Raw genomic sequence first — 57,671 nt, 5'->3', positions numbered from 1 at the left:
TTCTAAGGTTAAAGGTACTGGTCGTAAGAGCCGTATCCTTAAAGAAGACGTTCAGTCTTACGTTAAAGATGCACTTAAGCGTCTTGAGTCTGGTGCAGCTGCATCTGGCAAAGGCGGCGACGGTTCTGCACTTGGTCTACTACCATGGCCAAAAGTTGACTTCAGCAAGTTCGGCGAAACTGAAGTTCAGAAGCTTTCTAAGATTAAGAAGATCTCTGGCGCTAACCTGCACCGTAACTGGGTAATGATCCCTCACGTTACACAATGGGACAACGCAGACATCACTGAGCTAGAAGCATTCCGTAAAGAACAGAACGCAATCGAAGCGAAGAAAGACACTGGCATGAAGATCACTCCACTTGTGTTCATCATGAAAGCTGTTGCTAAAGCGCTAGAAGCATTCCCAGCGTTTAACTCTTCTCTTTCTGAAGATGGCGAAAGCATCATTCTTAAGAAGTACGTAAACGTGGGTATCGCTGTTGATACACCAAACGGTCTAGTTGTTCCTGTCTTCAAAGACGTGAACAAGAAAGGCATTTACGAGCTATCTGAAGAGCTAATGGCTGTTTCTAAGAAAGCACGTTCTGGTAAGCTAACAGCGGCAGACATGCAAGGCGGTTGTTTCACAATCTCTAGCCTTGGTGGTATTGGCGGCACTGCATTTACTCCAATCGTAAATGCTCCAGAAGTAGGTATCCTAGGTGTATCTAAGTCTGAAATTAAGCCAGTTTGGAATGGTAAAGAGTTCCAACCACGTCTACAGCTTCCACTGTCTCTATCATACGACCACCGTGTGATCGATGGTGCTGAAGGTGCACGCTTCATTACTTTCCTAAACAGCGCACTATCTGACATTCGTCGTCTAGTACTGTAATTGAGAAAGTAATTATTAAGGTGACTTTCGGGTCACCTTAATTCTTTATATAAAGACTATTTTTAGACAACAGTTTCCTGCATTTCTCATAATCTGATGGGGAATTGTTGTCTAGCTCACAGGCTAACTTAAAGCTACTTTCACACTGTTAACATCTCTGTAAAATGTTTCCTGTTTGAAAGCCCAATAATTTTAAGAACATCTACTCAGCCTGTTAGGGATAATGACTACAAGAGGTCACAATGAGCAAAGAAATTAAAGCCCAAGTTGTTGTACTTGGTTCAGGTCCTGCTGGTTACTCAGCGGCATTCCGTTGTGCGGATTTAGGTCTAGAAACAGTACTAGTTGAACGTTACAGCACTCTTGGTGGTGTATGTCTAAACGTTGGTTGTATTCCATCAAAAGCACTTCTTCACGTTTCTAAAGTAATCGAAGAAGCTAAAGCGATGGCAGAGCACGGCGTTGTATTCGGCGAGCCACAAACGGACATCAACAAGATCCGTATCTGGAAAGAAAAAGTAGTTGATCAACTAACTGGCGGTCTTGGCGGTATGGCTAAGATGCGTAACGTTACTGTTGTTAACGGTTTCGGTAAGTTCACTGGTCCTAACAGCATTCTTGTTGAAGGCGAAGGCGAAGCAACAACTGTTAACTTCGACAACGCAATCATTGCTGCGGGTTCTCGCCCAATCAAACTTCCTTTCATCCCACATGAAGACCCACGTATTTGGGATTCTACGGATGCACTAGAACTAAACGAAGTACCTGAAAAACTGCTTATCATGGGCGGCGGTATCATCGGTCTTGAGATGGGTACGGTTTACCACTCTCTAGGTTCTAAAGTTGAAGTTGTAGAGATGTTCGATCAAGTTATCCCTGCTGCGGATAAAGACATCGTTAAAGTTTTCACTAAGCGCATTAAGAACAAGTTCAAGCTAATGCTTGAAACTAAAGTGACTGCTGTTGAAGCAAAAGAAGACGGTATCTATGTTTCAATGGAAGGCAAAAAAGCACCAGCTGAAGCTGAACGCTACGATGCTGTTCTTGTTGCTATCGGTCGTGTTCCAAACGGTGCACTTATCGACGCTGAAAAAGCGGGTATCGAAGTTGATGAGCGTGGTTTCATCAATGTTGATAAGCAAATGCGTACTAACGTTCCTCACATCCACGCGATCGGTGACGTTGTTGGTCAACCAATGCTTGCTCACAAAGGTGTGCATGAAGGTCACGTAGCTGCTGAAGTTATCTCTGGTAAGAAGCACTACTTCGACCCTAAAGTAATCCCATCAATTGCGTACACTGAGCCAGAAGTTGCTTGGGTAGGTAAGACTGAGAAAGAAGCGAAAGCGGAAGGCATCAATTACGAAGTTGCTACTTTCCCTTGGGCTGCTTCTGGTCGTGCAATCGCTTCTGACTGTGCAGATGGCGTTACTAAGATGATCTTCGATAAAGATACTCATCGCGTAATCGGTGGTGCTGTTGTTGGTACTAACGGTGGTGAACTTCTTGGCGAAATCGGCCTAGCAATCGAAATGGGTTGTGATGCAGAAGATATCGCACTTACTATCCACGCTCACCCAACTCTACACGAGTCTGTTGGTCTAGCTGCGGAAGTATTCGAAGGTTCAATCACTGACCTTCCAAACAAGAAAGCAGTGAAAAAGAAGAAGTAATCCTTCTTTAGCCACTCGCTAATGTTTTTAAAAGCCGCTGATTCGTCAGCGGTTTTTTTATGTCTGAAGAAAAGAGCAGGAACGTTTCACTCCGAGATGCGAGTACGCTGCGCTTCGGGATGCGAAGAGACATTCCATTCTACAAAAAAGGGTTGGCCCATTAGGCCAACCCTTAAATTATTTACTCGAATCTACTTATAAATGCACAGCATGTTCAAGTAGCTATCCGTTAAGCTTGAAAGCTCTTCTGGCGTTTCTACACGTTTTGCTTGGATGAATAGCGAGTAGCAAATGCCGTGGAATAGATTGGCTAGATGTTTAGGATCGTGATCGTCACAAACTTCGCCACGTTCAATCGCTTTGCTAAACATGTTTTGTACTAACATTTGGTTAGTGCGGTTCGTTGTTACGAATAGCGGCCATACTTCATCACGAGTCGAAGCGCTCCATTCGAACCACACATTTAACCAATGGCTATCTTGAGCCACTAACGTCACCATTTCAGTCGCAATATTATGTAGGTTTTGTTTTGCGTGAATATCCAGATCGATATTGTCTGAAAGGAAGTTAGAGAATTGGCGTACAACGTGATTTAGTACTTCATCAACCAGATCTTCACGGGTAGGGAAGTAGTTAAATACAGTTGCGACAGACACCTGAGCGATGTCTGCAATATCAGCGTGTCCACCACGACCGATACCGCGGCGAGAGAATACCTCAAGAGCGATTTCCATCAATTGAAGTTTTCTTTTTAAAGGTGAAAGCCTAGTTCTAGGTCTCTTAGATATTGAGTCCATTTTATTTTCCTTGCCAACGAAATTTTTATATTAATGATTTTATTATTATTTAAGCCAAGATGAGTGTAATGGTGCATATGCGAATGGTCAATCCTTTCAGCTTGTTTTATAGACAGTTACATCAAACTTGATACATAAAGCGTGATCAGCATTGATGTGAAAGGAGACGAGTATTGGATAAGGCACCAGCGCACATTTCGTTGAGAATCTGACAGTAAATTCGAACCATAAGGTGGTGTGGGTATTTGAGCAGTGCTAGACTTACGCACAAAATTGAGCGACACAACTGACGAAACTGTCAACATTCGTCGCAATCACCAAATAGAATGAGAGCAGTATGAAGCATACAGTTGAAGTCATGATCTCTGAGCAAGAAGTTCAGGATCGAGTGAACGAACTAGGCAAACAGATCACGGAACACTACAATGGTAGTGAAGATCTAGTTTTAGTTGGCTTATTGCGTGGATCTTTTGTCTTTATGGCAGATCTTGCTCGTGCTATCGATTTAACTCACCAAGTTGATTTCATGACCGCGTCTAGCTACGGCAACGGCATGGAAAGCTCACGTGATGTTCGTATTTTGAAAGATCTTGATGATGATATCCAAGGTAAAGACGTTCTACTTGTAGAGGATATTATCGATACAGGTAACACGCTGACTAAAGTAAAAGAGATTCTGAGCCTACGTGGTCCTAAGTCTATCGAAATTTGTACGCTATTAGACAAGCCTTCTCGCCGTGAAGTGACTGTCGATACAAAATGGATTGGTTTTGAGATCCCAGACGAGTTTGTTGTTGGTGTTGGTATCGACTACGCACAAAAATATCGTCACCTACCGTACATCGGTAAGGTAGTACCTCAAGAGTAATCATTACGCTTGTGGTTTAGAAGTCATTAAAAAGCCCGCTTGATGCGGGCTTTTTGTATATATGACGGAATGGGTTAGCTTTGTTGACTAAGAAGAGGCGTCGTTAAGATCTTGTTTAATGCATCTAAGTGACTGTTCTCTAAAGTATCGTTACTTGAGCAACGTACGCCAAGGTCCTGTAGCTTGCCATCGCCAATACCATAAACCACACCATGGATTTCAACGTCTTGGCCACGCTCCCACGCATTTTGCATAATGGTTGAGTTACCTAGGTTATAAACCTGTTCTGCGACGTTAATTTCGCATAACTTGTCACCCCATTGCTCACGAGGAAGCCCCTCGATTTGCTTGCGGTATTTTAGGTAATTGTCACGGATGTGCAGTAACCAGTTGTTGATAAGACCAAGTTTAGGGTTATCAATCGCCGCGTTAACACCGCCACAACCGTAGTGACCACAGACAATAATGTGTTTCACTTTAAGCACATCTACTGCGTACTGAACAACAGATAGACAGTTTAGGTCTGTATGAACCACTTGGTTGGCCACGTTTCGGTGAACAAACAGTTCTCCAGAATATAAGCCAGTCAGGCGCTCGGCTGGAACTCGGCTATCTGAACAACCTATCCATAGAAAACCAGGGCTTTGACCCTCTTCAAGCGTTGTAAAATACTCAGGTCTTTCAGAGCGAATTTCTTCAGACCATTTGGAATTGTTCTCAAAAAGCTGTTTTATTTCTGGCATCTTGCTTCTTACATCCCTCAATTAAGATGCTTAACTATACACAATGTTACAAATTCAATCTCGTAAAAACTGCGTCAAAATTTACTCATCTGACGTGTTCTAGTACGGAAAATCATAAACTTAGCCCACTATCAATAATCCGGTTATAAGACATGAATAATGTGATTGAATTAACACTTTCTGAACACTTGATACATTTGCTAAAGTGATAAGGTTTGTCATTTCATCATCAGGAAGGTGTGTTTTGTTTGGAAGTCGTTTTACGGATATCAATCTCAAAGGGGATATGTTTGGCGGTGTAACTACAGCCATCATCTCGTTACCTTTAGCATTGGCATTTGGTGTTGCTTCTGGCGCGGGAGCTGAAGCTGGCTTGTGGGGCGCCATTATGGTTGGCCTATTTGCAGCATTGTTTGGCGGTTCGAGTAGTTTGATTTCTGAACCTACCGGCCCGATGACGGTGATCATGACTGCCGTAATGACGAGTATGGTTGCTAAATATCCTGAAACGGGTATGGCAATGACCTTTACTGTCGTGATGATGGCCGGTGCATTCCAGATATTACTTGGTACGTTAAAGCTAGGAAAATACGTCACTTTGATGCCATATAGCGTGATCTCCGGATTCATGTCGGGCATTGGCGTTATTCTGATTATCTTGCAGCTGTCTCCATTGTTAGGGCATGCCGCTCCATCCGGTGGTGTAATGGGCACGCTCTCTGCTTTACCTGATACGCTAGCAAACTTAAAAGTGAGTGAGCTATTTCTAGGTGCTCTGACACTCGGTATTCTTTTTGGCTTCCCCGCTAAGTATCGTAAGTATGTGCCTGCTCAACTGGTCGCGTTAGTGGCTGTAACGCTCTTGTCCGTCATTATTTTTGATACCGACTCTATTCGCCGTATTGGTGAAATCCCAGCTGGTTTACCTTCCCTCGTTATCCCTACGATCAGCGCTGAACAGTTTACTACTATGGTTATCGATGCCTTGGTGCTTGGTACATTAGGTTGTATTGATACGCTTTTGACCGCGGTTATCGGAGATTCATTGACTCGTAAAGAGCATGACTCAGACAAAGAGCTTCGTGGCCAAGGCATTGCCAATATGATCTCTGGCCTGTTTGGTGCACTACCTGGCGCGGGGGCCACTATGGGGACTGTAACCAATATTCAGGTGGGAGCGCGTTCTCCGCTTTCAGGTGTTATTCGAGCTTTAGTACTTGCGCTCGTGGTATTGGTTGCAGGTGGTTTAACAGAACCGATTCCTATGGCAGTGCTGGCTGGTATCGCGATGTATGTTGGTTTCAATATCCTAGATTGGAGCTTTATCCAGCGCGCGCACAAGGTTAGCTATGCCGGCATGGGCGTGATGTACGGCGTGATGCTATTGACTGTGTTTGTTGACTTGATTATTGCCGTTGGACTGGGTGTGTTTATCTCGAATATTCTGATTATTGAAAGATTAAGCCGAGAGCAAGCCAGACAAGTTAAGGCGATCAGTGATGGTGATGATGAAGACGATATCCCATTGACTGATAGCGAACGTCAGTTACTCGATAGTGCCAATGGTAAGGTGCTATTCTTCTACCTATCAGGGCCGATGATATTCAGCGTTTCAAAGGCGATTTCACGTCAGCACTCAAGTATCTCTGACTATGAAGCGATGATTCTAGACCTGACAGATGTACCTATGATTGATGTCACTGTTGGCCTAGCGCTAGAGAATGCGATTAAAGATGCATTGGATGCGCAGTGTGAGGTGTATCTGCTGTGTCCTAATGAGAATACTCGTCAACAACTAGAGAAGTTCCACGTGATTGACCTAGTACCTGAATCCAACACTTATCGATTCAGATATGAAGCCCTGACGGCAGCAACAAGCTATGTCGACAGAGATGAGCATCAATTTGAGTCAGTTTAATTTTTCAGTAATAAGCTGATATGAATGACCTGATATGAATAAGCCATAGACGCTCACTTCAAGACTGATCATTAATGCCGTTAAGTGAATCACTTAGCGGCATTTTTATATTTATTGAACGTTGATTTAGTCTTCACCTAGCCAAGACGCTTATTTGTTTTCGAAAGAAACTCTCACACGATATTTGTATTCATCGTCAATCAACGATAAACTTGTTCGCAAAATGGCCGAGTTAACAAGTTTGGGTTAGCTTTCAGCTAGTTCGTTTTAAGCATTACTCTCTTCCTCAAGCTCGGCCGTCTACATCTTATCTATAGCAAATGGCAGTCTATCTCTATGTATGCATTAGAAATTGAGCAATTAAGAAAAACTTATGCTGGGGGCTTCGAGGCTCTTAAGGGCGTTAGTTTACAAGTAGAAAAAGGCGACTTTTACGCACTACTTGGTCCCAATGGTGCGGGTAAATCAACCACCATTGGTGTTATCTCTTCACTGGTAAATAAAACGTCAGGCAAGGTTAAAGTGTTCGGCTACGACATTGATACCGATCTGGAATTGGCGAAGCAGAACTTAGGCCTTGTGCCTCAAGAGTTTAACTTTAACCCGTTTGAAACCGTTGAACAGATCGTGCTGCAACAAGCGGGTTATTACGGCGTGCCAAAAGCATTAGCGAAAGAGCGAGCGAAAAAGTACCTATCTCAACTCGATCTGTGGGAAAAGCGTGGCGAACGCGCGCGTAACTTGTCTGGTGGTATGAAGCGTCGTTTGATGATCGCGCGTGCATTGATGCATGAACCTCATTTGTTGATCCTTGATGAACCGACAGCAGGCGTTGATATTGAACTACGTCGTTCAATGTGGGAATTCCTAAAAGAGATCAATGAGAAGCAGGGCATTACCATTATCTTGACCACGCACTACCTAGAAGAAGCAGAAATGCTGTGTCGCAACATTGGTATCATCAATCGCGGTGAGCTGATTGAGAACACAACAATGAAAGCGCTGTTGGGCAAATTGAGTGCTGAGACCTTTATTCTGGATCTGGAAGAGGGCACGACTGAACCTAAGCTTGAAGGCGTGAATAGCCAAGTGATGGTCAATGGCTCGCTAGAAATCGAAATCGACAAGAACCTAGGTTTGAATACCATCTTTGCTCAATTGAGCGAGCAACAGGTTAAAGTCCTCTCTATGCGTAACAAAGCAAACCGTCTAGAAGAGCTATTTGTGAGTATCGTCCGTGAGGGGAGTAAATAATATGTACAGCCTATATTGGACCGCTTTCTGCAGTTTGTTGACCAAAGAGATCAATCGCTTTACTCGTATCTGGGTGCAGACTCTGGTGCCGCCAGCGATTACCATGACGCTTTACTTCATCATCTTCGGTAACCTGATTGGTGCGCGTATTGGTGAAATGAACGGCTTTAGCTACATGGAATACATTGTTCCCGGTCTGATCATGATGTCGGTGATCACCAACTCATATTCCAACGTTGCTTCATCGTTCTTTAGTGCCAAGTTCCAGAAGAACATTGAAGAGCTGCTTGTAGCGCCTGTTCCTAACTACGTGATTATCGCCGGCTTCGTAATGGGTGGTGTGGTTCGTGGCTTGTTAGTGGGTACCATAGTAACCTTCGTGTCGTTGTTCTTTGTCGACTTACAAGTTGACCATTGGGGCGTGATCATTGCGGCGGTATTTTTAACGTCGGTAGTATTCGCTTTGGGTGGCTTGATTAACGCGGTATTCGCACGCACGTTTGATGATATCTCTATTATCCCAACCTTTATCTTAACGCCGCTGACGTACCTTGGTGGTGTGTTCTACTCGATCAGTCTATTGCCTGAATTCTGGCAAGGTGTATCGAAGTTGAACCCTATCGTGTACATGGTTAACGCGTTCAGATATGGCTTCTTGGGTGTGTCTGATGTGGGGATCGTGACGTCGTTTGGCGTACTAGGTGTGTTTATCGTGCTGTTGTATGGCATTGCACACTACCTAGTGACAAAGGGTATTGGCTTACGTAGCTAACCTTTGGTTCATCTAAGTAACAGGTAAAGAAAAAGGTCGATATAACATCGACCTTTTTTTGTTTTGCGTTAAGAGCAGAAGCCGACTATTCAGTCGTTTCTTCTTTCACTTCTTCTTTGGTTTCCGTTACCAAATCGAGAACTTGGTTATCGATAAGACGCGTCTTACCTAGGAAAGCCGACATTAGAATCACTGCTTGAGTTGATTCTGAAGTGATCGCTTGCAGAGTTTTAGCATCACAAATGAAGATTTCGTCAGGTTGAAGATCTGCAGCGCGTAGCTGGTCAGTAGCATCTTCAATCACTGATGCGTAATCATCGCGACCACCACGAATAGCGCTGCTGATCCAGCGCATAGTACGCGCTAAAACGGGCGCTCGTTGGCGCTCGTCAATCGTTAGGTTGCTATTGCGAGAGCTCATTGCCAAACCATCCATTTCACGAACGGTCGCAACGCCGACAACTTCAATGTCTAATGCTAAATCAGTGGTCATCTGGCGAATAACAGCAAGTTGCTGAAAGTCTTTCTCGCCGAAGCATGCAAAGTCTGGCTGAACGATATTAAACAGTTTAGTGACAATGGTTGATACACCACGGAAGTGACCTGGACGAGAGGCACCTTCAAGCATGTGAGATATGCCAGGGACCTCAACAAACGTCTGCTTGTCTAATCCATCTGGGTACATCACCTCTGGCGTTGGTGTAAATACTAGCTCAACCCCTTCACCTGTTAGTTTGCTTAAATCTGCTTCTAACGTTCGAGGGTAGTTGTTTAGGTCGTCTGCACGGTCAAACTGCATTGGGTTTACAAAGATGCTTACCACAACGATGTCGGCCAGTTCACGAGCTTTCTTTACCAGAGTCAGGTGGCCTTCATGCAGGTTTCCCATTGTCGGTACAAAAGCAACCGTACGTCCATCACGCTTAAACTGTTTAATCTGCTCACGAAGAGCCGCTATTTCAGCAAAAGTTTGCATACTTACTCCTAAGCGATTGTATGAGCTTCATCAGGGAAGCGCGCGCTCTCTACTTCTTCTTTGTATAGAGCTACTGCCTTACGCATATCACCTGTTTCTGCTAGGAAGTTCTTAGAGAACTTCGGCATGTAGTTCGCAGAAATACCGAACATGTCATGCATAACCAAGATCTGACCATCGGTAACATTACCTGCGCCGATACCGATAACCGGTACGTCACAAGCTTCTGTAATTCGTTTTGCCAATGAAGCTGGCACACATTCAAGTAGAACGATTTGAGCGCCTGCGTTTTGCAGTGCTAACGCGTCAGCAACCATTTTGTCGGCTTGCTCGTCGTCACGACCTTGAATCTTGTAACCACCAAAGATGTTCACAGATTGAGGCGTTAAGCCTAAGTGCGCACATACTGGTACTGCGCGTTCTGTTAGCATTTTCACAGTATCAACCAACCAGCTTCCGCCTTCGATTTTTACCATGTTCGCACCAGCACGCATCAAAGTCGCTGCGCTCTCACAAGCTTGTTCTGGCGTTGCGTAGCTCATGAAAGGCATGTCAGCCATAAGAAGACAGTTCGGGCTACCAGCACGCACTGAGCGAGTATGGTAAGCAATGTCTTCAACAGTTACTGGTAATGTATCGTTATGGCCTTGTAAAACCATACCCAGTGAATCACCGACAAGCAGAACTGGCATTTCTTGGCTTTCGAATAATTGAGCAAAGCTCGCATCATAAGCTGTCGAAGTCGCGAATTTACGGCCTTCACGTTTGCATTTGATCAGGTCGTTAATGGTTACTTTTTTCATTGGTTTTCCTTAATGCGCTTGGCTATTGTTGCCAAACATTGAGCCCGTTCTTATCTACTATTTTCAGTATTTCTGTCAGCTCAGTCCCATCAGGGAGTTGTAAACTTGGTGCGATTTCAGCAAGCGGGTAGAGTACAAACTCTCGTTCTTTCATTCCGTAATGAGGAACAATTAAGCGCTCTGAATCGATCACCTCATTGCCGTATAACACAATGTCGAGGTCCAAGGTTCTTGGCCCCCAACGCTCGTCTTTACGGACGCGCCCTTGCTCTAACTCGATCTTTTGAGTGCAATCAAGCAGTTCAATTGGCGTTAATTCGGTTTGGATAGCGACTACCGCGTTGATGTAGTCCGGTTGATTTTGCGGCCCCATTGGAGTGCTACTATATAGCTGAGAGGTCGCAATAAACGTTGATCGCGGTAGGCTTTTTAGCGTTTCGATAGCCAAATTTGCTTGGCTAACTGGGTCGGCAAGGTTGCTGCCGACCGCAATGTAAGCCGTTATCATTCTGATTGCTTACTCTTTTTGTTTCGGTAAGTCTTACGGCGACGATGGCCTGACTTTGATGGTGCTGCAACGTCGTTAGCCATCGCTTGACGCATGTTGCGACCGGCTGTTTGATAACGCTCCCACCATTTCGCAAGATCTTTAGTTTCGCCACCCTCAATCTCACCACGCATTTCTAGGAAATCGTAGCCTGCACGGAACTTGTTGAGCTCCATAAGACGAACAGCGCGTTTACCGTTGCGACGAGGCAGTCGAAGTTGCAGTTGCCAAACTTCGCGAATGGTTGCGGTGTGACGACGAGGAATCGCAATAGACTTTACTTGCTGATCAAGAATGATGTTACTCGCTTCCATGATCGCGTCGTAGTGCGCCATACCCTGTTCAGCGACAAGTTTGTCTGCCAGCTTGTTCATTGGGTACCAAAGCATCGCTGCGAACATGAATGCTGGGTTTACTCGCTTACCATCTTCGATGCGAAGATCGGTTGAATCGAGAACCAAATCAAGCATCTGCTCTGTGTGAGAGTCGTAATCTTCTGTGAAGTATTCCGCTACAGCTGGGAACATCTGCTGAAAGAGGTTGTACTCGCGCATTAGGTGGTAGGTTTCTAAACCGTGACCTGATTGCAGCAATTTCAGAGACTCTTCGTAAAGACGCGCTGCTGGGATATCTCTTAGAAGGTGCGCTAACTCTTCAATCGGGTCAGCTGTGTCTTCTTCAATATCGAAATCCAGTTTAGCGGCGAAGCGCATTGCACGTAGCATACGTACTGGGTCTTCACGGTAACGCGTTTCTGGATCGCCAATCAGGCGGATCAGTTTATCTTCTAAATCTTCTACACCACCCGCGTAGTCGTGGATGCTGTAGTCTGCAATGTTGTAGTACATCGCATTGATTGTGAAATCACGACGCTCTGCATCTTCATCAACACTGCCATACACGTTATCGCGCAATAGCATGCCTTCTTTCGATTGTGCAGACACGTTTTTCGATGGTTCTTGGTGGTGGCCACGGAAAGTTGCCACTTCAATGATGTCACGACCAAACATGATATGTGCCAAGCGGAAACGGCGACCGATAAGGCGACAGTTTCTGAAGAGGTGTTTGATTTGCTCTGGCGTTGCGTTGGTCGCAATATCAAAATCTTTTGGCTGAGAGCCTAATAAGATATCGCGTACACCACCACCGACTAGAAATGCGTCAAAACCCGCACCATTCAGACGATATAGCACTTTTAGTGCGTTGTCGCTGATCTGCTTGCGTGAAATATTGTGCTCTTGACGAGTATAAATATTCAGAGCTAATTCGTGGAATCCGCGTTGTTCGCTTGGGGTATTGTCGTTTGTATTCATTAGTTTAGAACAAAGTAGGTATCGCCAACTTTGTTTTTCTCTTAGTCCAAAGTGGTAGTGCAGAGTTTAATTGCGGCTAATAATAGCTTAGCGCGAGCCATTTGAGAACATCGTCTGCTTAACCACAGTGGTTGGTTATGGCATTTTTATGTGTCGTTTTTGCTATTTGCCGTGAGTTTCGAGCTAATTACAGTGCTCTTTTTGTAAACTATCAGGTAACTGACTGACGTTCCATTGTTGGCAGCCCCACAATAAAATCTCATCCATTGAAGCCTCACAAAGGGCTGTCGGGATATCAAAACCTAAGAATCGCATCGCGTTGAGTAACGTTGGTTTTGGATTGTCGAGATTGATTGCGGTGGCATGGTTCTGTTTTGACAGTTTATTCCCCAAGTCATCGGTTGCCAATGGTAAGTGCAAGTAGCTCACTGTTTTTTGCTTGAGCGTCTTGTACAAACTGATTTGTCGACCTGTTGGTTCTATCAGGTCTGCGCCTCTTACGACTTCCGTTACTCCTTGTTCGATGTCATCAAGGACAACGGCCAAGTTATAGGCAAACAATCCATCTCTGCGTTTAATAATAAAATCTTCTTCAGCTAATGCTTTAGGGATTTGAATCGTGCCGTGGCGCACATCATCAAAGGACTCTACAGGAAAATCCATGCGTAAGCGCACCGCTTGTTCACCTGAATCGATTAAGCCTGCATCTCGACAGTGACCATTGTAAAAGCCACCCAAAGCCTTTATCTGCTTACGAGTACATTGGCAGTAGTAGGCTTGTTTATCAGCGACCCATTGATCAATTTGAGCTTGATACATGTCGTGACGCTGGCTTTGATAAACGACTTCACCATCCCAAAATAGATGGTAAGCCTCAAGCGTCTTAAGAATCAGGTCTGCAGCGCCGGCCATTTCTCTTGGTGGATCTAAGTCTTCCATACGAACCAACCATTTTCCTTGGTTAGATTTTGCTTGGAAGTAACTACCAAGAGCAGCAACAAGTGAGCCAAAATGAAGAGGACCTGACGGTGATGGTGCAAAGCGCCCGATATAATTCATGTGTGAACAACCTAATCTGGATGGTACCGCAGTAGCCGATTCTTAAGACGTTTAACTGTCGTATTATTGTTTCTAACTCGCGCTTTAACGCTGAGTTCACCAACAAAAAAGGGAGCCAAGGCTCCCTTTCTTTACATCTGCAAGAATTAACCTTGCATCTGTTTCTCTTTGATTTCTGCAAGTGTTTTACAGTCAATACAAAGGTCAGCAGTTGGACGAGCTTCAAGGCGACGAATGCCAATCTCGATACCGCAAGAATCACAGAAGCCGAAATCGTCTTCTTCGATCTTGTCTAATGTCTTCTCAATTTTTTTGATAAGACGACGCTCACGGTCACGGTTACGTAACTCTAGGCTGAATTCTTCTTCTTGAGAAGCACGGTCAACTGGGTCTGGGAAATTCGCTGCTTCGTCCTGCATGTGGTGCACAGTACGATCAACTTCTTCCCTGAGCTGGTTGCGCCAAGCTGCTAAAATTTTTGTAAAATGTTCCGTTTGCTCAGGTGACATGTACTCTTCACCTGGCTTTTCTTGGTACGGTTCAACACCTGCGATGGCTAGGATGCCTAGCGCTTTTTTCTTAGATTCTGGCATACAGCATCTCCTATTTACACCTAGTCAACTGCAAAGCAGCTAATTTTAAGGCGGGTATCTATAGCAGAAAGAACGAATGGTGGCAAATACTCTTATTCAAACTTGCAATCAATGTGATTAGTTCAGCATCTTTGCTTAGCTATTGATAAATTCAACAGCTTGTTTTAGTTGTATTTGAGTATTGCTGAGCTCTGCTTTATAGCAAAGCACTTCAACTCCAGCGTCTTGTGCTTGTTTTAGTAATAACGAATATTTGGCGTCTATATGGTGTGCCGCAGACACTTTTTCAATACCTGAATGTAAAACAGTGAATAAAAGTACGGCTCTATTTCCAGATTCAACCATTTCTGTGAGTTCACGCAGATGTTTTTGGCCTCTGGTGGTGACCGCATCAGGGAAAAAGCCTTGCCCTTTAGTTGACGTTTCTTGCTCGTCGAGCAAAGTGACGCTTTTTACTTCGATATAACAAGGCGGCTTTTCGTTATCTTCAAGCAGAATATCAATGCGACTATTCTCACTGCCATATTTCACTTCGGTTCGTAACGCGTTATAGCCTAAGAGTTCAACTATAGTATTATTTTCAATTGCTTCCACTGCCAACTGGTTTGCTCGCGCAGTATTTACACAAATACGATGACCTTTGTCTGTTTCTGAGATCTCCCAGCTGTTTGGGTACTTTCTTTTTGCATTATCGGAGGTTGAGTACCACACCGTATTGCCAGGAGTCGCACATCCTGTCATCGCTCCAGTGTTAGCACAGTGGATAGTACGCTCGCTGCCGTCGGGAAGTTGGATATCAGTGAGAAAGCGTTTATAGCGTTTAATAAGAGTCGCTGGCTCTAATGGGGGATTGAACTGCATATTACTTATTTAGACAGGTAGGTTTTTATGTACAATGTTGCCAACATTACACCACAAGGTTCTCCCATTGCCACAACTGCCCATAGAAGCTGTGATGCCAGATCTGCTCGCTGGCGTAGAAACACACACTCAACTTATTCTAAAGGCCGCTCCCGGTGCGGGTAAGTCAACATTCTTCCCTTTACAACTGGTTAAGATCAATGCCGTTCAAGGCAAAATTATCATGCTTGAACCTAGGCGTTTGGCGGCAAGAAATATTGCGACTTACTTGGCGAGCCAATTGGGAGAAGAGGTGGGAGAGAGCATTGGCTTTAGAGTTCGTGGTGAATCTAAAACCAGCAGTTCAACTCGCTTGGAAATCGTCACTGAAGGGATCATGACAAGAATGATCCAAACCGACCCTGAATTGACTGGGGTTGATATGGTGATCTTTGATGAATTTCATGAGCGCAGCATTCACGCCGATACCGCATTGGCGTTTAGCTTAGAGATCCAAGAGGCATTGCGTGACGATCTAAAGGTGGTTGTGATGTCGGCAACCTTAGATCAACACGCGCTGCAGTCTTTATTGCCCAATGCCAAATACGTAGAATCACAAGGTCGCACCTTTCCGGTCGATTTCCGTTATCAGCCTCTTAGCGCAAATGAATATCTAGCCCCTAAAATGGCTAGCGTGATTCGCTCTCTGATGGAGAAAGAGTCAGGCTCACTTCTAGCTTTTTTACCAGGCGTTTCTGCGATTAAGCAGGTGGAATCTCAACTTGAACAGCTTGCTGGTGATATCGATGTGTGTCCTCTTTACGGGCAACTTAGCTTTCCTCAACAACAGAAAGCGATCGAGTCATCAGAGAAAGGGCGTCGAAAGGTGGTATTGGCCACCAATATCGCGGAAACCTCTTTGACTATCGAAGGTATTCGATTAGTGGTGGACTCCGGGCTTGAAAGAGTCGCTAAGTTTGATTTGAAAACTGGTATCACCAAGCTCGAGCAAGTGAAAATCTCACAATCTTCTGCTGAACAACGAGCGGGTCGTGCAGGACGAATTGAAGAGGGCTTGTGCGTTCGTTTGTACAGCGAAACGCAACTAATGCAGCAACCTGCTGTACCAGAGCCTGAGATTCTTCATTCTGATTTGTCTTCGCTGGTGTCTGAATTTACGCAATGGGGCGCTGCGAATGCAGACGAGTTGCAATGGTTAGACATTCCGCCCCAAGCTGCAGTGGAGCAAGCCAAGCAACTGCTGCAAAGCCTTGATATATTAGACAGCAATGGTCAATTTACGGCGCTAGGTAAACTGGCTCAACGTTTAGGCCTTGAACCACGTATCGCCAGCATGCTGATAAAAGCGCAACAGAACGGCCAAGCATTGCTGAATGCTGCGATTGTCGCCGCCGCTTTACTTGAAGAGCCTGAACGCAACGTCACAGATATTCAGCATTCGTTGCACCGACTTAAGCAAAGAAAACATTCGAAAAATAACGTGGTGATGCAGCGAGCGAAAAGTCTCGCCAGCAAACTCAATCATCACTTAGATTTGTCACAAGCTGACGAATCATTGCTACCATTAGTGCTTTGTTTTGCCTTCCCGGACCGGATTGCACAAGTGAGAAGCGCGACCAGCAGTGCTTTCCGTCTTGCTAATGGCCACGGCGCCGAGGTTCGTGACGATGATCCATTGGCGAACAATGACTATATCGTAGTGATTGATTTGATGCGCAGCACAGGGCGAGCCAGTCAGATTTTCTTGGCCACCGCGGTTGATATTGCGCAGCTAGAAGCTCAATTTCCCAAACTGTTTGTGCGTTCCGATTACGCCGATTGGGATGAGAAGCGTGGCCGTTTAGTTGCCGAGCAGCGAGTGTCCCTGGGCAAACTGATTATCAGCACCAAAGCTTTACCCGATCCCGATTCGAATCAGGCGAGCCAAGCGCTGCTCAACTATGTCGCTCGATGCGGGCTGGATCGATTACATTGGACACCTTCGGCTAAACAGCTGGTTGAGCGTGTACGCTGCGCTCAGCTTTGGATGCCTGAACATGATTGGCCAGCGATGGATGACGCGAGTTTGGTTGAACATATTGATGAGTGGCTATCACCATATTTGAATGGCATTAAGTCGGCAAAAGGGCTGACTAGTGTTTCGATTGAGCAGGCGTTGTCTGCTTATCTTGGCTGGCCTTTGAATCAAGAGATAGACCAATGGTTACCAACGCACTATGTGATGCCGACAGGCAGCAAGAAGATCATTCGTTATCAATGTCAGTCTGAACCCGTGATCTCAGTGCGAATGCAGGAAGTCTTTGGTGAACAAGATTCGCCATTGATTGCGCAAGGGCGTAAAAAAGTCGTGCTTGAGCTACTTTCTCCAGCACAGCGACCACTGCAAATTACTCAAGATTTAGCTGGCTTTTGGGCTGGCGCGTACAAAGAAGTACAAAAAGAGATGAAAGGCCGTTACCCAAAACATCCTTGGCCGGATGACCCTGCTAACCATGTAGCAACCACTAAAACCAAACGACAGTTGAATCGATGATGACCAAAATGTTAACGCCAAAAAAGGCACCACCTAAAAAAGCGCCAACAAAGAAGTCACCCGCGACCAAAGCCAAGCCAAGAAAACCAAGAGCGACTGCGAAAAAGACCAAACTTAAGGCTAAGAAGTCAGGTCAAAGAGGTTGGTTGAAGATCCTGTGGGGTATTTCTTGGAAAGCGGGCATAGCGCTCGCGGCATTGCTGTTGTTTGTCGGTATTTATCTTGATTCTGTGGTCAAGCAGCGTTTTGAAGGTCAGCTGTTTGATTTGCCAACTGTGGTTTATGCGCGAGTACTAGACCTGTCTCCTGGAACTCCAGTGAGTTTGGTGCAGGTTAAGAATGAGCTCGATGTGCTTAATTATCGTAAGGTGAACGCGCCTCGTCACCCGGGCGAATACTCCTCTTCTTCAACCAAGATTGAAATGATTCGTCGTCCGTTCGAGTTTGTCGATGGACCCGAAGCGGATCGTCATGTGATGCTGCATTTCAACGGTAACGAGTTAACTCGAATTCAGTCGCTAGAGAAGAAAGGCGACATGGGGTATTTGCGTGTTGAGCCGAAAATGCTTGGCATGCTTGAGAAAAGTAACGATGAGCAGCGCCTGTTCTTAAAACGCAATCAGTTCCCAGAAGTGATGGTTGATGCCTTACTGGCAACCGAAGACCGAAACTTCTATCAACACGATGGTGTGTCGCCACTGGCCATCGCTCGTGCAATGGTCGTTAACGTCAAAGCTGGGCGAACGGTACAAGGTGGTAGTACGCTGACACAACAGTTGGCAAAAAACCTGTTCCTGTCCAGTGAACGTACATTGTGGCGTAAGGTTCGTGAAGCCTACATTGCACTTATCTTAGACCATCGTTACAGCAAAGACCGTATCCTAGAGGCTTACTTAAATGAGGTTTATCTTGGACAGAATGGTGGGCAAGCGATTCATGGCTTCGGTTTAGCGTCTCGTTTGTATTTTGGTCAACCTATTCAAGAGCTGCGCATCGATCAGCTAGCACTGCTGGTGGGTATGGTGAAAGGACCGTCGTATTACAATCCGGTTCGCTATCCTGAGCGTGCTAAGACTCGACGCGATCTGGTTCTTCGCTTATTGATGCAACAAGACATCTTAACTCCGCGACAATACGAAGAGGCGGCGAGTCGTGATTTGGATATTCAAGACAACCCACGCATTGCTAGCCGTCAGCCCGCTTATTTCCAACAAGTAAACATTGAGCTAAAGAAGTATGTCGGCGATCGATTTGAGGCGAAAAAAGGGATTCGAGTCTTTACCTCTCTGGATCCGGTATCTCAAGACAAGTTAGAGAAGTCGATTGCTCGTAAGGTGCCTGATTTATCGAAAACCGCAGGTAATAAGCTGGAAGCAGCAGCTATTGCCGTGGATAGAAATACCGGTGAAATCCGGGCGATGGTCGGTGGTAAGCGTACTGGCTACGATGGCTTTAACCGTGCCTTGAACGCGAGTCGCCCAATTGGTTCTTTGGTCAAGCCTGCAATTTACTTAACCGCACTAGAGCAGCCTCAGAAGTACACGTTGGCGACAACATTGAAAGACACGCCACTGAGCTTGAAAGGCAGTAAAGGTAGCGTGTGGAGCCCGAGAAACTTCGATCGTAAGTTCCGTGGCGATGTGCCTTTGTATGTGGCGCTTTCTAAGTCTTACAACGTACCTACTGTTCGTTTAGGCATGCAATTAGGCATTGATAGTGTCTCGGATACGATTGGAAAACTGGGGGTCGATAAAAATGAGATTCGCCCAGTGCCGTCGATGTTTTTGGGTTCGTTCTCACTGACTCCGTTCCAAGTTGCGCAGATGTATCAAACCATTACCAATTCTGGGCGTATAGCACCTTTGTCTGCGCTTCGCTCAGTTGTTGATAACGATGGCGAGGTTCTGTATCAGTCGATCCCTCGTGTATCACAAAGCGTTGACCAGCAAGCCGCTTGGCTTACAACCTATGCAATGAAACGTGGCGTGTCGGAAGGCACGGGCCGTTTCCTACAAGGTCAGTTTGCATGGGCAGGGTTAGCTGGTAAAACTGGCACTAGTAATGACAGCCGAGACAGTTGGTTCGTGGGCGTAGATGGCCGTGAAGTGACGACCATCTGGCTAGGACGTGATGATAATAAGCCGACTAAGCTTACTGGTTCGAGTGGTGCGTTACGTGTTTATGCCGATTATCTCAAACAGAGAACACCCGAGCAGTTATTACTGCCTTGGCCGACAGGAATTGTCACCGCTAACTTTACTCGAACTTCTGAAGGGGCTTTAGAGTTTGATTGTGATGGTGCAGTTAAACTGCCACTTTGGGATGAGGGTGGAAACATTAAAAAGGGCTGTGAAAGTCAACCAAAACAGTGGCTAAAGAAGCTTTTCCAGTGGTAAAGTCGTAACAAGAAAGAATGACAAGGACAGTTAAAATAATGATTTCTCGTTGGTTAGTGAGTGGCTTAGGTGTTGTCGGTACTGTGATCAGTTTTCAGCTGTTTGCATCCACCGCGACACAGATTGATCAATCTCAGCAGGCTGAACAAGCTCATAAAAGGCCAACCGTTGCTGTCGTTCTTGCTGGTGGTGGGGCAAAAGGTGCAGCTCACATTGGTGTGCTTAAAGCTCTAGAAGAGATGCAAATCCCGGTTGATTACATTACCGGTACCAGTATGGGCTCATACGTTGGTGGTCTTTATGCGACAGGGATGAGCGCAGACGAGATCGAGAGCTTTATTTATACGGTTGATTGGAATCGCGGTTATCGTGATCGCGTTAACCGTAGTGATCGCCGTGTACGTGACAAAGAATATGAAGACCGCTACCAACTGAACACCGATCTCGGCTTAGGTTGGGGCGAAATCAAAGCAAGGAAAGGGGTGGTGCAAGGCCAGAATATGTTGCGTATTCTGCGTGAGACCACGGGTAATCTATCCTCATTCGATTCTTTCGACCATCTTGCTATCCCATACCGTTCAGTCGCAACTGACATTATCGAACTTGAAGAGGTGGTCATCGATCATGGCCACCTTGTTGATGCCATGATGGCGAGTATGTCAGTTCCCGGCGCGCTTCCCCCTTATGACCTCGATGGTCGAATGCTGGTTGATGGTGGTGTCACCAATAACATGCCCGTCGACGTAGCCAGAGCGATGGGTGCAGACATCGTCATTGCGGTGGATATCAGTACCAACTACAAAGGCAAAGATGATTTCACGAATTTTCTAGCCGCAGCTGACCAACTCTCTAATTATCTTGTTCAACGCAGCACCCAAGAGCAAGCTGAAACTTTAACAGACGATGATGTCTTCCTGCGCCCAGATGTTGGGGAAATGGAGACGACAGAATTTGATAAAATGCCATCGGCTTTCCTCGCGGGCTATGAAGCTGCTAAGCAGCATACTGATGAACTTTCTAAGCTATCGCTCTCAAATGCCGATTATCAGCATTATATCGAGGACAAACAAAAAGCGCGCAGACAGCTAAAACACGGCGATAAGACCGTCGTTGACCGAGTTGTTATCAATAACAATACCCACTATTCCGATAAGCTGATCGAAAACCGTTTAAACCTTGATTCAGGTGAGATTCTGAAGACCAGTGAAATTGAATCTAAAGTACAAGACCTCTATGCGCTAGATAGATTCGAGTTGGTGACTTATGAATTTGACACGGTAGATGGCGAGGAGCAACTGCTGGTCGATGTGAACGAAAAATCTTGGGGGCCAAACTACCTCAACTTTCGATTCTTTCTTGAAGATGATTTCTCTACTACAAGCCAATACTCGCTCGGTGTCTCAGCCAACTTTACTGATATTAATAAGCATGGTGCAGAGCTAAGAACCAATATCGAGATGGGAACGGACAAGCGAATTGAAGCGGAACTATACTCGCCATTCTTTTCGAGTCAAAAGCTGTTTACTTCGGCATCGGTTGTTTACAGCAAAGAGAACAGAAACCTACCCGCAGATATTGATGATATTGAAGAACCGACACTGGACGTAACGAAAGATTATCTCCCTATGACGTATAGTGAATATGTCGGTGAATTGGCATTAGGCTATCAACCAACCTTGTGGCAGGAGCTGACATTTGGTGTTCGTTATACAGATGGGGATGTTGAGGTTTCTTCGTTACCTTCATTGGGCAGTGGTGGCTACAAGCGTATTGGTGGCTTCATGGGTTACCGACTGGATACTTTGGATAATTTCAGCTTACCGACCAAGGGTTACTTTGTCGATTTAGAGTACCTCGTTTCTCATGATGATTTTGATAATGACAGCTCTCTTGGTGAATCGGATTTAACGTCTGAGAGTGATACGGTTTATGAGTTTTCGGCCAATTTCATGGCAGCAAAGAGTATTGAGAAGCATACTTTAGTCGCAAAGCTGGATTACGGTATTGTAGAGAGCAAAAATTCGATTTTCCCTATTGATCCCAAAGAGCTTGGTGGCTTCTTAAACCTGTCAGGTATTCCAAGGAATAGTATGATTGGTCAGAACTTGGCTTACACCAGCCTTATTTATCGTTATAAGTGGTTTGAAAATGACTTCGGCCTTTTTAAATCACCATTCTACGTGGGCGCATCCATTGAGCATGGTGGTGTTTGGTCGAACAATGATTTGAGTATTGATGAAGCGCCAATGTACACCGCGGGTTCTGTTTTCGCGGGTGTTGATTCTCCAATCGGGCCGATCATTTTAGCTTATGGCCGAACCGAAGATAATTTCGATTCGGTGTATCTGATTGTAGGTACGTCCTACAAATAATCATGCGCAGAGTCGCCATTTAAGTGCGTAATTAGGCAAAAATAGTGGGACTTTCGTCTTAACTTGCTATGTTGGTCAAAATGATAAGATTTTAATTTAACGTTAAATTTGCTATTCTACCGCCCACAGTTTGGCCTCTATGACGCCGCTCATCAATACAAATTGAATGACAAAAATGGCAATGGAGAGCCAAGTTTCCAAGGATGTTCACTTCTTTATTTTACTAACAATTATGAAGGGAAGAAGTGAACCGCAATGAGAGGAAAAAAGTCGTGCTTGAAGCCTACCGTAAACACGTCGAAGAACGTGCTGCCGAAGGAGTTGTTCCAAAACCACTAGATGCTGAGCAGGTAGCTGGCCTAGTTGAACTTCTGAAGAATCCACCTCAAGGTGAAGAAGAAATCATTCTTGACCTACTAGAAAATCGCATTCCACCGGGTGTAGATGAAGCTGCTTACGTAAAAGCTGGCTTCCTTACGGCTATCACTAAAGGTGAAGTAGCTTCGCCACTAGTAAGCAAAGCAAAAGCTGCAGAACTGCTTGGTACCATGCAAGGCGGTTACAACATCGAATCTCTAGTATCTCTACTAGACGATGCTGAGCTTGCTCCAATCGCTGTTAAAGCGCTATCTCATACTCTACTGATGTTCGATGCGTTCTATGACGTAGAAGAGAAAGCGAAAGCTGGCAATGCTGCTGCACAACAAGTACTTCAATCTTGGGCTGATGCTGAATGGTTTACAGCGAAAGATAAAGTAGCAGAAAAAATCACAGTAAAAGTATTTAAAGTCACTGGTGAAACGAACACCGATGACCTATCTCCAGCGCCTGATGCATGGTCACGTCCTGACATCCCAGTACACGCGAAAGCGATGCTGAAGATGGAACGTGATGGCATTACTCCTGATGAACAGGGTAGCGTTGGTCCAATCAAACAAATTGAAGAAATGCAAAAAGATGGCATTCCACTGGCTTACGTTGGTGATGTTGTTGGTACAGGTTCTTCACGTAAATCGGCAACAAACTCAGTACTTTGGTTCATGGGTGAAGATATCCCATTCGTACCAAACAAGCGTACTGGCGGTGTTTGTCTTGGTGGTAAAATTGCACCAATCTTCTACAACACAATGGAAGATTCAGGCGCACTACCCATTGAACTGAACGTACAAGACATGAACATGGGCGATATCATTGATATCTACCCGTACGAAGGTGTTGTTCACAAGAACGGTTCTGTGATCTCAAACTTTGAGCTAAGCAAAGTACTTCTTGATGAAGTGCGTGCTGGTGGCCGTATTCCACTGATCATCGGTCGTGGTCTAACGGGTCGTGCTCGTGACGCTCTAGGTCTAGCTGAAACGGATCTGTTTGCTAAACCAATCGATCCATCTGCATCTGATAAAGGCTACACGCTAGCTCAGAAGATGGTTGGTAAAGCATGTGGCGTTGAAGGTGTTCGTGCTGGTCAGTACTGTGAACCTAAAATGACGACAGTCGGTTCTCAAGATACGACCGGTCCTATGACTCGTGATGAGCTTAAAGATCTGGCGTGTCTTGGTTTCTCTGCAGACCTTGTAATGCAGTCTTTCTGTCACACATCGGCATACCCTAAACCAGTCGATGTAAACACTCACCATACGCTACCTGATTTCATCATGAATCGTGCGGGTGTTTCACTTCGTCCGGGTGATGGCGTTATCCACTCATGGCTAAACCGTATGCTTCTTCCTGATACTGTAGGTACAGGTGGTGACTCGCATACTCGTTTCCCTCTAGGTATTTCATTCCCTGCGGGTTCTGGCTTGGTAGCATTTGCTGCAGCAACAGGCGTTATGCCTCTTGATATGCCTGAATCTATCTTGGTTCGCTTTAAAGGTGAAATGCAACCGGGTATCACGCTACGTGACCTAGTACATGCCATTCCTCTTTACGGCATCAAGCAAGGCCTACTAACGGTAGAGAAAGCCGGTAAGATCAACGAATTCTCTGGTCGTGTACTAGAAATTGAAGGTGTTGAGCACTTATCTGTTGAGCAAGCATTTGAGCTTTCTGATGCATCTGCTGAGCGTTCTGCTGCAGGTTGTACCGTTAAGCTTTCTGAAGAGTCTATCTCTGAGTACTTGAACTCGAACATCGTGATGCTGAAGTGGATGATCGCTGAAGGTTACGGTGATGTTCGTACGATTGAGCGTCGTATTACAGCAATGGAAGAGTGGCTAGAGAACCCTGAGTTGCTATCTGCTGATTCAGATGCGGAATACGCGCACGTTATCGAGATTGACCTTGCTGACATCGATCAACCAATCCTATGTGCACCAAACGATCCAGATGATGCTCGTCTTCTTTCGGACGTTCAAGGTACTGAGATTCAAGAAGTGTTCATCGGTTCTTGTATGACCAACATCGGTCACTTCCGTGCTGCAGGTAAGATGCTAGAAGAGTTTAACGGCTCGCTAAATACTCGCCTATGGGTGGCTCCGCCAACGAAGATGGATAAAGACCAACTGACAGAAGAAGGCTACTACGGCATCTTCGGTCGTGCTGGGGTACGTATCGAAACTCCTGGCTGTTCACTATGTATGGGTAACCAAGCTCGTGTTGCTGATGCTGCGACGGTTATGTCGACGTCAACGCGTAATTTCCCGAACCGCTTAGGTAATGGCGCGAACGTTTATCTGGCTTCTGCTGAGCTTTCTGCTGTTGGCGCGATTCTAGGTCGCATCCCAACGAAAGAAGAGTACTTAGAGTACGCTGAGAAGATTAATGCAACCGCTGCTGATACATACCGTTACCTGAACTTCCATAAAATGGGTCAGTACACGGAAAAAGCAGACACGGTTATCTTCCAAGAGCCTGCGTAACGTCTGATTTTGTTGTAAATATAATTAAGGCCGCTGTGAATAGCGGCCTTAATTGCTTTTAGCATACAGCGAAAATTGCTTTTAGCTTACAGAGAGCTCGATTAGTGCTTAATCGTATACATTGCTGCAACATTGCGAGCAGTAAGTTCAATATTTTCAGCCGCTTCAGCCAAAGCTGTCGGCAAGTCTACTGAACGGTTCACTACCGCAAATACCGCGTCGATACCATGCTCATGAACCACACCACAATCACTGGCTAGACAGCCGGCAATACCGATGACAGGCAGTTTATGTTTTTTGGCTGTGCGAGCGACACCAATCGGTGTTTTGCCATGAATGGTTTGGCTATCAATGCGCCCCTCTCCTGTAATCACAAGATCAGCATCTGAGACTATTTCATCTAAATTGACGGCGTCCATTACGATGTTAATACCAGGGCGAAGCTCCGCATTTAACAGGCCAACAAGTGCCGCGCCTAGACCGCCTGCCGCGCCAGCACCAGGGAGATCAATGACATCGACGCCTAACTGGTTTTTCATGATACTGGCATAATGAGCAAGGTTAGCATCTAACAGCTCAACCATTTCTGGTGTTGCGCCTTTTTGCGGACCGAATACCTGTGATGCCCCTTTTGGTCCGCATAATGGATTATCGACATCACAAGCGACCTCTAAGCGTACGTTTTGTAGGCGTGGGTCGAGGTTGGTGAGATCAATGGTTGTCAGTTTTGACAGTTCACCACCACCAAACACCAGCTCGTGACCCTCTGCATCTAGCATACGAATGCCTAGCGCTTGAGCCATTCCTAAGCCACCATCATTGGTCGCACTACCACCAATGCCAATAATAATATGCTCAACACCTTTATCTAATACGGCTTTGATCAACTCACCCGTACCATAGGTAGTGGTTTTTAGTGGATTACGTTGTTCTGGAGAGACTAAATCTAGGCCGGAAGCGGCCGCCATTTCAATAATGGCAGTTTTACCGTCACCGAACATACCGTAGAAGCCTTCGACAATTTCACCTAATGGACCAATCACTGGATGTTGGATGATAGAGCCATTGGTCGCATCCACCAGAGATTGTACTGTGCCTTCACCACCATCAGCCATTGGTAATTTTACGTATTCGGCGTTTGGTATTAGCTGTTTAAAGCCATCTTCAATCGCTTGAGCAACGCCCATTGCTGATAGGCTTTCTTTATATGAGTCAGGAGCAATTACAATTTTCATTTTGATACCTTTAAACTTAAACAAACAGACCAAATACACCGAAGATCATTACTGAGACGAAGGCGATAACAAGACCGACCGCTGACTCATAAGGGATGAGTTTTAGACGTTCATGAATACTCATATGTACCGCACCACCCGTGGCATGGAAGAAGCTACCATGTGGCATATGGTCAAGTACTGTCGCACCAGAGTGGATCATTGCTGCGCCTGCGAGAGCTGGAACACCTAGCTCAAGAATGGTGCTGGCAAATACATTCGATGCCACTACTGTTCCGGCAGTTGTCGATGCGGTTGATAGTGCCATCAGTGCGCCAGAAAACGGAGCAAGTAAGTAAGAAGGCAGCCCAGACATCGTCAGCACTTCAATCAGATCAGCTTTTAGTCCTGAGTTAGCAATGATGCCTGCAATGGTTCCTGTGCCCAGTAGCATTACAGCAACCGGTGCCATACGTGACAAGCCTGAAACCGCAAAGCTATTGGCTTGTTTGAAGCGACCCATAGCCAGTGCACCCAGCAATCCACCCAAGGGTAATGCAATTAGAGGATCAACATTGATATCAGCGAGTGGTCGCAGCGCGAGTAGGGCAATAGCCACTAACGGTGCAACGATTGAAGAAGAAAAGCTTGGCAGTGAACTTTGATCCGCTTTGACCACTTCACTTTCCGCTACTTTTGAACCTTTATTGACGAGGCGCTTTGCCAAGAAGTAGGCGAAAAGCAGCCCAAATAGACCCGGAATCACGCCTGCAGCCATCACAGAGGTTAACGGAACATTGAACGCATCAGCCGCCGCAATGGCATTTGGGTTAGGCGACATGACATTACCTGCTTTACCGCCGCCCACCATCGCCAAAAGGATCGCGGTTTTAGAAAGGTCTGCGCGGCGAGCAATAGCCAGTGCAATAGGAGAAACCGTGATAACGGCCACATCAACGAAAACGCCAACAGCGGTTAAAATCATGGTCGCAATGGCAAGAGCAAGTAAGGCGCGAGTTTCGCCTACTTTTTTGATGATGGATTCTGCAATCGAGGTAGCCGCCCCTGATTCAATTAGTACGCCGGCCAACACACCAGCGGCGAGAATTCGCATCACTGAAGTGACGATCCCTTGGGCACCACCTATCATTAACTCAACGGTTTCGGTGAGAGAAACGCCGCCAACCACGCCGCCAACCAAAGCACCGATGATCATGCCGTAGGTGGGTGGCACTTTTTTAAGAATGAGCGCGATAGCAACAATCAATGCTGAAAGTGCGCCAAGAGTTGAAACTTCAATCATGTTCTATTTCCCAGATAACGATGTGTCATTTTCGGCAAATATAAAGATATAGGGTTGGTAAGTCTTTGTCATTCTCTACAAATAAGTGCTCAAATCGGTCCTTTTAAATTGTGCAGTTGCACATTTTTTAGCTCGACCAGTGGAATAGATTTATTGCAATGTAGAGTTGAAATAGATCGTCTATATTGTTGATATTTAATGATGTTATTTGGTTTATCTTGTCTGTTCGATAGCGTAGCGTATTGCGATGGATATGTAGTTCGTTACAGGTGAGAGCTGAATCACAGTTCTGCTTTAAATATGTCTTCAAAGTTTTGATCAGTATCCCTTTACTGTCCTGTTGTTGAAGATGTAGGTAAGACTGCTCCAGTTGCTCACGAATCCATGGATCTTGTAACAGGCTACTCATAATGGCCGGCAGTCGATAGTCTTGATAGAAAAACATGTCTCCGGGGCGGTTACCGACACTGCGCATAGTGAGCTCAGCGGTATCATATGAGCGTGCTAAACCAGAAAGTCCGGTAAAGTAATCCCCAAGCGCAATCTTGATTTGAAACTTAGCTTCTTTCTTTATTCTTTTGAGTAGCAATTTCACGCGCTTGGCTTCTGCATCCTTGGACCAGCTGTTCCCTATCAGGGTTATAGGCTTGAGTACCACCACTTCGTTTTGTGAAACAGACAAGATACCGACTAAATTATCGCGCTCGGGATATTCAAGTAAATGTACTAATTGCTGTAAGTTTTCCAATGAAGGCGCAGTGTCTCCTATCGGTAACACCTTGACGATGGCGGCAATCCGCGGTTGTGCAAGGTCGAGATCCAGACGCTGTGCGATGGATTGCAGTTGCATGTCATTAAGCGTGCTACCTCGGATTAATTGCAATACCAATTCTTCACGATGCCTCTTATTCCATTCTACTTGAGACATAAGTACAGCTTGTTCAACAATAAGCTCAGCGGTCATCTTCACCAGCTCACCAAAATGATGAACTTGCTGCAGTGTCCCAGAAACCCCAATCGCCCCAATGACATTATCCTGAAATAGAATCGGTAAATTAACTCCAGGCTTAACCCCTTTTAGGTGTTCGGCAGTGGCTTCGTCAATATTAACGACTCGTGATTCGGTGATGGCAAGTACCGCTCCTTCATGTTTTTGGTATAAGCGAGTAGGATCACTGGATCCAATAATGCGACCTTTATTATCCATCACATTAATCGAGTGTGGGATGATCTTCATGGTTCGTTCGACAATTTGTTTGGCAATCATTTCGTTCAACTGCATAGAGCCCTCCTCTTCATTGACTGTGTAGGTTGGATCGTAACGATAAATTCGTCAATACGCTCGTTTCTGACAAGACAATGGTATACTCAGAAATAGTATCGCTTGAGTATTAATGCAGTATAGGTTGAGTTATGGAGTTTGAATTTACTAGAAACACTCTAATGGGTGAATACTATGTGAAATGCAGCATGGGCCATGAGATTGTTGGCCGTTGGCTTCAAGAAGAGATCGGTAAAGATAAGCAAAAATTAGATCATGTGATGGCGTTGATTGAGCAATCTCGACAGGACTTGAGCAATGAAGTGACGTTGCTTGGCAAGGAGATTAGCCTTGCGATCAATGAAGATGAAGTTACGATTCAAGAAAACGTGTTAGCGCATGAGCAAGAGATGGAAGAGGGCAGTGAATTCGACTTCTATAACTGTGAAAGCCAAGCAAGCTGCGGAATCGATGATTTCGAACTGCTCATCGAACGCTGGATGGATTTTTTAGGTTACTAGCCCTAACACCTATTTGTTAGTCACTCAGAGCTTTGAAGGCTCCGTTGCCCAAAACTGGAGCAACAATAGTGCAACGCATTAAGATAGTGAAAAGGCCGCACCATGTTGGTGCGGCCTTTTTCGTTATTACGACCTTATTATCTTCATCTTATTTAAAATCAATCACTTAACTTTTTGGCACGCTACTTGGATTGTAATAAGAGAATTAACGGATTAAGTAAGAATTTAAGGAACGAATATGAAATTAATAAATGCCATTGTTAAGCCATTCAAATTAGACGATGTACGCGAAGCGCTCTCTGATGTGGGTATTGAAGGTATGACTGTTTCTGAAGTGAAAGGCTTTGGTCGTCAGAAGGGACATACTGAATTGTATCGTGGTGCAGAGTACCAAGTGGATTTCCTACCAAAGGTGAAGCTAGAGATTGCTACCCAAGCTGAGAATGTTGACCGAGTTGTTGAAGCGATTAGCCAAGCGGCACACACCGGAAAAATCGGCGACGGCAAAATTTTTGTGTATGACCTAAGCCAAGCCGTACGAATTCGTACTGGTGAAATGGATGCTGAAGCACTTTAAAGAATTACAAGGACTGGAGACTTTAATATGGAACTTACAACAACAGTAACGGAACTACGTTACGCACTAGACACTTTTTTCTTCCTCATTTCAGGTGCGTTGGTAATGTGGATGGCAGCAGGCTTCGCGATGTTAGAAGCTGGCCTAGTTCGTTCAAAGAACACCACAGAAATTTTAACTAAGAACATCTGTTTGTACGCAATTGCTTGTACTGCTTTCTTAGTGGTTGGTTACAACATCATGTATGTCGACAACGGTGAAGGCGGTTGGTTGCCATCATTTGGTACTCTAATTGGTACACAAGGTGAAGGCGCAGACCACTCTCTAGAATCAGACTTCTTCTTCCAGGTAGTATTCGTTGCAACAGCAATGTCTGTAGTATCTGGTGCGGTTGCTGAGCGTATGAAGCTTTGGTCATTCCTAATCTTCTCTGTAGTACTAACAGCGTTCATTTACCCTGTTGAAGGTTATTGGACTTGGGGCGGTGGTTTCCTATCAGAAGCGGGTTTCAGTGACTTCGCAGGTTCAGGTATCGTACACATGGCTGGTGCAGCAGCAGCGTTAGCTGGTGTTCTACTACTCGGTGCTCGTAAAGGTAAATACGGTAAGAACGGTGAAATCTACCCGATTCCTGGTTCAAACATGCCACTTGCAACGCTAGGTACATTTATCCTTTGGTTCGGTTGGTTCGGTTTCAACGGCGGTTCTCAACTGATGGTTTCGGATTTTGAGAACGCAACAGCAGTAGGTCAAATCTTCCTTAACACCAACGCAGCAGCAGCAGCAGGCGCAATTGCAGCACTACTAGTATGTAAAACAACTTGGGGTAAAGCAGACCTAACAATGATTCTTAACGGCGCGTTAGCTGGCCTAGTAGCAATCACTGCAGACCCTCTATCACCATCACCTCTATTTGCTGTAGCGATTGGTTCGGTATCTGGTGCATTGGTTGTATTCAGCATCATCGCTCTAGACAAAGCTAAGATTGATGATCCAGTAGGTGCTATCTCTGTACACGGTGTATGTGGTTTCTTCGGTCTAATGGCTGTGCCACTAAGCAACGCTGATGCAACGTTTGGTGCTCAGCTAATGGGTGCAGCAGTCATCTTTGCATGGGTATTCGGTGCTAGCCTAGCAGTATGGGCGGTGCTTAAAGCAACAATCGGTATCCGAGTAACGGAAGATGAAGAACTTGAAGGTATGGACATGCACGATTGTGGTGTCGGCGCTTACCCTGAGTTTGTATCAGTAAAATAATCAACAGTCGTCGCCTAATCTGAATGGGTTAGGTTGGACAAAGAAAGCCCCGCAACTCTTGTTGCGGGGCTTTGTTGTATTTACGGTTGCACAATATATAAACACGAACGTTGAAGTTAGGCTCATTGTTTAAGGGGAACGACAAGACACAAAGTTGAAATGGTTTGTTACAAAAGTGAGAGTTTGAATGGTCTGAATAGACGGATTTTTTGTTGGTCGTCATTGTAATTATGTTAATGATGAATATAATAACGCAACTGATAGACATTATCATTTCGATATAAAGGATTTTACAATGAAGAAACTGCTAACACTTTCAGCTCTAGCGTGTGGTGTAATTGCCCCGACAGCAATGGCTGCGGAAGAAGTAAACGTATACTCTTACCGTCAACCTTTCCTTGTTGAGCCAATGTTCAAAGAGTTCACAAAAGAGACTGGTATTAAAGTAAACGTTAAGTTTGCTAAAAAAGGTTTAGCAGAGAAGTTAGCTCAAGAGGGTGAATACAGCCCAGCTGACGTTGTCTTAACTGTAGATATCAGCCGTCTATCTGAGCTAACTAAACAAGGTCTGGTTCAATCTGTAGAAAGCGATGTACTTGAAAAGAACATCCCAGCTCAATACCAAGATACAGATAACGAGTGGTTCGCTCTAACAACTCGTACACGTAGCGTTTATTCTTCACGTGACCGTGTTGGTCGTCTAGGTGAAGAGTTCACTTACGAAGATCTAACTAAGCCTGAATTTAAAGGCAAAATCTGTACTCGTAGTGGTAAGCACCCATACAATGTTTCTCTAGTATCTTCGATGATTGCTCACAAAGGTGAAGCTGAAACGAAAGAATGGCTAGAAGGCGTAAAAGCAAACCTAGCACGTAAGCCTCAAGGTAACGACCGCGCGCAAGTTAAAGCGATTAAAGAAGGTCTATGTGATGTTGCTCTTGGTAACAGCTACTACCTAGGTAAGATGGTTAATGATAAAGAGCAAAAAGCTTGGGCTGACTCTGTTTACATTAACTTCCCTAACCAAGAGACTACAGGTACTCACGTAAACATCTCTGGTATGGCAATGGCTAAATACTCTCCAAATGAAGAGAATGCCGTTAAGCTGATGGAATTCCTATCGGGTGACACAGCACAAAGCATGTACGCAGAAGTGAACTACGAATACCCAGTGAAAGCAGACGTTAAACCTTCTGAGCTTGTTGCTTCATGGGGCGAGTTCAAAGCGGATACTATTTCTCTAGACGAAATTGCAAACCACCACGCGGCTGCAATCAAGCTATTAGACGAAGTTAAGTTCGATCTATAATTTATTACGGTAGGCTTCGGCCTAAGTAAAATGACAACCTCAAGTCGCCATTTTGGCTACTTGGGGTTGTTTGTTATTGGAAAATCACTTTTTGATACAAAGCACCCCGTTGATCCCTTGAGTTATTAGCATCTCACCTTGAAGTCATTAGAGTATATGGGTATAAATAACCCCACCATTAAAAGGATATGAGATGTATTTGCAAATGCATTTGTGTTTCATTAAGCCTCGTTGTAGTTAGGCGATGAAAGAAAAGAATTATTTATGGAACACCAGTAGCGGCATTATTGCTGTATTACTGGTCTTACCGATCTTAGCGATTTTTACGACGGCTGTTGGAGAAACAGATGAGCTATTTTCTCATCTGATGTCCACAGTGATGCCTACCTATGCCTACAATACGGTGGTTTTAGTCATAGGAACCATGTTCCTGTCTTTAGTTTTTGGTATTCCGTCGGCTTGGGTTATGGCAATGTGCCGTGTTCCGGGAGAGCGTGTTTTGCAGTGGGCACTCGTCCTGCCATTAGCAATGCCAGGCTATATTGTTGGCTATATCTTTACCGATTGGTTCGACTTTGCCGGCCCTGTTCAGGTTCTACTGCGAGATCTTACTGGGTGGGGACCCGGTGAGTATTGGTTCCCAGATATTAGAACCTTATCCGGCGCTATTATTGTTCTGTCTCTCGTTCTCTATCCTTATGTTTATTTGCTGTGCCGCGCGGCATTTATGGAGCAAAACGTCTCCTTATTACAATCTGCTCGTTTGCTAAAATGCTCGCCTTGGGAAAGCTTCCGTCGTATCTCCTTACCACTTGTTCGTCCATCAATGGCGGTCGGTTTATCGCTTGTTGCTATGGAGACCATCGGTGACTTTGGTACCGTGAGTTACTTTGCGGTAAATACTTTAACGACTGCGGTTTATGATACTTGGCTAGGCTACTCAAGCTTAACGGCAGCTGCGAAAATATCGGCAATCATGCTGGTTATCGTGATCCTACTGTTGAGCTCAGAGCGATACAGTCGCCGTAAGCAGAAGCTATTCCAGAATCAGTTCAGCAGCCGCGAAGATTTTCGTTACGACCTTTCTGGTTGGAAAAAATGGCTGGCACTATTCTGGTGCTGGGGATTAGTTTGCGTTGCGTTCTTATTCCCTCTTGGCCAGCTCATTATTTACGCCTACAAATATTTTGCTCAAAGCTGGACCCCTGAATTCAGAGAATATGCCATCAACAGCCTTTACGTTTCGGTAGCTGCTGCGATTATTGGCGTGATTATCGCGATGATTGTTAACTTTAATCAACGCGTTAGTCCGAGTAAGAAGAATCAGGCTTATATGCGCCTCGCTTCGATGGGCTATGCCGTCCCAGGCACCGTGTTAGCGATTGGTGTGATGGTACCTGTTTTGTTCATGGATCACTTGGTCAATGACATTGCGAAAGTGATGGAGTGGGGGCGACCTGGTTTGATCTTCTCTGGCTCCATGTTCGCGCTAATCTTTGCCATGGTCGTACGTTTCTCAGCAGTGGCAATTGGCAGTATTGAAAGCAGCTTGAGCAAAGTATCCCCTTCATTGGATATGGCTTCTAAAACCATGGGCTGCAATACCAACCAGATGTTACGTCGTGTTCATTTACCTTTGATTAAACGTGGCGCATTGATCGCTGGCTTACTGGTGTTTATCGAATCAATGAAAGAGTTGAATGCGGCATTGCTGCTGCGTCCTTTCAACTTCGAGACATTGGCGACTTATGTTTATAACTATGCCTCAGATGAGCACCTAGAATTGGCGGCGATGCCTGCTGTATTATTGGTGTTGGTGGGTTTAATTCCTCTGATCATCGTAAACCGTTCCTTGGAGCAGAAAAACTAATGAGTTGTGCATTATCAATTAAAGATCTGACTTGTAAATATGAGTCGCAAACCATTTTGGAAGCGCTCTCGTTAGAAGTTGAGCATGGTGAAATTGTTTGTCTTCTTGGTGCGAGTGGCTGCGGTAAAACGACCTTACTGAAGGCGATTGCAGGCTTACTTCCATTAAGTAGCGGTGTGATGAGTTTGAACTGTCAAACCATTGATGATGGCGAGAATTGGTTGCCACCAGAGCAGCGTAACATTGGTATGATTTTCCAAGATTACGCCCTGTTTCCGCATCTGACGGTAAACCAGAATGTCGGCTTTGGCTTGAAAGACCTTTCTGAGCAGCAAAAGAAAGACAAAGTTCAAGAGATGCTGGAGCTGGTTCACTTAGGTGAGTATGGTGAACGATACCCACATCAACTTTCAGGTGGTCAACAGCAGCGTGTCGCTATTGCTCGTTCTTTGGCGTACAAGCCAGACTTGCTACTGTTAGATGAACCATTCTCAAACATCGATACTCAGGTTCGTCATGAGCTGATTTCTCAGATTCGCAAGATTTTTAAGAAGCAGGGTGTTACAGCTATCTTCGTAACTCACAGCCGTGAAGAAGCGTTCGCATTTGCAGATAAAATGGCAGTAATGAACCATGGTGTGATTGAGCAGTATGGTTCGGCATCTGAGTTGTATTTCCATCCTTCAAGTAAGTTTGTTGCAGACTTTTTGGGTGGCGGTAGCTACCTCAATGCACAGCGTATTTCGGAGCATGAATTTGAAACCAGTTTGGGTATGGTTGAAGCCAAACCGCAAACGGAGATTGAGTTCGGCAATACATGTGAGCTTCTGCTAAGGCCCCAGCATATCCAAGCAAGTTACGAGCAAGATAGTGCTATTTCGGTGCTAGAACAGCAATTTATGGGTGATCACTGTCGTTATGTAATCGAAGCGCATGGTCAGAAGTTATTAGCAACCTCGTCAGAAGCACTTGAAGTGGGTATGCCGGTCAACGTAAAAGTCGATACCAAAGGCGTATTGGCTTTTTAAAGAGATATAACGCGATACTAATCGTTACAAGAATCGCGATAAAAAAGCCCAGCACTTTAATCAAAGTACTGGGCAAGAGTTCTTCACTTATAGGCTTTAACAAGGCAGTGATTTGTTAAGTCCCATACAAAACTGCTGCACTCTATAAGCCTATAGAGAGAGGAAGTCTTTCACTTTTTGAAGAACACGTTCTGCAGTGTCTTTATCTTCCATTTCTGCGAAGATTCGTAGTAACGGCTCTGTTCCTGAGAAGCGAGCAATCACCCAGCCGCCATTCTTGAAGTACACCTTGGCACCATCTTCATAGCTTACTTTTTCAATTTCGTATTCAAATTCAGGCAGTTGCTTCTCGACGTAGATCTTAGTGTAAAGCGCTTCTTTCTCTGAAGGTTTAAACTTACAATCGCCTTCTGCGGTGTAGGCATAGCCATATTTAGAGTAAATCTCATCAAGTAATTCAGACAACTTCTTGCCTGTCACACTGATCATCTCAACCAGTAAGCTTGAAGCAAATACGCCATCCTTACCTTTGATGTGACCACGAATGGTTAAACCACCTGAACTTTCGCCACCAATCAGAGAGTCATCGGCCTCCATTTGTGAGCTGATATGCTTAAAGCCTACAGGAACCTCAAAGCTCTTCTCACCATGATCTGCCGCCACTTTATCCAGTAGATGTGTGGTTGCGATGTTACGAACGACAGAGCCCTTCCAGCCTTTGTATTCCAGCAAGTAGTAGTAAAGTAGGAGTAGCACTTCGTTAGGGTGAATGAAGTGACCTTTCTCATCGATGATTCCCAAACGGTCAGCATCGCCATCAGTACCAATACCAATGTCATAGCCTTCTGCTGCAACTAAGTGCTTCAAGCGATACAGCGTTGCAGCATTTGGCGACGGCATTAAGCCACCAAAATCTGGGTTTTTGCCATCGTTGATGACGTCGACATCACAGCGACCGTTAATCAGCACGGTTTGCAGAGCATTTTTTGCAACGCCAAACATTGGGTCAATCAGTACACGTAGGTTAGCTTTCTTGATCGAATCGATATCGATGAAGTTGATGATTGAATCAACAAAGTCGTTCATCGGGTTGATGATCTCGATTTCTTTGTCGTTTAATGCTTGCTCGAAATCGACACGAATAATATCTTCGTTGGTCAGTGTTGCGATTTGCTGTTCGATCTTCTCTGTGATGATCTCATCAGCATCACGGCCACCTTCAATGAATACCTTGATGCCATTGTAATCGGCTGGGTTGTGAGAGGCGGTAATACACGCCGAGTAGGTGCATCCCATCTCTTTTGCTTGGAACATCACGATAGGTGTTGGAACAAACTTATCGATGAAGCTTACTTTGATGTTGTTCGCCGCAAGTACTTCTGCAAACCAACATGCGGCTTTATCGGAAAGGAAACGACGGTCATAGCCGATCACAAACCCATTCTTGGCTGCATCTTCGTTGTTGATGATGTTAGCGAGTGCTTGCGCTACCAAACGGACGTTTTCTCTAGTGAACTCCTCACCAATGAAAGCGCGCCAGCCACCTGTACCAAATTTAATCATTAGAAAATCCTTTTAGTCTCATTGTCTCAAGCCTGTAAAGACTTGAGACAAGAGCTGTTCGTTAAATTGCGTGACTAGCCTAGAACAACGACAACATCGTTCACGCTGCCTTCTGCTTGTACTGGGATAGCGCCTTCAACTGATTCACCATTGATAGTGATAGAGGCAACGCCTTTGCTTACTGCATTCGGGTTTTGCACTGTGATGTTGTAAGTTGCGCCACGCCATTGACGAGTAACCTCGAATTCTGGCCAATCAGTCGGGATACAAGGATCAACCGTTAAGCCTTCAAAGCCTGTACGAACACCAAGAATGAAGTTGGTTACCGCGAAGTAAGCCCAACCAGAGGTACCGGTTAACCAAGGGTGGTTTGCACGGCCGTGGTCTTGGTGATCTTTACCCATGATGAACTGCACGTACGAGTATGGTTCTGCGTAACGCGTTTCAATCATGTCGTTTTGGTTGTATGGGTTCAGTGCGTCATAGAATTTCATCGCACGGTCACCACGGCCTAGTTTCGCTTCTGCTACCCAGGCCCATGGGTTAGGGTGAGAGAAGATTGCGCCGTTCTCTTTTACGCCTTGGTAAACGCGAGTTACGAAACCGATATCATCGTTTGGTGTTGCAAATGAAGGAGAGTTTAGGTGTAGGCCGTATTCTGAGAAAAGGTTCTCATCAACAGCGTCCATCGCTTTCTCACCGCGTTCTTGAGATACAGCACCAGATAGAACGGCTAGCGTGTTTGACTCAAGGTGTACACGACCTTCAGCTTGTTGAGCGGTACCGATCTTGTCGCCATTTTTAGTTAGACCACGGATGTACCAGCCGCCTTCGTCATCCCAAAGGTGCGTTTCACACGCTTCGCGAACGTTAGCTGCCATTTCAGTGTATTTCGCAACATCAGCATCGTTATTACGGAACTTAGCAAGATCTAGGAATTCTTGTAGCGCCCAGAAGTGTAGGAATGAAACCATTGAAGATTCACCACCACCTAGGTTCAAACAGTCATTCCAGTCAGCTCGAAGACCTTTACAGATACCCGTTTGACCCACGTATTCAGCAGAGAAGTTCAGTGCCGCTTTCATGTGTTCATAAACTGTCGCCTCGCCACCGTCTGCGTATGGAATCACTTCATCGAAGAAGTCGTGCTCACCGGTTTCCATTACGTATTTGATAATGGTCGGAACGATCCATAGGTGGTCATCAGAACATGTGTCTTCAATGCCGTGGATCTTGTCGTCATCTGACGGTGTTGGAACAACTGTTGGTGATTTTGATGGCTCAACGTCGGCTTTCTCTGGATCGAACCAGTCAGGATCGAACAAGTGTAGACCGTAGCCCGCTTTCACTTGGCCGCGAAGCAGGTCGATAATACGTTTCTTGGTCATTTGTGGGTTGGCATGGGGTACTGAAATAGCATCTTGAGCCGTATCACGGTAACCAAGACCAGTACGACCGCCAACTTCGATGAATGATGCAAAGCGTGACCAAACCACACAGGTTTCCGCTTGGTATAGCGTCCACGTGTTGATCATTGTGTCTAAGCCTTCGTTTGGCGACTTAACTTGGAATTTGTTGCAACGCTCGTCCCAGTGATCTTTGATGCCTTGGAAAGCGGCGTCTACGTTTGCTGTGTCTTGGTACTTCTCACGTAGGCGTTCACCGTTGCCTTTACCGATACCGAGTACATACGCAAAGCGAACTTCTTCACCGGGTTGAATCGTAAATTGCTTGTGCAGAGAACCACAATGGTTGTAACAAGTTTGAGCGCTGTTAGAACACTTACCGTTTTCAACCGCAATTGGATTTGCTTCATCACGGTACATACCAAGGAAGTTGTCACGTTGGCCATCGTAGCTGTCTGGTGAGAAAGTTGAAGCTAGGTAGTAGAAGCCTTCAAAGTCGTTAGTGTTGTAGTACAGGTCGTATTCCAGAACACCTTCTTGGTAAGACGTGCCCGCAGAGTACAAAGACATCTGATGGTTTTGATTGTCTGATTGAATATGGCTGAAAGAGAACTCAACAAACGAGAAAGTGCTGATAGTACGTGGCTTGTCAGTGTTGTTCTTTAATACAACGTCCCAAACTTCTGCATCTTCACCCTTAGGTACGAATAGCGTCTTGGTTGCGGTAATGCCGCTGTATTCACATTTGAATTTTGAGTATGACAGGCCGTGACGAACTTCGTAGTTCGCTTCATCTAGGCTCTTTGCCACTGGTTGCCAAGAGATAGACCAGTAATCACCTGTCTCATCATCACGCAGGTACACATAGTGTCCAGGACGGTCAAAGGTGCCGTTTGGACGGAACTTAGTAACACGGTTGTATTCCGGAGAATTGTAGAACGAGTAACCGCCCGCATTGTGCGAAATCACGGTACAAAACTTTTCAGTACCTAGGTAGTTTGTCCAAGGAGCTGGTACATCAGGGCGAGTGATGACGTATTCGCGATTGTCGTTATCGAAATAGCCGTATTTCATTGTCATTTCCTTTTTAACAAACTGCATCTATGCAGCTAATTTTTAAATAGTGATGCTGAGTCGTATCTAACTGAGCACCTTAATTTGAGTCAGCAACTTAATTTGAGTTAGCAACCGCTCGATGTGAGTGTCGCTTTGGTTTTGTTTTATTGAGCTTTCCAAGGGTTGCGATAATCAACATTGAGTTTGTCGAGTAATGGCAGATGCCCCTTTAGGCGAGATAGGTAATCTGGCCAGTTTCGGTTGTTTTTATGTGTCCAACATCCTTCAGCTAAAGCGCTAATTCTTGGGAATACCATGTAATCCATACGCTTTTGGTTGGTGACGATCTCACACCATAGAGCACACTGAATTCCGCGGATCCGCTTACGAATTGGGTCGGTGTCGGATATCTCAGCAAGTGCTTCGTAGGTATAAGCTTGTTCTAATGGGATAACGGCAGCCCAATCTACGCCCGGTTCTTCCGGTGCATAATCTTGGGTCATGTCGAGATAGGTAAACTGTGCAGGTTGCAACACCACATCAAAGCCTTGGCGAGCGCAATTGACAGCCGCTTCTTCACTGAGCCATGAGTAGATGATGGTCTCTTTACTCACTTTGTCGCCGTGCTGTGCTTCTTCCCAGCCGACCATGCGTTTACCGAGTTGCTTAAGCTTGTTTTCGGCATAGCGGAATAGGTGACCTTGTAGGTCTTTGCTGTCTTGGTACTGGTGTTCTTTCATCAACGCTTGAGCAGCAGGGCTGTTGCTCCACACACCGGGTGGCACTTCGTCTGCACCCATGTGAATCAATTCGCTCGGGAATAGCTCTGCCACTTCTTCAATAACGGCATCTAGAAATTGGTAAGTGCCTGGTAAACCTGGGTTTAGGACGTTGTCGTTGTAGTGCTGAATGCTTTTGTATTGAGTAGTGTCAGCTTGCTCCACCAACATGTCAGGCAGTGATTTGATTGCGGCACGGCAGTGTCCCGGAATATCGATCTCTGGGATCACCGTGATGCTGCGTTGCTCTGCATATTCAATGACTTCACGAATTTGTTGTTGCGTGTAGAAGCCGCCGTAGTTTTCCGCAATGTGGGTATATTGCGGCTCTAGTGCATGGTCAGGACCTCGCCAAGCGCCAATTTCTGTTAGCTGAGGCAGGCTCTTTATCTCAATTCTCCAACCTTCATCGTCAGTTAGGTGCCAATGAAATACGTTGAACTTGTAGTGCGCCAGTTGATTGATTAAACGCTTCACTTGCTCTACTGAGTGGAAGTGACGAGCGCAGTCCAACATCATGCCGCGGTACTTAAAGCGCGGTTGGTCGGCTATCTTGCAACATGGTAGAGAGAAGTTCTCTGCGTCCAGTTGTTGAACTAGTTGAATCAAGCTTGCCACAGCGTGTGTAAAGCCCGACTGGCTGCCTGATTCAGCAATAATCTGTTGTGCAGTGATGGTCAGTTTGTATTCGGCTTCATCTAACGTCGGGTTGCTGCGAAATAGAATGTTGCCGCTTTCGTCTTTTGAAAGTTCAGCTGAAAGCGCGGTCGAAAGAGACAGCTCAAAGGTCGAGAGCAACTCTTGCTGGAACCAAGAGACTGCCTTATCAGCAAGATGAGATTGAACCTCAATTCTGCAGTCGTTATTTAGCGCGAAGTTACTTAGCGCGAAGTTACTTAGCGCGAAACTACCTTGCTGAAATTCGATCTGATTAGGCTGAGGAATCAATGCAATCTCAGCAGCGTTAACTTCAGGTATTTGATTGCGTTCACGGTATGGCGAAGCCAGTACTATGGGTGATATCGCGACAGGCAGTACCGATGTTTCTCCATCATTATGTGACTGGATAAAGGCATCGTTAAGGCCATCAGAATAGAAGCGGAATGGTGCGCTTTGAATACTGAATTCAAGGTAGTAATGGTTGTTGGCCTTTAACACTGACGAACTTGGTGTGAATGAGCAAAAGCTGCCAACTTGAGTCAGCTCTCCTTGCGATAAACTCTCTGGAAGGATGAAACGATCAAATGCAAAGTGCAGAGACCAATCTTTTACGTCGAGGTCACTTAAGTTATGTACCGTAAGGCCAAATCGGCAGTTATTTTTTTGTTCAGAAAGAACAGCTAAGTCGATGCGATAATTCATATAACTTCCCTGCTAAGCCTGTTGATACAAGTTGTGTTGTGGTTTTCCGGCAAACATCAATGCGCCTTCAATAGCGTCGAATTGAGGTTTAACGATCCATTGTTGTACTGGTGGTGATAGCCAGTTGAGAATACGCTCAGCGATACTTCCCATTAAGCACACCTTGTCAGCGCCTTTTCGATGCAGTGCTAAGACAAACATTTCGATATCAGCCGCGGTTTGCTTGAGCATATCGATAGCCAGTTCGTCACCTTCGTTAGCGAGTTGAAAAATAACTGGTGAGAATTGACCGTAATCCTTTGGAATAGCACCTTTTGACCATTCGACAATGGCATCCACATCATTATTAAAGTGATTCATCACATGTAGAGTCAGCGGGGTTTTGTTGCGAATACCGTCTTCTGCAAGCAAGACTTGTTGAATCAAACGTAAGCCCATGACTGCGCCGCCGCCTTGATCTGAAATCGGAAATTCACGACCGCCAACCACATATTGCTCACCGTCTTTTAGGAAGATACCGCAAGAACCCGTACCACCGATCATGATTGCGCCGTCTTGGCCATTGTGAGCACCAATGCAAGCGCCATAAGCGTCGGTATTTAGTGTCATGCTTGCGAAAGGGTGTGGTTGAGCCATGAAGTCGAACCATGCTGATTTTTGCTCAGCGCCAGCCAGCGCTAGGCCAACATGCATATTTGAAAAATGGTCTGAGTTGAGTTGCCCTTGTTGTGCCGCTTTTGTGATGGCATCAATAATTGAGCTCATCGCAACATCAACACCCAAAAGGATGTTGCCACTGCCACTTTTCGCTTCACCAATCAGTTTGCCTTGAGCGTCACGAATACGAGCACGACAAGAAGTACCACCACCATCAATACCGACGTAGTAAAGAGTCATTATTATTGCTCCTTACGCTGAGCTAAGAAGTTGAACTGTGCAGCGGTTGCTAATAAGAACCACGCACCATGAGGGATCCATTGCTCACCCCAGCGCCAGTTTTGAAGCATGTCATCTTTTTGTGCTGGTGGATTGAACGCAATGTCTTGTTCATCTTCAAAACCAGCTGTGATGCCATTACAGATACCGCCTTTCGCATTGAAGAACCCAAGCTGAGGTAGGTAGTCTGGGTTGTTATGGCCATGACCATCGAGCATGCACATGTGGTATGGGTTGAGGCCCAAGATCCAATCAAGGCTATTTTGTGAAAGCTGGATTAAGCGATCTTGAAGTTCGCTATCTTTAATGTGCGGTTGAACTAGGTAAGCCATGGTTGCGAGTGAGCCAAGGCGTGCGTTCTCGCCTTGCCACCAGTAACCGGTTTCGTTCTGTTGAGCGACGAAGAAGGCATCACGTTTATCACCATCGACAGATTTAACGTATTGTCTTGGATAGCCAAATGGGTTGGTGACTTTGTCGGTGATGTTGATTTCGAACTGACAAGCTTGTTCAACAACTGTGCGCGCCTGTTCTTTTAATTCAGCATCGGTTTCATTGTCGATGTATTCACATAGTGCAATCACAGGAAGACCGGCTTCAGCTGCGTGAAAGTATGGACGAGAGCCATCAGAGTTTGCCGACCAGAAGTGCTCAAATGAATCATCGGATTGCTGACGAGAGATTAAACGAGTCGCCCAAGTTCTTGCTTCTGATAGGTATTGCTGGTCTTGTGTTACGCGATACAGCTCATTGGCTGCGAGTAGGGCGCAATACTCATCGATGATGTTCTCTTCACCATCGTTTAGATACTGGAGGTTGTACTCTTTTAGATGCCAGTAACCCTTAACCGCCATTTCAAGGTATGTGTGGCTCGAGTAGCTGCCAGAGATTTCAAGCTCAGAAGCTGCGGCTAATGCTGCGATAGCAACACCTGCACCTTGTCGGTAGCCCGCTTGTAAGTCCGTTGATTTATGACCTTCTTGAGTCGCATAAGCGCAGATATCGCGTTGGTTGATATCTTTGCTCCATTTGTCGAATACCGTCATATAGAAGTATCCGTCAGCGTCTTGCATACGCACTAAGAAGTCGGCACCGAACAGAGCCTCTTCCGTTAGACGAGTCATGGAGAATTTCGGGAAGTCTGGGTTATGGCTAGTCAAGCGTACGCTTTTTAGCATGTTCCAAACGACCATCGGAATTTGTTGTGGGTTTAGGTAGTTACCATAAGACAGGTGGCTAAAATATTTACTGACATCACCTGATGCGTCATACCATCCACCGTGGACATCGACGTATCGGTCGGTACCTAGAATTTGTGCTTGTCGATCTTTTTTGTCGAAAATACCGCCACAGCGTTGTGACTTAAAGTAATGAAGCACATCAGAAAACGTGTGGTTCATTAATAGGTTGCTACCAATCTCAAATACTTCTGAACGCAGGTTGTCAAAACGTAGGTAGTAGCGACCAGATTCAGTGACTGAACTGAAATCAATAGTGAAGAATTGCCCTTGATGCCAATTTGCTACGCGGCCTTGTTTAACCACATCAAAATTTCCGACAGTCATATGGTTGTCAGCACAGACGAGTAGAGCCGTAGTGCTTGATAGGCGAGCTTTCTTAGTTTGTAGGATAGCTTGCTTCGGGCCTGTGGACTCATAGCCAATATGGTTGGTCAATAACAGCATCAATATTCTCCGACAGTCCTAGTTTCTATTGGCTAGGTACTTGAATGTTTTGGATATAAATAGTTAGGGTCCGAAGACCCTAACTTGGGTTTTATTGCTTAGCTTTCGTGTAGGTAACAGCGCACAAAGTGGTTATCAGCGAGCTGCGTAACCCCTGGTAGCTGCTCTTTGCACTTATCCATTGCGTGAGTACATCTGCCTGCAAATGGGCAGCCTGCTGATACTGGTGTCCACAGAGGAATCTCACCTTTGTTGCCTGCAAGTTGCTCGTGGATCGACTTCTTAGGATCTGGAACGGCCGAAACAAGCAATTGGGTGTATGGGTGCTGAGGGTTAGCAATCACGTCATCGGTATCGCCCCATTCCACCATGTGTCCCACGTACATCACCGAAAGGTCTTCAGCGATGTAACGAGCGGTTGCGATATCGTGAGTGATGTAAAGCAGAGACATTTGCTTCTCGAACTTCATCTCTTCCATCAGGTTCAAAACACCGGCACGAATCGATACATCAAGCATTGAAGTTGGCTCATCGGCTAGTACAACTTCGGCACCTACCGCGATGTTGCGGGCTAGGTTGACACGTTGACGTTGGCCGCCAGACAGTTGGTGAGGGTACTTCTTCGCCGTCTCTTTTGGTGGGATCAGGCCCACTTGCTCTAAAAGATCGTAAACACGTTCTTCTAGCTCTTTCTTGTTGCCCGGAGATACTTTCTTGTGGATCAACAGTGGTCGAGCAATGTGGTGGAAGATATTGTGCGTTGGGTTCAATGAACCAAACGGGTCTTGCCATACCATCTGCACGCCTTCACGGTAGTGCATAAGATCTTTTCTGCTTGAGATCTCTTGGATATCACGACCTTTGTATTCGATCGTGCCGCCTGAAGGTGCGTACATTTTTGCGATCATTTTTGCGGTTGTTGATTTGCCTGAACCAGACTCACCAACCACTGCTAGGCCACGGCTTTTGTACATCTTGAATGACACGTCGTTAATCGCACGCATCATTGGGGTTTGAATGGTGGTACTGCTTATTGGGAAGTCTTTTACGACATTCTTGCCTTCTACCAATAATTGACCGAAATCTTTGCTCATAATTGTCTCCAGAATCCTTATTCGCTTTGCTTGTTTTTAGGCGGTCGAGCCGCCTTGTTCGTTATTCACGCAAGCTATAGCTTCCTTTGTACTATTGGGTCACCGTACAGGTGGCAGTTAGACAAATGTCCCGGGTCGATAGAACGCAGCTTGGTTGGCACCTTGGTACACTTTTCATGTACACGGTCACAACGAGCTTGGAAACGACACCCTTCAGGGATCTCTAACAGGTTCAGAGGGTTACCCGGAATACCTGCTAACTTTGTCTTTGGCCCTGTCAGTGGAGGGAAAGAATTTCCCAGCCCTTTGGTGTAAGGGTGGTAAGGGTTTTCTAGAATATCTTGAGAGTTAGCCACTTCGATTAGCTCACCTGAGTACATGATGCCGATGCGGTCAGAGAACTCGACCATCAATGACAAGTCATGGGTGATGAACAGAATTGAGAAGCCAAATTCTTCTTTTAGTGCATAGATCTTTTGTAGGATTTCGCGTTGCACAACCACATCAAGTGCGGTTGTCGGCTCATCCATAATGATCAGCTTTGGATTCAGTGCTAACGCGATAGCAATAACCAAGCGCTGACGCATGCCGCCAGAGAATTGGTGAGGGTAATCACTCAATCGGCTCGGGTGAATATCGACGATTTCAAGTAGACCTTCAGCACGCTGCTTAGCTTGCTCGCGAGTCATGTTGGTGTGACGCATGATTACGTCACAGAACTGCTCTTCCATCGGTAGTACTGGGTTGAGTGCGTTCATCGCGCTCTGGAATACCATCGACATCTCACTCCAACGGAACGACTGCATACGGTCATCACTGTATTCAAGGATGTTCTCACCGTTGAAGATAACCTCACCACCACTGATGTAAGCGGGCGGCTTATGAAGACGCATAAGAGAGAAAGCGACCGTTGATTTACCACAGCCAGATTCACCAGCTAGGCCGAAGACTTCACCTGGAGCGATGTCGAAACTTACGTTGTTACACGCACGAACATCGCCAGACTCTGTGATGTAATCCACGCATAAGTTGCGGATAGAAATTAGTGGTTCAGACATGATTATTTATCTCCGCTCCAAAGTGCATTTTGTGGTGGTAGTTCTGGTTCACGTTCTTCTTTGTCTTGAGCTGCTAGTTTCTTCCAACGCTTCATGCCTTTGTGAGAACGCAGTTGCGGGTTAGCAATTTCATCGACCGCGAAGTTAAGTAGAGCAAGGCCAGTTACAAGTAGTGTCAGTGCGATACAAGGAGCCAGCAGTTCCCACCAAGCGCCAATCAGCATTGATGAAGAGGTTTGAACGTTGTAAAGCATGATGCCCCAGCTGATTGTGTTCGGGTCACCAAGACCTAGGAACGAGATGGTTGCTTCCATCATGATTGCGTACATCACCGAACCGATGAAGCTTGCGCCAACGATAGAGATAAGGTTTGGCAGAATCTCTACGAAGATGATGCGGAATGAAGATTCACCCAAAACTTCAGCGGCTTTTACAAACTCTTTTTCACGCAGTGCTAAGGTTTGGGAGCGAACAACACGGGCACCCCAAGCCCAAGACATAAAGCCGATAACCAAGGTTATGGTGAGTGGCCCTGCCTCACCGATAAAGGCTGCTACTACGAACAGTAATGGGTATTGAGGGATTACCAGCATGATGTTCATTGCGGCTGTTAGAACGTCATCGACACGGCCACCGAAGTAACCTGCAGAAACACCAATAACAGTTGCGAGTAAACATACGGTTAGACCCGCACCAAAACCTACAGCAAGAGATACGCGTGCGCCGTATACCACTTGAGACCAAACGTCACGACCCATACGAGTTGTACCTAGTACGTGGTCTGCCTTTTTAGACATGATCAATGTACGACGGTCGTCTGCTAGATTTTGAGCAACCCAGCCATCAGGGTTAGTTTGTGCAGACTTCACCACGAAACCAGGATATTCGTGTGGGTTACCTGTACGCTTGTCTGGTACATGTTTGGTGATTAATGGAGCTGCAATCGCGCCAAGAATAAAAATACTTAGGATGATGACGCCTGTTAGGGCCATCGGGTTACGCCAAATGAGTTTTAAAAAGTCTTTCATGATTATTTACCACCCTTACGAAGACGAGGGTCAAGAACAACGTAAAGCATGTCTGCAACTAGGTTAAAGAACAGCATGAATAGCGTCATGATAAGCAGCTGACCTTGCAGTACTTGGTAGTCACGAGCGTTAATTGCGTTGAAAAGTACGCTGCCAAGACCTGGGTAGTTAAAGATGATTTCGATAATTAACTGACCGCCGATTGCCATACCTAGCGACATTGACAGGGCTGTCACACTAGGTAGCATCGCGTTACGAGCTGCGTAGTTGAATACCACTCGGTTTTCGCTCAGGCCTTTGCCTTTCGCCATGGTGATGTAGTCTTCGGCTAATAGGTTGATCATGTTGTTACGCATGTTTACTAGGAAGCCACCAATTTGAACAACAGAAGCACAGAACAGTGGTAAGAAGGCGTGGTAAGCGACATCTTTAATGAATGCCCAGCTTGTCCAATCAGGTATAGTACCAGCGGTGTAGGCATACCCTGTTGGGAACCACTTCAAGCCAATTGCAAAGGTAAATAGTGCAATCATCGCGATAACAACTTGAGGAACGGCTTGTAGAATCAGCATCCCTGGCGTTACGAAGGCATCGTACTTACTGCCGCGTTTCCACGCTGCGAAAATACCTAGGATTGAACCAATCGAGAAAGAAAGAATAACTGCGGTGCCGGCTAAGAAAAGCGACCAACCGAATGCTCCACCCAACAGTGTGTTTACAGAAAGTGGGTAGAATTGAATTGATGTACCAAGTTCCCAGCTAAGAATGTTCTTCATGTACGCCACGTATTGAACTAAGTAGCCACCATCAACGAAGCCTAATAGTTCTTTCATTGCAGCAATACGCTCTGGAGTAACTTGTACAGAAGCGTTCGCAAACATCATGGTAACTGGGTCACCAGGCATTGCTCTTGGAATAATAAAGTTTAACGTCGCAGCAACTAATAGCGCGACAAAATAAAATGACAAACGTCTTAAAAAATAACCCATAACTCACACCTTACTCACCCAGATTGTTTCCCTGTTTCTGGATTCAGGTCGCTCCTAGCGAAATTTGGAACGAAAAATCCCCTGACGACTAGCGCCATACTTTCAATTGAGAGTGTGGGGATTTTTATAAGCGGCGTAAGAGGTTACGCCGCAAGGATTGAACGATTACTTATTTAACTGGTTTTAGGTCCAGTACATGAAGTAGACGCTCTGGAATACCAGCCCAAATGTTTGGACGGCCTTTTGGATTTTCTTCGTTCCACCAACCAGTGAAGCGAGTTGTGTTGTATTGGTACATGTAAGCACCAGACATCACAGGGATTGTCACTTGGTCTGCAGCGATGATTTGCTGGATACCGTGTGCAATGTCTAGCTGCTCGTTCTTATCAGCTGTTTTGTAGAAGCTGTTTAGAAGACCATCTAGCTTGTCGTTTTTGTAGAAGTGCATTGCGAAACGAGGCATACCATCACCAGATTGTAGTGATGAGTTGTAAGCACTGTTCCAGTACGTGTATGGATCCGCACCGTGGAAGTAGTTTGTGTATGCTACGTCGTATGTACCTTCAAGCATTGCTTGGTTGTAAACAGAGAAGTCAGGTGTACGAGCTTTTGCTTTAATACCGATTTCGTTTAGCTGTTCTACCGCTAGTTGAACTGTGTTGTTGAAGTCAGTCCAGCCGTTTGGCGATTGAATCATTAGTTCGAAAGACTTGCCTGATGGAGTGTCAACAAAACCATCTTTGTTTACATCTTTGAAGCCAGCGTCAGCAAGAAGCTTCTTCGCGCCTTCAGCGTTGTAAGTGTTGAAGCCTTTGTACTTGTCATGAGTTTTTTCATCAGACCAAGCTTCAAACGCGTAGCCAAGACCCGATGCGAAATCGTTTACAGTACCGCCACCGTAGAATGCGATGTCGATGATAGTTTGACGGTCAAGAGCCATAGAGAAAGCACGACGGAAGTCAACGTTGCTCAATGCTTCATGCTTCGCAGCATCAGGGTGCTTGAAGTTAACGATGAATGCCTGTGTACCTGCTGGCGGGTACCAGTAGTGGTGTTTAGGGCTAGCTGCTGCGTATGTACGATCGATATCTGGAACGAAAGAAGACGTCCAGTCCATTTCACTGTTTACAACTTTACCTAGGAATTGGTCGTTGTTCGCAATTTGTGGAACACGTAGACAGTCAACATCTAGGTTGTCTGCATCCCAGTAGTTCGGGTTTGCACACTGGATGTATAGCTGCGCTGTAAACGTATCGATTTCTGTAAATGGACCAGAACCTACCGGGTTCTCATTGGTAAACGTTGATGGATCTTTAACGTCTTTCCAGATGTGCTTAGGTACTACAGGTACTTTAGCAATCTCGTAAGGTACGTTTGAGTTTGCTTCTGTTAGTGTGAACTTAACTTGGTTGTCGTTCAGTTTCTCTACAGAAGTTACCCAAGAGTTGATACCAGATTGGTCAAGCTCTGGCTTCTCTTTTACAAGGTTGAAAGAAAAAACAACATCATCAGCAGAGAAAGTTTCTCCGTCAGACCATTTAACACCCTTACGAATGTCGAAAACAACGCTCATCAGATCATCTGACATCTTGAAGTTTTCAGCTAGACGGAACACTGGAGTGTTACCGTGCATTTCGTTAAATACTACTAGCGGCTCATACATGAAGTCAGTTGTAGTATGTAGGTTAGTAGCACCAAGGTACGGGTTAAAGTTACGTACGAATGTAGTGTACTCTTTCGGGTGAACGGTCAGTTCACTGCGTTCTGCAGCGGTTGCTACTGATGCAAAACCTGTTGTAGCAGTTGCAATAATTGCTGTTGCTATTGCTGTTTTTTTTATATTGGCAAGCATAGCTGTTCCTTACTATTTGCTTTCATTTCACTAATGGATTGAATGTTATCTGTCGCTAAATTGTTTAGTAGATACACACTCTGGTTAAAGGCCTACCTCTTCTTCGTTGCTCCAGATTCATCGTTGATCTGAGAAGTGGTAAGAGTGGCCTGTAGGCCTTTGGCAGGAGTAAGAAAACACCTTATCGATGAATTAATCAAACTCGTTTCCCGTCAAAAACGTTAAAAATACACAACCCCACGTCATTAACGTCAAAATAGGTTGCTTTGGTGGTTTTTTGTGCGGAATTGTTAAGGTGATGTGACTCGCATTTGGTTTTGAGGTTATTGCTAGTTGTAAGTGGTCACTAACTTTAAAGGCTTTTTATTATAATGCTTTACCCTACGTTGGTATAATTGTAGATCTCGGTCACTTGCCAGTTTTACGTTAAATTTCCCTAGAAAATTAAATCTGCCGTTCTGTTGTGACTCGCTTCTCAAACTGCAACAAAGAGTCAGATATGATTGAGAATAGAACGAAAAGTACTGACGGTTACGAGCTCACACTGTACGTAATTGGCGTGAATTCCTCCTTGTTTAAGGGCGTAAAAAAAGTGCGTTGCAAGCGATGGGATTCTACTTTTTGTGATTATTAGGCGTACAAAAAAGCCCACGCTAGGTGGGCTCCATTATTCAAAGTATCGTGATGTTGGTTCAGGGATTAACTGGTCAGTAGTTTCTGAAGTTTATCTCTTAGCATCTCAATATGGGTTCTTTCTGGCGTCTGTTCTTTACAGTGTTCCAGTATGAATTCGATTGAGCTCAGTACCGTTCGCCAGCGAGGGGTTTTCGGTAGGGTTTCTACGCGTAGGTATTTGTCTAGCGTTCGAGTTTGCAGCGTACTGCGGTCTAAGTAGACGCGCCACAAGCCACTCTTCTCGGCGAAAGCGAACTTGGTTTCACCAGTCACCGATTCCCAGTAGATGATGGCATTAGTCATCGCATCGACCAGTACCTCGCGCATTAACTCTTGCTTGTTTTTACCTTCACCGGTTGCCTTGTCAGCAAGACGAGTAAATTCTCCGCCAAGCTCCTTCAACTGTTGCAACTTATCTTTGTCGCCTTCAAAGGCATAACTAGAGAGAGCTTCAACCGCCGTTTCAAGGTTATTGATTCGGTTTGAGTTAACACCACCACCTACATTGAAGATATACATGGTGTCGAGCCCTGAGCCTTCAGGCAGCTTAAGGATGTCACTTGGTATGCGCTGACGTGTATCGTCTATATAGATATCAATATCACCGCAGTAGTGGGCTTGTTCTACCTTAAGGTATTTAGGCGCAATGATCTCGTCGACCATTGAGCGTTTAAGTTGTTCTTGTCCGCGTCTGAATAGCTTCGCCGCAGCTTCGTTAGCAAAGCGAATACGTTGGTCGTCACGAATACAGATGATGGCTTCAGGTGCCGATTCTAGTTGCTCTAATAAGCGGCCTTGAGTTTCTAACAAGTTAGCCTCAACCATCGCTCTATGTTTGAGCTCGAGTTGCAGTTGGTCGTTTTCAAGGCGTCTCTGTTCAGCTTTGCTTGCTGATAGATGTGCTGTAATTCGAGCCGCTAGTTCTTGTTTGTTGAACGGTTTAGACAAGTAGTCATTGGCGCCAGCTTCGAAACCTCGAACACGGTCTTCTGCTTGGTTGAGTGCCGTTAGCATGATGATTGGCAACTGAGCATGATCGTATTGCTTACGCAGTGCTTCACAAACCTGATAGCCGCTCATTCCTGGCATCATGATGTCGAGCAGAAGCAGCTCTGGCTTCTCTTTCTCAATCAGTTCAATGGTTTCAGGGCCATCACATGCAGTACGTACTCGATAACCTTCTAACTTCAAGAAGCTGTCTAATACTCGCAGGTTAACCGGCTCATCATCGGCGATAACCAATAACGGGCCATCTGGGTTTTCACTGATAACACTATTTTCTTGTTGGCTGTTATCAATTAAATCAGGCGCTTGGAAGTGCGAGTAGTGACCTGATTCGTTGTAACTGTCTAACTCATCTTGAGTAGCTAGGGGCAGGGTAAAGCTAAACGTAGTGCCGAGCATTGGTTGGCTACTAACGTACAGTGAACCGCCCATTAGCTCGATCAACTGACGACTGATCGATAATCCAAGCCCTGCACCTTGGCGGTAGTTACTCGCATCTTGGCCTGCTTGAATCAATGGCTCAAAGATGTGCTCAAGGTACTCGGCCGGTATACCTTGGCCAGTATCGACAACTTGTACACGAATGTTGTCATCGATAACGCTGGCAGAGATAACAATTTTACCTTCTGAGGTGTACTTGATGGCATTGCCGACCAAGTTATACATCACTTGCTCAAGTCGTTGAGGATCCGATGAAACCAGACCTAAATCACTTGGGACTTGGTTAATAATACGGATTGGCTTATTGCCCAATAGGTGATGAGACAACTCTAGGACCAAGCTGGTGGCTGCCGACAAATCAACGGCTGATTTCTTAATATCTAAGCTGCCATAGCGCATCTTGTGATAATCAAGCAGATCATCAACCAAGGTCGCCAATCTCTGACCGCTATTGATGATGATATCCAACTGATATTTCTGATTAGCAGGAATAGGGCCGTTAGCTCCAGATATCAACGCTTCAGCGATACCCACCATGCCATGCAGTGGTGTTCTCAATTCATGTGAAGTAGTCGCTAAGAACTCATCTTTGAGTTTATTTGCCAGTTGTAACTCTTCGTTTTGCTTTTGAATGGTCTTAAGGTTGTCCTCAAGCTCATCGTTTTGGCTTTTGATGAGCTGCATTTTTTCACGAATAGATCGCTGCATTCTTTCGAAGCTCACCGCGAGTCGGCCTATCTCATCTTTGCGCTCGGTATTGATCATGGTTTCATCGAGATCACCCGCCGATACTTTTTCGGCAGCCCACGTCAGTTTAAGCAGTGGGGATGTGATGAAGTTAGACAGATAGTGCGATGCAACGACTACCAGAATGATCGCCGTTAGCATCACGATCACGAAGATCTTTTCTAACTGATGAATACGGGCAAACGCCTCTTTCTCTGGCAGCTCTACGACAAGAGCCCATGTTGCGTATTTCAGCTCAATTGGCGTATATGCCGCGATGATCGCTTGATCTAGGGTGTTGTCGAAGGTGCCAACCGCTGTTTCGCCAGCCAATGCTTTATCGACAACATCTAGGCTCAAGTTGATAGATTCTTGTGAATGAGCAAGGCTACGCGGCAGGTGATCATCACCTACAAGCAGCGTTTGAATATTCGAACTCTTGTTGAGATCCGCAATCAACTTAGTAATGCCGTTGATTGGTAGCCTAAACATCGCGTAACTGTGTAGGTAGCCTTGTTGAACGATAGGTGCGCCTAGCCATGCGGTCTGTTTGCCATTCTCGTCTTTAAAGTCAGAAACGATAACCGGCGTGTAATCTTCGTTAGATTTGCGTCGGTCGGTTACGTCTTTGGCTAGTCGTTGAAAGGTAATACCTAGGTTGGAGTCCTTGTATTTTCCTGTCAGCAGATTGGTGCCGTAATCGTCATTTTTAAAGACGGAATAAGCGACGTTACCGTTGATATCAACTAAGAGAATATCGTCAAAATCAGAGCGTTTAAGCAGTTCTAGGTAAGCATTATGGTAGCGCTTGTGGAGCAGGCGATAACGCTCGCTGCCAATAAAGCTGCTGGATTCAGGGAGGATCGACGTTTTGATTTGATCGCCAGAGCCTTGAATATAGCGCTGCTGTGCATTACTGCGTGCCTCGTCAATATCTAACCCCAATCGTTGAAATGCATTGATCAAACCATAAAATCGCCCGCCACTGGCATTGGCCAATTCTGAGCGAACAAAGCCCATCACTTGGGATTCTTGAGCTTGTAGGTAATCGACAATTTGCTGCTGCTTAGTATCACGAACCGAAACAAGGTGTGAGGTGCTTTGTTCCTGGAGATCCTGACTGTGCGATTGGAGGAAAAATATCGCGATAAGTGTCACAGGGGTAATACTGAGGACAAGAAATGCCAGCATTAGGGTATTTTGAAGGCGCTTAAACTTCTGCTTACGATAGAATCTAAACATAAATTGGGTACTACTTTCCTTTGATGTACTGCTAAAAGGGGCGAAAACAAGTACAGAGAATAGAATTAACGGGTTCCAATTTAACGAAATTAACGAGTTTTTTTACTTTGACAAGTAAGTGGTATTTAAAGCGTGTGCAAAAGCTCATTTTTATAGAGTTTTGACAAAAATATGAACAGACAGCGCAGATAATGACCCTGCGCTGTGCTAGAGAGGTTATTTGTTTGCGTGATAGATCGCGAATTTAGTGGTCTTATTTAGAGTCGCGCATTTTCCAAACGCTTGTTCAATAATTGGAATGTATTTTAAGAAACTATTCGCAACAATAATCATCTCACCAGAACGCTTCAAATGCTTAGGAGCCTGAGAAAGTAAGGTCTCAGTCGCGCTGTAGCTAGTGTCTAAACCTGAATGGAATGGTGGGTTACTGATGATGAACTGATAGTCTTCTGCAGTATCAGAATAGACATCGGATGCGAAGACTTTACCCGTTAAACCATTCGCTTCTAGCGTTGCTTGGCTTGATGCCACGGCAAATGCACTGATGTCGCACATTTCTAGCTCGATATCTGGGTTACGAGATGCCATCACCGCGCCCAATACGCCTGCACCACAGCCAAAATCCAGTACCTTGCCTTTTAGTTTTGGCAGAGTATCCAACAGAAGTTGGCTACCGACATCGAATTGACCGTGACTGAAGACGCCAGGAAGGCTTTTTACCGTAAGTGATTGCTCACCAATGTTAACCGTGTAGGTCTTAAACCAGTCTTGCAGGTTGAACGCTTGTGGTTGCTCGAAGCATTGACCCCAGTAGAAAGAGCAACGACGCGCTGAATCGTATTTAACAACTTTGCCGTAAGGAGCAAACATCTTCTCGATGCTTTTCACGCCTGAACGGTTTTCACCAACCACGACGATCTCGGTATCTTTGCCTAGCTTGGCAAATAGCATCGCCAACAAAAATTCCGCTTCCGCTTTGGCTTTTGGCCAGTACAACATCACTAAGTCGGCTTTGGTCTCTTCGGTAAACTCCGCACCATAAAAACGTTGGATGGTGTTGTAGCCTTCTAATTGACGGTAGTAGCTGTAATTAGAAGTAAACACAGAGACAGATTCACAATGCTTCGCTAACTCAACAGGGAACAAATCTTCTGCCTCACCGGCAACTAAAACATGTTTGCCTTCAAAGTAGGCGAGTTGGCGTTGAGCAATCTGGCTTGGTGCAATATAAGCTGACATAGGACACTCTGTTGAATCGTTAGCAAAAAATGAGGGCGGATTTTCGCATAATCCGCCCAAAGCTTGAAGTGTTTAATACGGGTTCGCCAATCAAGTTGACGTCAAGTTCGTTAACTCTTGTCTTGCTGGTTTAAAAAGTCCTTAAACTCTTCATCGTAGATGTTGAATAGGACAATGGTAATCGCAAAAATCAATGGTCCGTAGATAAGACCAATTAGGCCAAACAGTTGAATACCACCCAATAGTGAGAAGAAGATCATCAGGGTATTCATGCCTGCACTGCCTTGCATTAGCAGCGGACGCAGAAGGTTATCAATTGAACCAACAATCGCTACACAGTAAACCGTTAGGAAAATCGCCCACGTGGTATCACCAGTTAGGAACAAGTAGGTTGCTGCTGGAATCCAGATTAATGCGGTACCCACAACTGGGATGAAAGAGGCAAAGCCCATCATAGTACCCCAGAATAGACCTGGGAAACCGGCAATCCACATACCTAAACCGCCGGCAAAACCTTGCGCGATTGCGGTTAAGAATGAGCCCATTACTGCTGATTTAGATACTTGTTCTATCTCTGTTAGAAGTTTGTCTTCTTGGCTACGAGACAGCGGCAGAATATGACGAACCACACTGATGATTTTGTCATGATCTCTTAATAAGAAGAACAAAACGAACAGCATCAAGAAGAAATCCATCAAGAAATTGGTTGCGTCACCTAAGATTTTGGCACTGATACCAACTAGCTTAGAACCAAAGCTGGTCGCAAACTCACCGACTTTTTGTGCGATGGCTTGGGGCTCAATGTTGTCGAAAGGCAGGTAGTTATTCACAAATGACAGCGCTTTGACCACTAACGGATGAGCAAACAGAGTCTGAATGCCGCCGTGTGTTACCCATTGGTAGGTGTTCTGAGAGAACAGAGAACCTTGCTGAACAATTGCTGCGAATACTGCCAATAAAGGGATAACAATAATGAAGGTCAGTATGATACAAGACAGCAGAGAGACGATGTTTTCTTTATTCGGGAGCTTTTTTTCAAGCCACTCATGGATTGGGAACATCAATAGTGAAATGATAAAGGCCATCACGATAGAGTTAACGTATGGCTCGATAAGCAAGTAACAAGCATAAGCCGCCGCGAGTAGGGCAATGATGATCACCCAGTGGCTGGAATTGATTTTGAGTTTTTCTGACACGGTAATGGTCTCTATATTTGCGTTCTGAGTTTATAATGGCTGCAAAACAGAGAGTTAGCAATGAGGAGTTTTGATAATGGGATGCTGTAATAAAGATAAGAAATGCCAAGACGAAGAACAGCAAACAAAAAAAGAGATCCCTTGGTTCAGAATGTTCCTCGGTACCTTGATGTTGTTGGTTTTTCTTTTCTGGGAACGTTAATGCTTTTGGTTCAGCTTTAGCCTTAGTCGACGGCTAAATAAGCTGTCATATTTGTGGCTGTTGAGCGCGATATATAAAAAAGGGCTGCATTTAATGCAGCCCTAAATTCAATCGGTTAGCGACTTATAAAGTGCTTTCGATTATTTGCTTTCAGCAGCAATGATCGCAAGAGAGCGGTCAGCAGCTTCTAGTGTTGCATCAAGTTCTTTTGAACCATGAGCAAGAGAAGTAAAGCTTGCTTCGAATGCTGAAGGTGCAAGGTAAACACCGTGATCTAACATTAGGTGGAAGAAGCGCTTGAAGCGTTCTACATCACACTTAGTTACATCTTCGTAGCACGTCACAGTTTCTTGGTCAGTGAAGAAGAAACCAAACATGCCGCCAACTTGGTGAACTAGCATTGGGATGCCGTGCTTGTCAGCAAGTTGCTTGAAGCCTTTTGCCAACTGCTTAGTTTTTGAAGCTAGACGCTTTTCGTTGCCTTCTTCTCGTAGAAGGTTCAAACATGCGTAGCCAGCAGCCATTGCAACAGGGTTACCTGAAAGCGTACCCGCTTGGTAAACAGGGCCAGTTGGTGCGATGTA

Annotated in this window: 42 protein-coding genes (2 of these 42 running past the window's edge); 16 read left to right on the top strand and 26 right to left on the bottom strand. The window is 45.3% G+C overall.

Features of this window, described 5'->3' with window-relative positions; translation table 11 throughout:
* On the top strand, window positions 1-874 hold the end of the coding sequence (aceF, locus tag AB4585_RS07690) for a pyruvate dehydrogenase complex dihydrolipoyllysine-residue acetyltransferase (RefSeq protein ID WP_372169508.1). It extends 1,049 nt beyond the left edge of the window; only the last 874 of its 1,923 coding nucleotides appear in the window; its start codon lies beyond the left edge, outside the window; it ends in the stop codon at window positions 872-874.
* 242 nt (window positions 875-1,116) lie between these two features.
* On the top strand, window positions 1,117-2,547 hold the full coding sequence (lpdA, locus tag AB4585_RS07685; RefSeq protein WP_017059440.1) for a dihydrolipoyl dehydrogenase: 1,431 nt from the start codon (window positions 1,117-1,119) through the stop codon (window positions 2,545-2,547).
* A 191-nt stretch (window positions 2,548-2,738) separates the two neighbouring features.
* On the opposite strand, the gene AB4585_RS07680 is transcribed toward lpdA, so the two are convergent.
* A complete protein-coding gene (locus AB4585_RS07680; protein WP_019824386.1) occupies window positions 2,739-3,344 on the bottom strand; it encodes a LuxR/HapR/OpaR family quorum-sensing transcriptional regulator in 606 nt (201 codons plus the stop codon).
* A 337-nt stretch (window positions 3,345-3,681) separates the two neighbouring features.
* Here AB4585_RS07680 and hpt point away from each other — a divergent pair, with 337 nt between their 5' ends.
* Complete coding sequence (hpt, locus tag AB4585_RS07675; protein ID WP_017059438.1) at window positions 3,682-4,212, top strand: hypoxanthine phosphoribosyltransferase; 531 nt, start codon at window positions 3,682-3,684, stop codon at window positions 4,210-4,212.
* 74 nt (window positions 4,213-4,286) lie between these two features.
* Here the strand turns inward: hpt and can are convergent, their stop codons facing one another.
* The gene (gene can / locus AB4585_RS07670; protein ID WP_017063246.1) at window positions 4,287-4,955 is read right to left on the bottom strand and encodes a carbonate dehydratase; all 669 of its coding nucleotides are present in this window, start codon (window positions 4,953-4,955) and stop codon (window positions 4,287-4,289) included.
* A 286-nt stretch (window positions 4,956-5,241) separates the two neighbouring features.
* Between can and AB4585_RS07665 the strand changes: the two genes are divergently transcribed.
* The 3 genes from AB4585_RS07665 to AB4585_RS07655 all read left to right on the top strand — a co-directional run bounded on the left by AB4585_RS07665 (window position 5,242) and on the right by AB4585_RS07655 (window position 8,899).
* Window positions 5,242-6,873 (top strand): SulP family inorganic anion transporter, encoded by a 1,632-nt coding sequence (locus AB4585_RS07665; protein WP_017063247.1) that lies wholly within the window; start codon window positions 5,242-5,244, stop codon window positions 6,871-6,873.
* Window positions 6,874-7,209: 336 nt separating this feature from the next.
* The gene (locus AB4585_RS07660; protein ID WP_017059435.1) at window positions 7,210-8,127 is read left to right on the top strand and encodes an ABC transporter ATP-binding protein; all 918 of its coding nucleotides are present in this window, start codon (window positions 7,210-7,212) and stop codon (window positions 8,125-8,127) included.
* Between the two features lies 1 nt (window position 8,128).
* Complete coding sequence (locus AB4585_RS07655; protein WP_372169506.1) at window positions 8,129-8,899, top strand: ABC transporter permease; 771 nt, start codon at window positions 8,129-8,131, stop codon at window positions 8,897-8,899.
* An 85-nt stretch (window positions 8,900-8,984) separates the two neighbouring features.
* Here the strand turns inward: AB4585_RS07655 and panC are convergent, their stop codons facing one another.
* From panC to sfsA, 7 genes are all read right to left on the bottom strand, one after another.
* Complete coding sequence (panC, locus tag AB4585_RS07650; RefSeq protein ID WP_017059434.1) at window positions 8,985-9,875, bottom strand: pantoate--beta-alanine ligase; 891 nt, start codon at window positions 9,873-9,875, stop codon at window positions 8,985-8,987.
* 8 nt (window positions 9,876-9,883) lie between these two features.
* Window positions 9,884-10,678, bottom strand: a complete 795-nt coding sequence (gene panB / locus AB4585_RS07645; RefSeq protein ID WP_017059433.1) for a 3-methyl-2-oxobutanoate hydroxymethyltransferase — start codon at window positions 10,676-10,678, stop codon at window positions 9,884-9,886.
* Between the two features lie 22 nt (window positions 10,679-10,700).
* A complete protein-coding gene (gene folK / locus AB4585_RS07640) occupies window positions 10,701-11,186 on the bottom strand; it encodes a 2-amino-4-hydroxy-6-hydroxymethyldihydropteridine diphosphokinase (protein WP_372169504.1) in 486 nt (161 codons plus the stop codon).
* Window positions 11,183-12,538 (bottom strand): polynucleotide adenylyltransferase PcnB, encoded by a 1,356-nt coding sequence (gene pcnB, locus AB4585_RS07635; RefSeq protein WP_019819797.1) that lies wholly within the window; start codon window positions 12,536-12,538, stop codon window positions 11,183-11,185. Before pcnB ends, folK begins: the two co-directional genes overlap by 4 nt.
* A gap of 183 nt (window positions 12,539-12,721) precedes the next feature.
* Window positions 12,722-13,597 (bottom strand): tRNA glutamyl-Q(34) synthetase GluQRS, encoded by an 876-nt coding sequence (gene gluQRS / locus AB4585_RS07630; protein WP_048658186.1) that lies wholly within the window; start codon window positions 13,595-13,597, stop codon window positions 12,722-12,724.
* A gap of 146 nt (window positions 13,598-13,743) precedes the next feature.
* Window positions 13,744-14,190, bottom strand: a complete 447-nt coding sequence (dksA, locus tag AB4585_RS07625; RefSeq protein WP_004738189.1) for an RNA polymerase-binding protein DksA — start codon at window positions 14,188-14,190, stop codon at window positions 13,744-13,746.
* Window positions 14,191-14,325: 135 nt separating this feature from the next.
* On the bottom strand, window positions 14,326-15,051 hold the full coding sequence (gene sfsA / locus AB4585_RS07620) for a DNA/RNA nuclease SfsA (RefSeq protein WP_048605721.1): 726 nt from the start codon (window positions 15,049-15,051) through the stop codon (window positions 14,326-14,328).
* Between the two features lie 34 nt (window positions 15,052-15,085).
* On the opposite strand from sfsA, the gene hrpB reads away from it, so the two are divergent.
* From hrpB to acnB, 4 genes are all read left to right on the top strand, one after another.
* Window positions 15,086-17,584: an ATP-dependent helicase HrpB gene (gene hrpB / locus AB4585_RS07615; protein WP_372169501.1), complete on the top strand. Its 2,499-nt coding sequence runs from the start codon at window positions 15,086-15,088 to the stop codon at window positions 17,582-17,584.
* The gene (gene mrcB, locus AB4585_RS07610) at window positions 17,581-19,980 is read left to right on the top strand and encodes a penicillin-binding protein 1B (protein ID WP_372169499.1); all 2,400 of its coding nucleotides are present in this window, start codon (window positions 17,581-17,583) and stop codon (window positions 19,978-19,980) included. The genes hrpB and mrcB overlap by 4 nt, the downstream gene beginning before the upstream one ends.
* A gap of 38 nt (window positions 19,981-20,018) precedes the next feature.
* Window positions 20,019-22,352: a patatin-like phospholipase family protein gene (locus AB4585_RS07605; RefSeq protein WP_017059426.1), complete on the top strand. Its 2,334-nt coding sequence runs from the start codon at window positions 20,019-20,021 to the stop codon at window positions 22,350-22,352.
* A gap of 272 nt (window positions 22,353-22,624) precedes the next feature.
* Window positions 22,625-25,213, top strand: a complete 2,589-nt coding sequence (gene acnB, locus AB4585_RS07600) for a bifunctional aconitate hydratase 2/2-methylisocitrate dehydratase (RefSeq protein ID WP_372169497.1) — start codon at window positions 22,625-22,627, stop codon at window positions 25,211-25,213.
* Between the two features lie 101 nt (window positions 25,214-25,314).
* On the opposite strand, the gene AB4585_RS07595 is transcribed toward acnB, so the two are convergent.
* From AB4585_RS07595 to AB4585_RS07585, 3 genes are all read right to left on the bottom strand, one after another.
* A complete protein-coding gene (locus tag AB4585_RS07595) occupies window positions 25,315-26,448 on the bottom strand; it encodes a glycerate kinase (RefSeq protein WP_017059424.1) in 1,134 nt (377 codons plus the stop codon).
* A gap of 16 nt (window positions 26,449-26,464) precedes the next feature.
* Window positions 26,465-27,730 (bottom strand): GntP family permease, encoded by a 1,266-nt coding sequence (locus tag AB4585_RS07590; protein ID WP_017059423.1) that lies wholly within the window; start codon window positions 27,728-27,730, stop codon window positions 26,465-26,467.
* A 127-nt stretch (window positions 27,731-27,857) separates the two neighbouring features.
* A complete protein-coding gene (locus AB4585_RS07585; RefSeq protein WP_017066809.1) occupies window positions 27,858-29,012 on the bottom strand; it encodes a sugar diacid recognition domain-containing protein in 1,155 nt (384 codons plus the stop codon).
* Window positions 29,013-29,143: 131 nt separating this feature from the next.
* Here AB4585_RS07585 and AB4585_RS07580 point away from each other — a divergent pair, with 131 nt between their 5' ends.
* The 6 genes from AB4585_RS07580 to AB4585_RS07555 all read left to right on the top strand — a co-directional run bounded on the left by AB4585_RS07580 (window position 29,144) and on the right by AB4585_RS07555 (window position 35,553).
* Window positions 29,144-29,512, top strand: coding sequence for a YacL family protein (locus tag AB4585_RS07580; RefSeq protein ID WP_019824378.1), 369 nt, complete (start codon window positions 29,144-29,146; stop codon window positions 29,510-29,512).
* A 238-nt stretch (window positions 29,513-29,750) separates the two neighbouring features.
* Window positions 29,751-30,089, top strand: a complete 339-nt coding sequence (gene glnK / locus AB4585_RS07575; protein WP_004738200.1) for a P-II family nitrogen regulator — start codon at window positions 29,751-29,753, stop codon at window positions 30,087-30,089.
* Between the two features lie 27 nt (window positions 30,090-30,116).
* On the top strand, window positions 30,117-31,346 hold the full coding sequence (locus AB4585_RS07570) for an ammonium transporter (protein WP_017059420.1): 1,230 nt from the start codon (window positions 30,117-30,119) through the stop codon (window positions 31,344-31,346).
* A gap of 295 nt (window positions 31,347-31,641) precedes the next feature.
* Complete coding sequence (locus tag AB4585_RS07565; protein ID WP_017059419.1) at window positions 31,642-32,655, top strand: Fe(3+) ABC transporter substrate-binding protein; 1,014 nt, start codon at window positions 31,642-31,644, stop codon at window positions 32,653-32,655.
* 244 nt (window positions 32,656-32,899) lie between these two features.
* Window positions 32,900-34,525, top strand: a complete 1,626-nt coding sequence (locus tag AB4585_RS07560) for an iron ABC transporter permease (protein ID WP_017059418.1) — start codon at window positions 32,900-32,902, stop codon at window positions 34,523-34,525.
* Window positions 34,525-35,553, top strand: a complete 1,029-nt coding sequence (locus tag AB4585_RS07555; protein ID WP_372154977.1) for an ABC transporter ATP-binding protein — start codon at window positions 34,525-34,527, stop codon at window positions 35,551-35,553. Before AB4585_RS07560 ends, AB4585_RS07555 begins: the two co-directional genes overlap by 1 nt.
* Window positions 35,554-35,703: 150 nt before the next feature.
* Here AB4585_RS07555 and AB4585_RS07550 read toward each other — a convergent pair whose 3' ends face one another.
* The 14 genes from AB4585_RS07550 to hemL all read right to left on the bottom strand — a co-directional run.
* Window positions 35,704-37,116: a phosphoglucomutase/phosphomannomutase family protein gene (locus tag AB4585_RS07550; protein WP_017059416.1), complete on the bottom strand. Its 1,413-nt coding sequence runs from the start codon at window positions 37,114-37,116 to the stop codon at window positions 35,704-35,706.
* Window positions 37,117-37,190: 74 nt separating this feature from the next.
* Complete coding sequence (locus AB4585_RS07545; RefSeq protein ID WP_017066806.1) at window positions 37,191-39,596, bottom strand: GH36-type glycosyl hydrolase domain-containing protein; 2,406 nt, start codon at window positions 39,594-39,596, stop codon at window positions 37,191-37,193.
* A gap of 146 nt (window positions 39,597-39,742) precedes the next feature.
* Window positions 39,743-41,719 carry a beta-N-acetylhexosaminidase gene (locus AB4585_RS07540; protein ID WP_372169494.1) on the bottom strand — a complete coding sequence of 659 codons (1,977 nt, stop codon included), beginning with the start codon at window positions 41,717-41,719 and terminating at the stop codon, window positions 39,743-39,745.
* A 12-nt stretch (window positions 41,720-41,731) separates the two neighbouring features.
* Window positions 41,732-42,616, bottom strand: coding sequence for an N-acetylglucosamine kinase (locus AB4585_RS07535; RefSeq protein ID WP_017066804.1), 885 nt, complete (start codon window positions 42,614-42,616; stop codon window positions 41,732-41,734).
* Window positions 42,617-42,618: 2 nt separating this feature from the next.
* Complete coding sequence (locus AB4585_RS07530; protein ID WP_372154980.1) at window positions 42,619-44,340, bottom strand: glycoside hydrolase family 9 protein; 1,722 nt, start codon at window positions 44,338-44,340, stop codon at window positions 42,619-42,621.
* Window positions 44,341-44,438: 98 nt separating this feature from the next.
* Window positions 44,439-45,434, bottom strand: a complete 996-nt coding sequence (locus tag AB4585_RS07525; RefSeq protein WP_017059411.1) for an ABC transporter ATP-binding protein — start codon at window positions 45,432-45,434, stop codon at window positions 44,439-44,441.
* A 74-nt stretch (window positions 45,435-45,508) separates the two neighbouring features.
* Window positions 45,509-46,492, bottom strand: coding sequence for an ABC transporter ATP-binding protein (locus AB4585_RS07520; protein ID WP_017059410.1), 984 nt, complete (start codon window positions 46,490-46,492; stop codon window positions 45,509-45,511).
* Between the two features lie 2 nt (window positions 46,493-46,494).
* On the bottom strand, window positions 46,495-47,520 hold the full coding sequence (locus AB4585_RS07515; protein ID WP_017056648.1) for an ABC transporter permease: 1,026 nt from the start codon (window positions 47,518-47,520) through the stop codon (window positions 46,495-46,497).
* A gap of 2 nt (window positions 47,521-47,522) precedes the next feature.
* Complete coding sequence (locus tag AB4585_RS07510; RefSeq protein WP_017059409.1) at window positions 47,523-48,509, bottom strand: ABC transporter permease; 987 nt, start codon at window positions 48,507-48,509, stop codon at window positions 47,523-47,525.
* 169 nt (window positions 48,510-48,678) lie between these two features.
* On the bottom strand, window positions 48,679-50,361 hold the full coding sequence (locus AB4585_RS07505; RefSeq protein WP_017056650.1) for an ABC transporter substrate-binding protein: 1,683 nt from the start codon (window positions 50,359-50,361) through the stop codon (window positions 48,679-48,681).
* A gap of 699 nt (window positions 50,362-51,060) precedes the next feature.
* The gene (locus tag AB4585_RS07500) at window positions 51,061-54,450 is read right to left on the bottom strand and encodes a response regulator (RefSeq protein ID WP_136977818.1); all 3,390 of its coding nucleotides are present in this window, start codon (window positions 54,448-54,450) and stop codon (window positions 51,061-51,063) included.
* 216 nt (window positions 54,451-54,666) lie between these two features.
* On the bottom strand, window positions 54,667-55,689 hold the full coding sequence (rsmC, locus tag AB4585_RS07495; RefSeq protein WP_017066801.1) for a 16S rRNA (guanine(1207)-N(2))-methyltransferase RsmC: 1,023 nt from the start codon (window positions 55,687-55,689) through the stop codon (window positions 54,667-54,669).
* Window positions 55,690-55,799: 110 nt separating this feature from the next.
* Window positions 55,800-56,885 (bottom strand): AI-2E family transporter, encoded by a 1,086-nt coding sequence (locus AB4585_RS07490; protein WP_017059406.1) that lies wholly within the window; start codon window positions 56,883-56,885, stop codon window positions 55,800-55,802.
* 342 nt (window positions 56,886-57,227) lie between these two features.
* Window positions 57,228-57,671, bottom strand: the 3' portion of a protein-coding gene (hemL, locus tag AB4585_RS07485; protein ID WP_010436060.1) for a glutamate-1-semialdehyde 2,1-aminomutase. Its footprint extends 852 nt past the window's final position; only the last 444 of its 1,296 coding nucleotides appear in the window; the start codon falls outside the window, past its right edge; its stop codon occupies window positions 57,228-57,230.

The organism is Vibrio sp. 10N.222.49.C9, assembly GCF_041474985.1.
Lineage (GTDB): Bacteria > Pseudomonadota > Gammaproteobacteria > Enterobacterales > Vibrionaceae > Vibrio > Vibrio crassostreae_C.
The sequence above is the reverse complement of the archived record's forward strand: the minus strand, read 5'-3'. Positions and strand labels throughout refer to the sequence as shown.

Coding starts and splice junctions, on each gene's coding strand:
- can (WP_017063246.1), bottom strand. CDS start 4,955: ATGCCAGAAATAAAACAGCTTTTTGAGAACAATTCCAAATGGTCTGAA.
- dksA (WP_004738189.1), bottom strand. CDS start 14,190: ATGCCAGAATCTAAGAAAAAAGCGCTAGGCATCCTAGCCATCGCAGGT.
- panC (WP_017059434.1), bottom strand. CDS start 9,875: ATGCAAACTTTTGCTGAAATAGCGGCTCTTCGTGAGCAGATTAAACAG.
- AB4585_RS07655 (WP_372169506.1), top strand. CDS start 8,129: ATGTACAGCCTATATTGGACCGCTTTCTGCAGTTTGTTGACCAAAGAG.
- AB4585_RS07665 (WP_017063247.1), top strand. CDS start 5,242: ATGTTTGGCGGTGTAACTACAGCCATCATCTCGTTACCTTTAGCATTG.
- rsmC (WP_017066801.1), bottom strand. CDS start 55,689: ATGTCAGCTTATATTGCACCAAGCCAGATTGCTCAACGCCAACTCGCC.
- AB4585_RS07540 (WP_372169494.1), bottom strand. CDS start 41,719: ATGAATTATCGCATCGACTTAGCTGTTCTTTCTGAACAAAAAAATAAC.
- AB4585_RS07580 (WP_019824378.1), top strand. CDS start 29,144: ATGGAGTTTGAATTTACTAGAAACACTCTAATGGGTGAATACTATGTG.
- AB4585_RS07660 (WP_017059435.1), top strand. CDS start 7,210: ATGTATGCATTAGAAATTGAGCAATTAAGAAAAACTTATGCTGGGGGC.
- glnK (WP_004738200.1), top strand. CDS start 29,751: ATGAAATTAATAAATGCCATTGTTAAGCCATTCAAATTAGACGATGTA.
- pcnB (WP_019819797.1), bottom strand. CDS start 12,538: ATGAATACAAACGACAATACCCCAAGCGAACAACGCGGATTCCACGAA.
- AB4585_RS07545 (WP_017066806.1), bottom strand. CDS start 39,596: ATGAAATACGGCTATTTCGATAACGACAATCGCGAATACGTCATCACT.
- AB4585_RS07605 (WP_017059426.1), top strand. CDS start 20,019: ATGATTTCTCGTTGGTTAGTGAGTGGCTTAGGTGTTGTCGGTACTGTG.
- folK (WP_372169504.1), bottom strand. CDS start 11,186: ATGATAACGGCTTACATTGCGGTCGGCAGCAACCTTGCCGACCCAGTT.
- sfsA (WP_048605721.1), bottom strand. CDS start 15,051: ATGCAGTTCAATCCCCCATTAGAGCCAGCGACTCTTATTAAACGCTAT.
- AB4585_RS07535 (WP_017066804.1), bottom strand. CDS start 42,616: ATGACTCTTTACTACGTCGGTATTGATGGTGGTGGTACTTCTTGTCGT.
- lpdA (WP_017059440.1), top strand. CDS start 1,117: ATGAGCAAAGAAATTAAAGCCCAAGTTGTTGTACTTGGTTCAGGTCCT.
- hrpB (WP_372169501.1), top strand. CDS start 15,086: ATGTTGCCAACATTACACCACAAGGTTCTCCCATTGCCACAACTGCCC.
- AB4585_RS07525 (WP_017059411.1), bottom strand. CDS start 45,434: ATGAGCAAAGATTTCGGTCAATTATTGGTAGAAGGCAAGAATGTCGTA.
- panB (WP_017059433.1), bottom strand. CDS start 10,678: ATGAAAAAAGTAACCATTAACGACCTGATCAAATGCAAACGTGAAGGC.
- AB4585_RS07590 (WP_017059423.1), bottom strand. CDS start 27,730: ATGATTGAAGTTTCAACTCTTGGCGCACTTTCAGCATTGATTGTTGCT.
- AB4585_RS07585 (WP_017066809.1), bottom strand. CDS start 29,012: ATGCAGTTGAACGAAATGATTGCCAAACAAATTGTCGAACGAACCATG.
- AB4585_RS07595 (WP_017059424.1), bottom strand. CDS start 26,448: ATGAAAATTGTAATTGCTCCTGACTCATATAAAGAAAGCCTATCAGCA.
- AB4585_RS07570 (WP_017059420.1), top strand. CDS start 30,117: ATGGAACTTACAACAACAGTAACGGAACTACGTTACGCACTAGACACT.
- gluQRS (WP_048658186.1), bottom strand. CDS start 13,597: ATGAATTATATCGGGCGCTTTGCACCATCACCGTCAGGTCCTCTTCAT.
- hpt (WP_017059438.1), top strand. CDS start 3,682: ATGAAGCATACAGTTGAAGTCATGATCTCTGAGCAAGAAGTTCAGGAT.
- AB4585_RS07505 (WP_017056650.1), bottom strand. CDS start 50,361: ATGCTTGCCAATATAAAAAAAACAGCAATAGCAACAGCAATTATTGCA.
- AB4585_RS07680 (WP_019824386.1), bottom strand. CDS start 3,344: ATGGACTCAATATCTAAGAGACCTAGAACTAGGCTTTCACCTTTAAAA.
- AB4585_RS07560 (WP_017059418.1), top strand. CDS start 32,900: ATGAAAGAAAAGAATTATTTATGGAACACCAGTAGCGGCATTATTGCT.
- AB4585_RS07555 (WP_372154977.1), top strand. CDS start 34,525: ATGAGTTGTGCATTATCAATTAAAGATCTGACTTGTAAATATGAGTCG.
- AB4585_RS07550 (WP_017059416.1), bottom strand. CDS start 37,116: ATGATTAAATTTGGTACAGGTGGCTGGCGCGCTTTCATTGGTGAGGAG.
- AB4585_RS07565 (WP_017059419.1), top strand. CDS start 31,642: ATGAAGAAACTGCTAACACTTTCAGCTCTAGCGTGTGGTGTAATTGCC.
- mrcB (WP_372169499.1), top strand. CDS start 17,581: ATGATGACCAAAATGTTAACGCCAAAAAAGGCACCACCTAAAAAAGCG.
- AB4585_RS07530 (WP_372154980.1), bottom strand. CDS start 44,340: ATGCTGTTATTGACCAACCATATTGGCTATGAGTCCACAGGCCCGAAG.
- AB4585_RS07515 (WP_017056648.1), bottom strand. CDS start 47,520: ATGAAAGACTTTTTAAAACTCATTTGGCGTAACCCGATGGCCCTAACA.
- AB4585_RS07510 (WP_017059409.1), bottom strand. CDS start 48,509: ATGGGTTATTTTTTAAGACGTTTGTCATTTTATTTTGTCGCGCTATTA.
- AB4585_RS07520 (WP_017059410.1), bottom strand. CDS start 46,492: ATGTCTGAACCACTAATTTCTATCCGCAACTTATGCGTGGATTACATC.
- AB4585_RS07500 (WP_136977818.1), bottom strand. CDS start 54,450: ATGTTTAGATTCTATCGTAAGCAGAAGTTTAAGCGCCTTCAAAATACC.